Annotated in this window: 57 protein-coding genes, 1 tRNA gene and 1 pseudogene; 26 read left to right on the forward strand and 33 right to left on the reverse strand. The window is 56.5% G+C overall.

The genetic code is table 11. The annotated features are described in order from the left end of the window. A partial coding sequence (locus tag NTD86_RS00240; RefSeq protein ID WP_262200101.1) for an SDR family oxidoreductase occupies positions 1-578 on the forward strand: 578 nt, incomplete at its 5' end. Between the two features lie 211 nt (positions 579-789). Here NTD86_RS00240 and NTD86_RS00245 read toward each other — a convergent pair. After that, on the reverse strand, positions 790-1,233 hold the full coding sequence (locus tag NTD86_RS00245) for a hypothetical protein (protein WP_262200103.1): 444 nt from the start codon (positions 1,231-1,233) through the stop codon (positions 790-792). Between the two features lie 241 nt (positions 1,234-1,474). Between NTD86_RS00245 and NTD86_RS00250 the strand changes: the two genes are divergently transcribed. Further along, entirely contained in the window at positions 1,475-1,990 is a 516-nt protein-coding gene (locus tag NTD86_RS00250; protein WP_262200105.1) for a DUF1440 domain-containing protein, read from the forward strand. A gap of 370 nt (positions 1,991-2,360) precedes the next feature. Here NTD86_RS00250 and cyoD read toward each other — a convergent pair whose 3' ends face one another. From cyoD to NTD86_RS00275, 5 genes are all read right to left on the reverse strand, one after another. After that, complete coding sequence (gene cyoD, locus NTD86_RS00255; RefSeq protein ID WP_262200107.1) at positions 2,361-2,696, reverse strand: cytochrome o ubiquinol oxidase subunit IV; 336 nt, start codon at positions 2,694-2,696, stop codon at positions 2,361-2,363. Further along, the gene (locus tag NTD86_RS00260) at positions 2,693-3,325 is read right to left on the reverse strand and encodes a cytochrome c oxidase subunit 3 (protein WP_262200109.1); all 633 of its coding nucleotides are present in this window, start codon (positions 3,323-3,325) and stop codon (positions 2,693-2,695) included. Before NTD86_RS00260 ends, cyoD begins: the two co-directional genes overlap by 4 nt. Continuing rightward, positions 3,322-5,433 carry a cbb3-type cytochrome c oxidase subunit I gene (locus tag NTD86_RS00265; RefSeq protein WP_410016930.1) on the reverse strand — a complete coding sequence of 704 codons (2,112 nt, stop codon included), beginning with the start codon at positions 5,431-5,433 and terminating at the stop codon, positions 3,322-3,324. Before NTD86_RS00265 ends, NTD86_RS00260 begins: the two co-directional genes overlap by 4 nt. An 11-nt stretch (positions 5,434-5,444) precedes the next feature. Then, entirely contained in the window at positions 5,445-6,389 is a 945-nt protein-coding gene (locus NTD86_RS00270; protein WP_262200112.1) for a COX aromatic rich motif-containing protein, read from the reverse strand. Between the two features lie 134 nt (positions 6,390-6,523). Next, positions 6,524-8,797 carry an FdhF/YdeP family oxidoreductase gene (locus tag NTD86_RS00275; protein ID WP_262200113.1) on the reverse strand — a complete coding sequence of 758 codons (2,274 nt, stop codon included), beginning with the start codon at positions 8,795-8,797 and terminating at the stop codon, positions 6,524-6,526. 121 nt (positions 8,798-8,918) lie between these two features. Between NTD86_RS00275 and NTD86_RS00280 the strand changes: the two genes are divergently transcribed. After that, entirely contained in the window at positions 8,919-9,551 is a 633-nt protein-coding gene (locus NTD86_RS00280; protein ID WP_262200115.1) for a tetratricopeptide repeat protein, read from the forward strand. Positions 9,552-9,608: 57 nt separating this feature from the next. Here NTD86_RS00280 and NTD86_RS00285 read toward each other — a convergent pair whose 3' ends face one another. Beyond that, a complete protein-coding gene (locus NTD86_RS00285) occupies positions 9,609-10,415 on the reverse strand; it encodes a lipopolysaccharide biosynthesis protein (RefSeq protein WP_262200117.1) in 807 nt (268 codons plus the stop codon). A gap of 292 nt (positions 10,416-10,707) precedes the next feature. Beyond that, a complete protein-coding gene (locus NTD86_RS00290; protein WP_262200119.1) occupies positions 10,708-11,619 on the reverse strand; it encodes a DMT family transporter in 912 nt (303 codons plus the stop codon). A gap of 98 nt (positions 11,620-11,717) precedes the next feature. Between NTD86_RS00290 and NTD86_RS00295 the strand changes: the two genes are divergently transcribed. Then, a complete protein-coding gene (locus tag NTD86_RS00295) occupies positions 11,718-13,049 on the forward strand; it encodes a PLP-dependent aminotransferase family protein (RefSeq protein WP_262200121.1) in 1,332 nt (443 codons plus the stop codon). 145 nt (positions 13,050-13,194) lie between these two features. Then, positions 13,195-13,983, forward strand: a complete 789-nt coding sequence (locus NTD86_RS00300) for an HNH endonuclease (RefSeq protein WP_262200123.1) — start codon at positions 13,195-13,197, stop codon at positions 13,981-13,983. Here NTD86_RS00300 and NTD86_RS00305 read toward each other — a convergent pair. The 3 genes from NTD86_RS00305 to NTD86_RS00315 form a co-directional block, all read right to left on the reverse strand. Beyond that, complete coding sequence (locus NTD86_RS00305) at positions 13,955-14,446, reverse strand: hypothetical protein (protein WP_262200125.1); 492 nt, start codon at positions 14,444-14,446, stop codon at positions 13,955-13,957. The two genes, NTD86_RS00300 and NTD86_RS00305, sit on opposite strands and share 29 nt — an antisense overlap. Positions 14,447-14,605: 159 nt before the next feature. Continuing rightward, positions 14,606-14,944, reverse strand: coding sequence for a DUF6388 family protein (locus tag NTD86_RS00310; RefSeq protein ID WP_410016929.1), 339 nt, complete (start codon positions 14,942-14,944; stop codon positions 14,606-14,608). Between the two features lie 41 nt (positions 14,945-14,985). Beyond that, positions 14,986-15,897, reverse strand: coding sequence for an AraC family transcriptional regulator (locus NTD86_RS00315; RefSeq protein ID WP_262200129.1), 912 nt, complete (start codon positions 15,895-15,897; stop codon positions 14,986-14,988). A gap of 101 nt (positions 15,898-15,998) precedes the next feature. Here NTD86_RS00315 and NTD86_RS00320 point away from each other — a divergent pair, with 101 nt between their 5' ends. Genes NTD86_RS00320 through NTD86_RS00340 form a run of 5 tightly spaced genes read left to right on the forward strand, consistent with a single transcriptional unit; the run spans position 15,999 to position 20,431 of the window. Beyond that, positions 15,999-16,556 carry a carboxymuconolactone decarboxylase family protein gene (locus tag NTD86_RS00320; protein WP_262200131.1) on the forward strand — a complete coding sequence of 186 codons (558 nt, stop codon included), beginning with the start codon at positions 15,999-16,001 and terminating at the stop codon, positions 16,554-16,556. A gap of 30 nt (positions 16,557-16,586) precedes the next feature. Then, positions 16,587-17,657, forward strand: a complete 1,071-nt coding sequence (locus tag NTD86_RS00325) for an acyl-CoA dehydrogenase family protein (RefSeq protein WP_262200133.1) — start codon at positions 16,587-16,589, stop codon at positions 17,655-17,657. Beyond that, the gene (locus NTD86_RS00330) at positions 17,654-18,502 is read left to right on the forward strand and encodes an ABC transporter ATP-binding protein (RefSeq protein ID WP_262200135.1); all 849 of its coding nucleotides are present in this window, start codon (positions 17,654-17,656) and stop codon (positions 18,500-18,502) included. The genes NTD86_RS00325 and NTD86_RS00330 overlap by 4 nt, the downstream gene beginning before the upstream one ends. Next, positions 18,468-19,667, forward strand: coding sequence for an ABC transporter substrate-binding protein (locus tag NTD86_RS00335; RefSeq protein WP_262200137.1), 1,200 nt, complete (start codon positions 18,468-18,470; stop codon positions 19,665-19,667). The genes NTD86_RS00330 and NTD86_RS00335 overlap by 35 nt, the downstream gene beginning before the upstream one ends. Then, positions 19,664-20,431 carry an ABC transporter permease gene (locus NTD86_RS00340; protein WP_262200138.1) on the forward strand — a complete coding sequence of 256 codons (768 nt, stop codon included), beginning with the start codon at positions 19,664-19,666 and terminating at the stop codon, positions 20,429-20,431. Before NTD86_RS00335 ends, NTD86_RS00340 begins: the two co-directional genes overlap by 4 nt. Positions 20,432-20,440: 9 nt before the next feature. Here the strand turns inward: NTD86_RS00340 and NTD86_RS00345 are convergent, their stop codons facing one another. Both NTD86_RS00345 and NTD86_RS00350 read right to left on the reverse strand, forming a co-directional pair. Then, a complete protein-coding gene (locus NTD86_RS00345) occupies positions 20,441-20,701 on the reverse strand; it encodes a helix-turn-helix domain-containing protein (RefSeq protein WP_262200139.1) in 261 nt (86 codons plus the stop codon). A gap of 155 nt (positions 20,702-20,856) precedes the next feature. Beyond that, entirely contained in the window at positions 20,857-22,242 is a 1,386-nt protein-coding gene (locus NTD86_RS00350; protein WP_262200141.1) for a nucleobase:cation symporter-2 family protein, read from the reverse strand. Between the two features lie 185 nt (positions 22,243-22,427). Here NTD86_RS00350 and NTD86_RS00355 point away from each other — a divergent pair, with 185 nt between their 5' ends. After that, the gene (locus NTD86_RS00355; RefSeq protein WP_262200143.1) at positions 22,428-24,071 is read left to right on the forward strand and encodes an ABC1 kinase family protein; all 1,644 of its coding nucleotides are present in this window, start codon (positions 22,428-22,430) and stop codon (positions 24,069-24,071) included. An 89-nt stretch (positions 24,072-24,160) separates the two neighbouring features. On the opposite strand, the gene lpdA is transcribed toward NTD86_RS00355, so the two are convergent. The 4 genes from lpdA to NTD86_RS00375 are packed head-to-tail and all read right to left on the reverse strand — an operon-like array spanning position 24,161 to position 29,125. Next, entirely contained in the window at positions 24,161-25,549 is a 1,389-nt protein-coding gene (gene lpdA / locus NTD86_RS00360; protein ID WP_262200145.1) for a dihydrolipoyl dehydrogenase, read from the reverse strand. A gap of 2 nt (positions 25,550-25,551) precedes the next feature. Further along, positions 25,552-26,832 carry a dihydrolipoamide acetyltransferase family protein gene (locus tag NTD86_RS00365; protein ID WP_262200147.1) on the reverse strand — a complete coding sequence of 427 codons (1,281 nt, stop codon included), beginning with the start codon at positions 26,830-26,832 and terminating at the stop codon, positions 25,552-25,554. Next, entirely contained in the window at positions 26,833-27,888 is a 1,056-nt protein-coding gene (locus tag NTD86_RS00370; protein ID WP_262200149.1) for an alpha-ketoacid dehydrogenase subunit beta, read from the reverse strand. Positions 27,889-27,892: 4 nt separating this feature from the next. After that, positions 27,893-29,125, reverse strand: coding sequence for a 3-methyl-2-oxobutanoate dehydrogenase (2-methylpropanoyl-transferring) subunit alpha (locus NTD86_RS00375; protein WP_262200151.1), 1,233 nt, complete (start codon positions 29,123-29,125; stop codon positions 27,893-27,895). Positions 29,126-29,330: 205 nt separating this feature from the next. On the opposite strand from NTD86_RS00375, the gene bkdR reads away from it, so the two are divergent. Next, the gene (gene bkdR / locus NTD86_RS00380; RefSeq protein WP_262200153.1) at positions 29,331-29,819 is read left to right on the forward strand and encodes a Bkd operon transcriptional regulator BkdR; all 489 of its coding nucleotides are present in this window, start codon (positions 29,331-29,333) and stop codon (positions 29,817-29,819) included. 95 nt (positions 29,820-29,914) lie between these two features. On the opposite strand, the gene NTD86_RS00385 is transcribed toward bkdR, so the two are convergent. Further along, complete coding sequence (locus NTD86_RS00385; RefSeq protein ID WP_262200155.1) at positions 29,915-30,460, reverse strand: histidine phosphatase family protein; 546 nt, start codon at positions 30,458-30,460, stop codon at positions 29,915-29,917. Between the two features lie 112 nt (positions 30,461-30,572). On the opposite strand from NTD86_RS00385, the gene copC reads away from it, so the two are divergent. From copC to NTD86_RS00400, 3 genes are all read left to right on the forward strand, one after another. Further along, positions 30,573-30,947, forward strand: a complete 375-nt coding sequence (gene copC, locus NTD86_RS00390; RefSeq protein ID WP_262200157.1) for a copper homeostasis periplasmic binding protein CopC — start codon at positions 30,573-30,575, stop codon at positions 30,945-30,947. A gap of 4 nt (positions 30,948-30,951) precedes the next feature. Beyond that, positions 30,952-31,797: a copper homeostasis membrane protein CopD gene (copD, locus tag NTD86_RS00395; protein WP_262200159.1), complete on the forward strand. Its 846-nt coding sequence runs from the start codon at positions 30,952-30,954 to the stop codon at positions 31,795-31,797. A gap of 197 nt (positions 31,798-31,994) precedes the next feature. Further along, on the forward strand, positions 31,995-33,365 hold the full coding sequence (locus tag NTD86_RS00400; protein ID WP_262200160.1) for a GntP family permease: 1,371 nt from the start codon (positions 31,995-31,997) through the stop codon (positions 33,363-33,365). A 67-nt stretch (positions 33,366-33,432) separates the two neighbouring features. Here the strand turns inward: NTD86_RS00400 and lpxO are convergent, their stop codons facing one another. The 6 genes from lpxO to NTD86_RS00430 all read right to left on the reverse strand — a co-directional run bounded on the left by lpxO (position 33,433) and on the right by NTD86_RS00430 (position 39,360). Continuing rightward, positions 33,433-34,332: a lipid A hydroxylase LpxO gene (lpxO, locus tag NTD86_RS00405; RefSeq protein ID WP_262200162.1), complete on the reverse strand. Its 900-nt coding sequence runs from the start codon at positions 34,330-34,332 to the stop codon at positions 33,433-33,435. A gap of 236 nt (positions 34,333-34,568) precedes the next feature. Next, the gene (locus NTD86_RS00410; RefSeq protein ID WP_262200164.1) at positions 34,569-35,495 is read right to left on the reverse strand and encodes a PfkB family carbohydrate kinase; all 927 of its coding nucleotides are present in this window, start codon (positions 35,493-35,495) and stop codon (positions 34,569-34,571) included. Further along, a complete protein-coding gene (locus NTD86_RS00415) occupies positions 35,488-36,951 on the reverse strand; it encodes a purine-cytosine permease family protein (protein WP_262200166.1) in 1,464 nt (487 codons plus the stop codon). The genes NTD86_RS00410 and NTD86_RS00415 overlap by 8 nt, the downstream gene beginning before the upstream one ends. A 93-nt stretch (positions 36,952-37,044) precedes the next feature. Beyond that, positions 37,045-38,049 (reverse strand): ADP-ribosylglycohydrolase family protein, encoded by a 1,005-nt coding sequence (locus NTD86_RS00420; protein ID WP_262200167.1) that lies wholly within the window; start codon positions 38,047-38,049, stop codon positions 37,045-37,047. Beyond that, positions 38,036-38,758, reverse strand: a complete 723-nt coding sequence (locus NTD86_RS00425; RefSeq protein ID WP_262200169.1) for a GntR family transcriptional regulator — start codon at positions 38,756-38,758, stop codon at positions 38,036-38,038. The genes NTD86_RS00420 and NTD86_RS00425 overlap by 14 nt, the downstream gene beginning before the upstream one ends. 155 nt (positions 38,759-38,913) lie before the next feature. After that, a complete protein-coding gene (locus NTD86_RS00430; protein WP_262200171.1) occupies positions 38,914-39,360 on the reverse strand; it encodes an NUDIX hydrolase in 447 nt (148 codons plus the stop codon). Positions 39,361-39,534: 174 nt separating this feature from the next. Here NTD86_RS00430 and NTD86_RS00435 point away from each other — a divergent pair, with 174 nt between their 5' ends. Further along, a complete protein-coding gene (locus tag NTD86_RS00435) occupies positions 39,535-40,047 on the forward strand; it encodes a GNAT family N-acetyltransferase (protein WP_262200173.1) in 513 nt (170 codons plus the stop codon). A 158-nt stretch (positions 40,048-40,205) separates the two neighbouring features. On the opposite strand, the gene NTD86_RS00440 is transcribed toward NTD86_RS00435, so the two are convergent. The 4 genes from NTD86_RS00440 to NTD86_RS00455 all read right to left on the reverse strand — a co-directional run bounded on the left by NTD86_RS00440 (position 40,206) and on the right by NTD86_RS00455 (position 43,009). Beyond that, complete coding sequence (locus NTD86_RS00440; RefSeq protein ID WP_262200175.1) at positions 40,206-40,895, reverse strand: endonuclease I family protein; 690 nt, start codon at positions 40,893-40,895, stop codon at positions 40,206-40,208. A gap of 4 nt (positions 40,896-40,899) precedes the next feature. Then, complete coding sequence (locus NTD86_RS00445; protein ID WP_262200177.1) at positions 40,900-41,151, reverse strand: DUF1654 domain-containing protein; 252 nt, start codon at positions 41,149-41,151, stop codon at positions 40,900-40,902. Positions 41,152-41,356: 205 nt separating this feature from the next. Continuing rightward, on the reverse strand, positions 41,357-42,436 hold the full coding sequence (locus NTD86_RS00450) for an asparaginase (protein ID WP_262200179.1): 1,080 nt from the start codon (positions 42,434-42,436) through the stop codon (positions 41,357-41,359). 378 nt (positions 42,437-42,814) lie between these two features. Continuing rightward, complete coding sequence (locus tag NTD86_RS00455; RefSeq protein ID WP_262200180.1) at positions 42,815-43,009, reverse strand: hypothetical protein; 195 nt, start codon at positions 43,007-43,009, stop codon at positions 42,815-42,817. 315 nt (positions 43,010-43,324) lie between these two features. On the opposite strand from NTD86_RS00455, the gene NTD86_RS00460 reads away from it, so the two are divergent. After that, complete coding sequence (locus tag NTD86_RS00460; protein WP_262200182.1) at positions 43,325-43,636, forward strand: I78 family peptidase inhibitor; 312 nt, start codon at positions 43,325-43,327, stop codon at positions 43,634-43,636. A gap of 70 nt (positions 43,637-43,706) precedes the next feature. On the opposite strand, the gene NTD86_RS00465 is transcribed toward NTD86_RS00460, so the two are convergent. Beyond that, positions 43,707-43,919, reverse strand: a complete 213-nt coding sequence (locus NTD86_RS00465; protein WP_003179963.1) for a cold-shock protein — start codon at positions 43,917-43,919, stop codon at positions 43,707-43,709. A 285-nt stretch (positions 43,920-44,204) separates the two neighbouring features. Beyond that, complete coding sequence (locus NTD86_RS00470) at positions 44,205-44,513, reverse strand: hypothetical protein (RefSeq protein ID WP_262200184.1); 309 nt, start codon at positions 44,511-44,513, stop codon at positions 44,205-44,207. Between the two features lie 360 nt (positions 44,514-44,873). Between NTD86_RS00470 and thrS the strand changes: the two genes are divergently transcribed. From thrS to NTD86_RS00515, 9 genes are all read left to right on the forward strand, one after another. Further along, positions 44,874-46,796, forward strand: a complete 1,923-nt coding sequence (gene thrS / locus NTD86_RS00475; RefSeq protein WP_262200186.1) for a threonine--tRNA ligase — start codon at positions 44,874-44,876, stop codon at positions 46,794-46,796. Then, positions 46,796-47,347, forward strand: a complete 552-nt coding sequence (gene infC / locus NTD86_RS00480) for a translation initiation factor IF-3 (RefSeq protein ID WP_173430611.1) — start codon at positions 46,796-46,798, stop codon at positions 47,345-47,347. The genes thrS and infC overlap by 1 nt, the downstream gene beginning before the upstream one ends. A gap of 60 nt (positions 47,348-47,407) precedes the next feature. Next, the gene (gene rpmI / locus NTD86_RS00485) at positions 47,408-47,602 is read left to right on the forward strand and encodes a 50S ribosomal protein L35 (RefSeq protein WP_002553160.1); all 195 of its coding nucleotides are present in this window, start codon (positions 47,408-47,410) and stop codon (positions 47,600-47,602) included. 30 nt (positions 47,603-47,632) lie between these two features. Continuing rightward, entirely contained in the window at positions 47,633-47,989 is a 357-nt protein-coding gene (gene rplT, locus NTD86_RS00490) for a 50S ribosomal protein L20 (protein ID WP_262200187.1), read from the forward strand. Between the two features lie 108 nt (positions 47,990-48,097). Beyond that, entirely contained in the window at positions 48,098-49,114 is a 1,017-nt protein-coding gene (gene pheS, locus NTD86_RS00495) for a phenylalanine--tRNA ligase subunit alpha (protein ID WP_262200188.1), read from the forward strand. A gap of 26 nt (positions 49,115-49,140) precedes the next feature. Then, the gene (gene pheT, locus NTD86_RS00500) at positions 49,141-51,519 is read left to right on the forward strand and encodes a phenylalanine--tRNA ligase subunit beta (protein ID WP_262200189.1); all 2,379 of its coding nucleotides are present in this window, start codon (positions 49,141-49,143) and stop codon (positions 51,517-51,519) included. A 3-nt stretch (positions 51,520-51,522) separates the two neighbouring features. Continuing rightward, the gene (gene ihfA, locus NTD86_RS00505) at positions 51,523-51,825 is read left to right on the forward strand and encodes an integration host factor subunit alpha (RefSeq protein ID WP_002553164.1); all 303 of its coding nucleotides are present in this window, start codon (positions 51,523-51,525) and stop codon (positions 51,823-51,825) included. Then, the gene (locus NTD86_RS00510; protein ID WP_019829202.1) at positions 51,806-52,162 is read left to right on the forward strand and encodes a MerR family transcriptional regulator; all 357 of its coding nucleotides are present in this window, start codon (positions 51,806-51,808) and stop codon (positions 52,160-52,162) included. The genes ihfA and NTD86_RS00510 overlap by 20 nt, the downstream gene beginning before the upstream one ends. An 89-nt stretch (positions 52,163-52,251) precedes the next feature. Beyond that, a tRNA-Pro gene (locus tag NTD86_RS00515) sits at positions 52,252-52,328 on the forward strand. A gap of 82 nt (positions 52,329-52,410) precedes the next feature. Here NTD86_RS00515 and NTD86_RS00520 read toward each other — a convergent pair. The 3 genes and pseudogenes from NTD86_RS00520 to NTD86_RS00530 form a co-directional block, all read right to left on the reverse strand. Continuing rightward, positions 52,411-53,558 (reverse strand): annotated as a pseudogene (locus NTD86_RS00520) (tyrosine-type recombinase/integrase). Continuing rightward, positions 53,459-53,875 (reverse strand): hypothetical protein, encoded by a 417-nt coding sequence (locus tag NTD86_RS00525; protein WP_262200190.1) that lies wholly within the window; start codon positions 53,873-53,875, stop codon positions 53,459-53,461. Before NTD86_RS00525 ends, NTD86_RS00520 begins: the two are co-directional and overlap by 100 nt. Before the next feature lie 40 nt (positions 53,876-53,915). Then, on the reverse strand, positions 53,916-54,290 hold a 375-nt coding region (locus tag NTD86_RS00530), incomplete at its 5' end, for a hypothetical protein (protein ID WP_262200192.1).

The following is a 54,290-nucleotide window of genomic DNA, read 5'->3' on the forward strand; positions in this document are numbered from 1 at the left end:
GTGGTCAAGCCCTTGCCATAAGAGCTGATAGTTCTGATGCCCAAGCCGTACAGCAGGCAATTCGCACGGCAGTCGAGCACTTTGCAAGCTTGGATATTTTGGTCAATAACGCCGGTGTGCTGGCTTGGGGCAGCATCGAAGAACTCACGCTGGAACAGTTTGACCACACCCTGGCGATTAACGTGCGAAGTGTGTTCGTGGCCAGCCAAGAAGCTGCCAGGCATATGAACGACGGCGGGCGCATCATCAATATCGGCAGCACCAACGCCGAGCGCATTCCAGTTGCTGGCGGCGCAGTGTACGGCATGAGCAAGTCAGCGCTGGTCGGCTTAGTCAAAGGCATGGCCCGCGATTTGGGCCCGCGGGCCATCACGGTAAACAACGTGCAACCCGGCCCGGTGGATACCGATATGAACCCTACCGATGGCGAGGATGCCGAGTATCTGAAAGGCCTGATGGTTTTAGGGCGCTACGGCAAAGCAGAGGAAATTGCCAGTTTTGTCGCCTATCTGGCGGGCCCCGAAGCCAGCTTCATCACCGGAGCCAGCTTGACGATTGATGGTGGTTTAACAGCCTAGCTCTTTGCGACCCGAGGCCAGCTATTCGCTCGTTTCGGGTTGGCTCTTTTTTGGCGCTTGTGCTGAATCGCGGAAATTGGCCGTCAACTTCAAACCTGACGAAATAAACGGGAAGTTTCGGCGCCCAGCACTCCCTAAAACTACCCACCCCTAACTTTGTGCGGGGGAGCGACGTAGTCCTAGCCAAACGTTCAATGCAGCGTCGCAGAATCTACAGAATCTCAACCACCGGCGTAATGAGCTTGGCGCCGAGGGCGATTTCTTCGGCCAGTACACTTTTGAGGGTTTCTTTGCTGCCTTCTTTCATGGTTTCGGCCAGGCGCTGACGAATCGAAAGCCCGTGGGTGAGGCAGTGCGGAGTCGCTTTTAGGGTTTCGAGGCCTTTCAGGGTCAGGATTGCGCCCGCAACCTGGGTGTCGGGGAACAGTTCGCCAGTCAGATACCCGGAGCCTATGAGCCAGCGGACCGTTGCATTGAAAAATTCCGCATCGCTTTCTGGCAGGTCCAGCAGGCACAGGTCGTTGCCTTCGGAGGTGAAGGTGGGTGTCGCCAGTTTTCTGGCAACGAGGTCATAGGGGATCGGGAAATGGTCATACAACTCAGCAAAAATCTTGCCCGCCAAATCATTGAATTTATCGATATTGGTGTTTGACATGTCCTGAGGCTCCGATAAAAAAGACTGGGCGGGAAGAAACCTGAAGTATAGCCGCTTCAAGAGACGCCCTTACTCTGACTCATTTCTATTTGGGCGTCATCTCGCTCTTCTGCGGGTTTATGCCAGCCCAGCAACCTGCAAGAAAGCAAAAATCGACTAGAGTGATTCTCTGCGCGGGTTTGCGCCTATTAAAGATCACGGCTGCGATGCGAGTTACTCGATAAGGATATGGAGTTATCAAATGTCAAAACTGTTGGCGGTAAGACCCAAGATAGAACGAAACATTGAACTGGCTATTTGGGCGGGGATTGTGGCCGGGGTTATCTCTGCACTGGTGAAGTCCGGGTTTGAAACCATGATTCCGCCGCGAACGCTCAGTACCACGCCGCCGCCTGTGGTACTGCTGGAAAAGCTCGGTTTTAACGTCGACGTCATGACGTATGAGTGGATGGGCTACAGCATCAACTGGGGCGGTAATGGTGTTCACATCGCGTTTTCTATCGTGATGGCAATTATTTTCTGTGTGGCGGTGGAATACTTGCCGCGCGCGAGGATGCTGCACGGTGTTGTTTTCGGCGTTGGCGTCTCGGTGCTTGCTCATGGCCTGGTGGTGCCGCTGTTGGGGCTTTCAGGTTGGTTGTGGCTGGCGGGCCCTCAAGCCTTGATTTCGGAGTTTGTGGGCACGGCCTTCTGGATTTGGACTATTGAGGCGGTGAGGCGTGACCGTCGTTTTAGCATCCCGCGAGATCAACTTTAAGTGTTTGCGGCTGACGATGACTGCCTCGCGTCAGCCGGTTATAAAAGGCAGAAATAGACCGAAAGGGGAGCAGTATGAAAAACCGGGTTCAAAAAAAACATGTGTTCTTGATCATTTTTATTGCCTTTGCGGTGTTCAGCTTCTTGATGACTAACTGGGATCAATCTCTTTGAGTATCTGAGGCTTTAGGCGCTGTACAAATTGTCTCTACGCTCGGATTTGCGGCGTTGAAAATAGGCTCGCCGGACCTTCGCTCGAAAAAGACCCTAACGTAAATGCATTACTGATTGGTCTCCGCGTTTTTATCCCCATTCAGCCACGCATAAAAAAGGGTGACCTATAAGGTCACCCTTTTTTATAGCCAGCGCGTTTACATCATGCGTGCGTGCAGGTCCCACAAGATCCAAAGGGTTCCGGCAACGATCAGCAGCAGAATCAATGAGGTAAACAGAATGAGCATCAGGTCATCCCGGTGTGATTTACCCAGGTCGATGTGCAGGAAAAAACGCAGATGTACCACGACTTGTACCAAGGCCAGGAAGCCCAGCACCGCAAGGGCCTGAGTGCCGGTCACGGCCTTGAGCCAAACCAGGCCGAAGGCGATCAGGGTCAGCACCAGGGCCAGGACAAGCCCGATGCAATAACTGCGGTACTCGGTCCTCGATTCAGCCGGCACGTTACTGTTCGATGAGGTTTCAGGGTTCATGTGGCGACTCCGAACAGGTAGACGAAGGTGAAGATGCCGACCCAGACGATGTCGAGCATGTGCCAGAACAACGCCAGGCGCAGAAGGCGCAGTTTGACCGGGGTGTTGACGCCGAGCGTCATGACTTGCACGGCCAGAACGATCATCCAGACAATGCCAGCCGATACGTGGACCGCGTGGGTGCCGGTCAGCAAGTAGTAGGCGGACAGAAAGCCACTGGTTTGCGGCCACGCATTGCTGTTTTCGATCATCACGTAATAGTCGTGGAGTTCGAAGGCTACGAATGCCGCTCCCAACAAGGCCGTCACGCCCAGCCAGGCCAGAAGCCGTGCGCGGCTGGTGCTGTATTTCATTGCCAGGATGGCGAAGCCGAAGGTAAAACTGGACAGCAGCAGCAAGAGCGTTTCAATGAACGCAGAACCGAGGTCAAAGACTTCGGCGGGTGTTGGACCATGGGCGATGCCTTGCGTGCTCATGGCGGCATAGGTGGCGAAGAGCGCGGCAAACAGCACCAGGTCACTCATCAGGAAAATCCAGAACCCGAAGATCACTTCAGAGGCTTTGGCGTGGCTCTTGCGATCAGTCACATCCAGGTTTACGCCCGGATGCAAAGAGTGCGGCGCATTCATAGGGCGGACTCCAGGATGTCATCAGGTAGTTTCTGACCCGGCTGCCCGATTCTGTCCGGCGCGGCCTTACCCCGATTCTGCGGGCTCATCTCCAGGTCGCGGGTTACCCCAGGGGTGGCATGTACGGCGGCCAAAAAGGCTTCGTGCTCAGCTTCGACGCGACTGGCCGGAATGATCTCGGTTGTCTGTGAGACAAAAGAGCGGGCGATGACCACGGCCCAGGCGGCGATGAATGAGAACACCACCAACCACCAGATATGCCACACCAATCCAAATGCCAGGGTGAAGCTGAAGATGCCAATCAGCGGCGCCGCCATGGAGTTGCGCGGTACTTCGATGTCGCTGTATGCCGCAGGCGACTGGTAGGCCTGACCGGATTTCTTGGCTTCGGTAAAGGCATCACGGCTGTCGACGTGAGGCACTACGGCGAAGTTCCAGGCGGGTGGAGGCGAGGGGATCGACCACTCCAGCGAACGGCCGTCCCACGGATCACCCAGCAGCACAGTGAGCTGGCGGCGCTGGCGGATAGACACGCCGATCTGGATGAGCAAAAAGACGGTGCCAACCAGCAGTAACACGGCGCCCAGCATGGCCAGGGCAAACCAGGGGTAAAACGACGGATCTGACCACATCACCGTACGCCGTGGCGCGCCGTTCATACCCAGCCAGTAGAGCGGGAAGAACGCCAGCAAAAAGCCGGGTGCCAGTGACCAGAATGCTGCTTTACCCCAGCCTTCGTGCAAGCGGAATCCAAAGGCTTTGGGAAACCAGTACTGAACCGCGGCGAACATGCCAAACAACACGCCTGGAATGATCATGTTGTGGAAGTGTGCGATCAGGAACAGCGAGTTGTGAACCTGGAAATCCACGGTGGGGTTGGCCAGCAGGATGCCCGTCATTCCGCCGAGTACAAAGGTCAGCAGGAAGTTGATGTGGAACAGCATCGGCGTGGTGATGCGGATTCGTCCGCGGTACATGGTCAGAATCCAGTCGTACACCTTAACCCCGGTCGGGATGCCAATGATCATCGTGGCAATCCCGAAGATGGCGTTGACGTTGGCGCTTTGCCCCATGGTGAAAAAGTGGTGCAGCCACACGCCGAATGACAGCACTGCGATGCACATCGTGGCGTATACGAGTGAGGTGTAGCCGTAGATGCGTTTGCCGACAAACGTCGAAACCACCTCGGACCAAACCCCCAGCGCTGGCAACAACAGGATGTAAACCTCCGGATGCCCGAACAACCAGAAGAGGTTGGCAAAGTTCATCATGTTTCCGCCATCACCGTTGGTGAAGAAGTGGAAACCGACGTAGCGATCCAGAGCCAGCATGATGGTGGCGACGGTCAGCGGCGCCATGGCAAAGATCATCAAGATTGAGGTGCACAGCGTGGTCCAGCAAAACAGCGGCATGCGAAACATCGACATGCCAGGGCAGCGCTGCTTATAAAGGGTCACGGCAAAGTTGAGGCCGGTAAGGGTAGAGCCGATTGAGGCCAGTGTGACGGACCAGATCCAGTAGTCGACGCCTTCACCGGGGCTGAACTCAATGCCGGTATAGGGCGGATAACCGCTCCAGCCGCCGGTCGAGAATTCTCCGACCACCAACGACACCATGATCAGGCCAGCGCCTGCGGCCGTCAGCATCAACGAAATCGCATTGAGCAAGGGGAAGCTGACATCCCGAGCGCCGATCTGCAGCGGCATCACGTAGTTCATGAGCCCGGTAATAAAAGGCATCGCCACGAAAAAAATCATGATCGTGCCGTGGGTTGTGAACAACTGACCAAAGTGGTCGGCTGAGAGATAGCCCGCGCCGTCGTAGGCCGCCAGTTGTTGCGAGCGCATCACGCCTGCTTCGATCAGGGCGCGCAAGAACATCACTAGCGCGATAACGATGTACATGATGCCGATTCGTTTGTGATCGACACTGGTTAGCCAATCCCGCCAAAGCGGTTTCCACCAATGCATGGCGGTGAGTAACACCACCACTGCGATTGCGCCGAGGATCACAATACTGCCCGCCCCGGATGCAACGAATTCGCTGGTTGAGGGGTGTTTGATGGCGCCGGCAAAGACCAGTGAGTCCCAGCTAAGTTGACCGAAAATAGTTTCCCAACTCACTGTGCTGCCCCTTTTGTGCTGGTGTGTGGAGGGTGCTGCTCATGCCCTTGTGATACCTGGGCGGCAGGTGCTTTGCCGTGGCCATGACCTGCGGTAAAACTGGCGAGAACACGTTCGAACAAGCCCGCCTCGACGTTGCCGTAATAGCGAGGCACATGCTCGACGCTGGGTTTAAGCAGTTGCTGGTAGGTTGCCGAGTCCAGTGTTTGCGGGTTTTGCCGAGTGTCCTGGACCCACGTATCGAACTGTGCAGCGGGCATCACCACGGTACGGAAAGACTGAGTGGCAAAACCATCACCGTTGTACTGGGTGTTACGACCCAGATACTCCCCCGGGCGATCAGCCATCAGGTTCAGTTGTGTGGTCATGCCCGCCATGGTGTAAATCTGTCCGGCCAGTTGCGGGATCATGAAGGACTGCATGACCGTGCCGCTGGTGAGCTTTAAACGTACGGGGCGGTCTTGTTCCAAGGCCAGATAATCGAGGGTGGCGATGCCTTGCTGCGGGTAGATGAACAGGAACTTCCAGTCCAGCGAAACCACTTCAATCTCCAGGGGATCGCTGCCCAGAGGGCGGTAAGGGTCATATTTGTGCGTGTGCGCCCACAATGCCGAGCTGAGGATAATGATCAGAATGATCGGTATGCCCCACAGCACAGCTTCGTTGCCCCAGTTGAAGTCCCAGTCGGGCCGATACGCGCCTCGGCCGCCACGTCGATAACGCCATAGCACCCAAGGGACGAGAATAAAGATGGGCACGACCACGATGAGCATCAGCGAGATGATCGTCTTGAAGTGTTCCAATTGCGCCACAGCGATGGGGCCGGCTGCGTCGATGAAGCCCGCGTTGGTTAACGCCGGGTCTGCCGGTGAAGCGGCTTGCGCCAGTGTGGGGAGCAAAAGCCCCACGCCAATCACAGCGCAGATGTTGATTCCTTTCACACAGTAATCTCCTTGAGTGTTACAACCGGATCAGCGCTTTTTTGAGATGGCTTTAGTCAAGGCATGCGTTCACATGACCTCCAGTTCGGGGCCGCCAGGAGAATGCCTGGGGTTTATTGATGGGTGCATGGGGTTCAGTTCAAGCTTGAGCGTTTGACCCGCACCGGTACTGATTTGTAAGCCGGAATTCCGCTTTGCGGGTCAATGTTGTCCAAGGCAATCAAACAATTGGCTTCGGGGTAGTAGGCAGCCACAGAACCGGGCGCAATGCTGTGCTCAATGGCCGTCAGCTTCTCGTAACGCATCTGGCGGCCCGAGGTGACCGTCTCGATATCCACCAGATCGCCGTGGGCCAAGCCGCGAGCCTGCAAGTCTTGCGCGCTGATGAACAGCACATCGCGGCGGCCGAAGACACCTCGGTAACGGTCATCCATGGAGTAAATAGTGGTGTTGTACTGATCATGACTGCGTAAGGTCATGAGCCGCAGCACATCCTCGCCTTGAACCACCCAGTCTTCGTCCACACCTGGGTAAACATAAAACTCGGCTTTTCCGGAGGGGGTGTTCCAAATACGTTCGGTGGCAGGCAAGGGCAATCTGAAACCACCGGGCACACGGATTCGCTGGTTGTAGTTTTCAAACCCGGGGATGGTTTTTTCGATCAGGTCACGGATCAGATCGTAATTGGCCACAAGCTCCGGCCATGCGATCGATAAATGAGGCAGTGTGGCGCTTGCCATACCGGCCACAATCGCCGGTTCTGAACGCAGGTGCTCGGAGGCGGGCGGTAAGCGACCGGCAGAGGCGTGGACCATGGACATCGAGTCTTCGACGGTAATCGCTTGCGCGATACCCTTTTGCAGGTCCAGTTCTGTACGCCCCAGGCAGGGGAAAATGTAGGTCTCTTTCGCCACCAGCAAATGTGAGCGATTCAACTTGGTCCCGATGTGCACACTCAGGTCCAGCTGTTTCATGGCTGGGAAGCATTGCTCGGGGTCGGGCAACGCCACAGCAAAGTTCCCGCCCAGGCAGATCAGCGCCTTTGAGGTTCCGGCAACCATGGCTTGCATGGTTTGTACAGCGTTGTGGCCCGGGGCTGCAGGGGGCTTAAAGCCCAAGGTCTGTTCAATTTTTTGCAGAAAGCTCGCCGAGGGTTTCTCAGTAATGCCCACCGTGCGGTTGCCCTGCACATTGGAGTGCCCGCGTAATGGGCAGATGCCGGCACCCGGTTTGCCCAGATTGCCGCGCAGCATCAGCAGATTGCACAGCGAGCGCACGTTTTCAGTGCCCGCATTGTGTTGGGTAATGCCCATACCGTACGTAATGATGGTGGCATTGGATTTTGCATAGGCTGCCGCAACCTGTTCCAGCGCATCGCGGGTTAGCCCGCTGTGGCGCTCGATCAAGGACCACTCGGTCGTGATCAAGTCCGCTTTCAATGCTTCGAAGCCTTGGGTGTGAGTCGCGATAAACGCGTGATCCAGGACTTCACCGACACGCTCTTCAAGTTCGAGTACGGCTTTCATCACACCTTTCACCGCTGCCACGTCACCGCCTGCTTTGACATTCAAATAGGTGGAGGCAATGGGTGTAGAGCCATAGGTCGCCATTTCAACCATGTTCTGCGGGTCGGCAAAGGTCTCCAGGGCGCGCTCTCGAATGGGATTAAACACTACGATCGGCACTTTGCGGCGTGACACCTCATGCAGAGTACCCATCATTCGCGGGTGGTTCGTGCCCGGGTTATGGCCGATAGAGATGACCAGCTCGCACAAATCAAAATCATCAAGAGACACCGTACCCTTACCAATGCCGATGGACTGGGGCAGCCCCACGCTGGTGGGCTCATGGCACAGGTTTGAGCAATCGGGGAAATTGTTCGAGCCCAAACCGCGGGCAAATAACTGGAACAGATAAGCCGCTTCGTTAGAGGCTCGCCCCGATGTATAGAACTCAACTTGAGTAGGGTCGAGGCTGCGCAGGACCTCGCCAATACGTTTAAACGCAGCGTCCCAGGCCACGGGCTTAAACGTGTCAGAGGCGCGGTCATACACCAGTGGGCAGGTAAGGCGCCCGTAATTTTCCAACTCGTGATCGCTGCGATTGAGGAGGGCGCTCACCGTGTGTTCGGCAAAAAACTCCGGTGTCACGCGTTTGCTGGTCGCCTCCCAGGTCACGGCCTTGGCGCCGTTTTCACAAAACTCGAAGGTTGAACTGTGCTTTTTGTCAGGCCAGGCGCAACCAGGGCAATCGAACCCATCGGGTTGGTTGGTTCTCAGGAGCGTGGTAACGGCCTGCACATTCTCCATTTGTTCTCGAATGGCATTCGCAGTGGCCTTCAACGCGCCCCATCCTCCGGCAGGCGCTGTGTAATCACGAATACCCTCGACCTTTCCTTGCTTGGACATGTTCACTCCTTGAACACCAGAAAACACGCTCTACGACAGCGTTGAGCCTGATTCCGGGCGCAACCCAACAAACTGACTCACGGTTATAAGTCTGTTTTTTATAAGGTTATTAGCGGTTCGAATGACCATAGGTAAGCGATCTACATCTGTCAAGAATGCCGCCGCTGCCCTTTATAAAGCCTGCGCAGATGAGTTACTGGGCGTGTTTATGTTATTAAGTTCAGCCCATCTGAAGGAGCAGACTTGTATGGAAGATACCCTTGCCATCATTTCAGCGATGACGCAGTCCGCTGACTTTCACGGCGCTTATGAACACGCCGTTCCGCTTGCGCAGCAACATCCCAATGAAGTGGCCGTTCAAATGGCAGCGGCTTATGCGTGCGACCGTGTAGGTAATGAAGAACAAGCCTTGGTTTACTATCGCAAGGGCTGGGCGCTCGGTGTGCCTGAAGAACACCGATTTCAGTTTTTGATCGGTTTTAGCAGCACCCTCAGGAATGTCGGGTGCGCGCATGAGTCGCTCGAGTGGTTGCAGCTCGCCAGGGGTGAACAACCAAACAATCCGGCGCTTGCTGCGTTCACTGCGCTCGCTTTACACACCCTCGGTGAGACCGAATTGGCGCTCGCTACTATGCTGGAAGCTGCTTTAAAAACGGGGGATGGCAACGGCCTGGCACCCTATACCCGAGCGCTGACAGAGTACCGGGATGAGCTGGTAATGGCTGCCGGAAACCCCAGCACAACCATAGTTTAGAGGCTGATGAGCCCAGCATTTGCAGCCGTGCCAACAGCACGATAATGCGATAAGCCATCAGATTGTTAGCACTTTGCGGGGGACCAACTGCCTGACTTCTTCAATTGACTTATAAGGGATCAAGCTGCTGGGAAGTTTAGAGGTACTGGACAAGTTGTAAACGCTAAAGTCAGTGTCTATTACCTTTTCTGCCATCAGTTCAAAGGAGGGCAGAATGCGAGATTCCATATGCTCATCCAACACGCAGGGTGACTTGTGTGATTGAGCCGTCTCATAAAAACGCCCTGTATCGGGGCATAAATCCACCCCGACCATAAATACTTTGTTGAAGCCCGCGTGATAGGCAACTTGCAAAGCAAGATAGGCCACTGTTCTGGCATCGAAATAACCTTCGCTCAAATCTTTACTGAAGCCGATGCTGCTGTTTCTGCCCGTATGGAATTTTGAGCGGCGGATTAAATTACCAGGCTCGGTTGAGAACAAATCCCGCCAGGTGGATTTAGCGGCTTTTTTCAAGGCGTAGAATTCGCCTGATGGCATGGGAATGTCATGCAGTACGTAATCTTCTCGTAGCACTACACGCTGGCTAAGTGCCAGCCCTGCATGGAATAAACTGGATTGCTGTGTGAAAAAGCCAGAGTCAGTACAGACATAGAAAAAAGGGCTGATTGAAGTATTCAGGAACATCGAAATCGCACCGTTTACCACAATCATCGGCACGTGTTTGAACTCATTCAGAGGGAAGTCTTTGGCTGATGCGCCTGAGGCAATGATAAAGACAGCACCCTCAGCAATATCCTTGCAACCCGACAGTGCAAGCGGTGCCGTGGAAGAAGTGGAAAAATAGGTGTTGGCAACGCCCATGGCTTTGAACCCTCTGGAGCAGTAGCTGTAGAACATTTATTCCCATATATGCAAAGCATATGTAGTCCCTTTTCAGTATAGGTGCGATATATCGCGTTGTTTCATGAAAAATCTGTCATTTTGGAATTATTGAAGCGGTTTTTGCGCGGATTTTCACTTGTTTTTCACAACTGTAAAGAAGTGTTGATTGTCTTAACAGAAGCTTAAAAAACTTACTGGAAGTTGGTGTTCGTACTTGAGGGCTTATAGCAGGCTCTCTGAGTTGGAACCTGCTATTGGTGGTGTTATTGAACTACTGGGCCTTATTGCCTGTGGCAAATTTCTTGGCTGCAATAACACACATAATCACCGCCCCGGTGACGCCAAACATGCCGAGGGTTACCGCTTCATGCAGGAAGATAGCGGCCAGGGCCAGTCCAAAGAACGGTTGTAACAGTTGCAACTGCCCGACGGCAGCAATCCCGCCTTGGGCCAGCCCGCGGTACCAGAAGAAAAAGCCAATCAACATGCTGAACAGCGAGATGTAACCTAGGCTGAACCACGCTGGCGGGCTGATGCCAGTGAAAGAGACGGGGGCCATGATGCAGGCCAGTGTTGCCATGATTGGCAACGAGAGCACCAGCGCCCATGAAATAACCTGCCAGCCGCCCAGGGTTCTGGACAGTTTTGCGCCTTCGGCGTAGCCCAGGCCGCAGACCAGGACTGCCAAAAGCATCAGTATGTCGCCCTGTGCAGAGGCGTTCAGCCCTTGCGAGATGGCAAACCCAATCACCAGTGCACTGCCCAGAACCGAGAACAACCAGAACGCCGGGCGCGGCCGTTCACCCCCGCGCAGCACGGCAAATGCGGCGGTCGAGAGCGGCAGCAGGCCGAGGAAAACAATAGAGTGCGCCGAGGTGACATGCTGCAAGGCCAACGCAGTCAGCAACGGAAACCCGAGTACTACGCCACTGGCCACGATTACCAACGAAAAAAGCTGGCTTCTATCTGGACGTCTGGCCTTGAGTGCCAACAGGATGCACAGCGCCAGCACTCCGGCAATGGAGGCTCGGGCAAAGGTTAGAAAAACCGGATTAAACTCTTGCACGGCCACGCGGGTCGCGGGTAACGAGGCGCTGAAAATGACCACGCCGATAAAACCGTTGATCCAGCCGGAAAGATTTTTCTCGGTTGCTGGAGTGTGCAAATTAGAGGTGCGTTCCATCGGGTCTCACGCTCAAGGCTAAGGGCAGGATTGCTTTAATCGCATGCTATGGCTGAAGATTGATGACAATCAAAATATTGTCATGGATACATATTCCGATGCCCCGTTCCCGATACAAGTCGCTGGTTGACTCGTTTGCCGCTGATATTCGCTCCGGCCGATTGTCTCCGGGCACACGGCTGCCTACGCACCGGCAGTTGGCTGCGACACAAGGGTTGGCGCTGGTCACGGCGAGTCGGGTGTATGCAGAACTCGAGGCCATGGGGCTGGTCAGCGGAGAGACCGGGCGCGGGACGTTCGTCAGGGAGACTTCGCTGCCGCCAGGTCACGGCATTGATCAGCCGCAAGTGACGGCGGGCATGCTGGACCTTAACTACAACTATCCGTCTGTTCCCGGGCAAGCTGAGCTGCTGCGCACCGCACTGCGTCAACTTGCGCTGTCGGGTGATTTGGAATCGTTGTTGCGGTATCAGCCACATGGCGGGCGTTTGCACGAACGCGCGTCGGTGGCGCGGCACTTACTGACGCGGGGCCTGAGTGTCGCGGCCGAACAAGTGTTGATCGTCAATGGTGCACAACATGGGTTGACGGTCGCACTGATGGCCTTGTTAAAACCCGGCGATGTGGTGGCCGTCGATGCGTTGAGTTACCCGGGGTTTAAAGCGCTCGCGCAAACATTGCACCTTGAAGTGTTGTCGGTGCCAGTAAGTGATTTCGGCCCTGATCTGGATGCTCTCGAAAAACTCTGTCGACAGCGCTCGGTGCGTGCTGTTTACAGCATGCCGACACTGCATAACCCGTTGGGTTGGGTGATGAGCCTCGAGCAGCGACAGCAATTAGTGGCCATTGCACGCAAGCATGACCTACAGATCATTGAAGATGCTGCCTACGCCTTTCTGGTAGAAAGCCCACCGTCTCCGATAGCTGAGCTAGCGCCAGAACGCACGCTTTACGTCTCAGGTTTTTCCAAAAGCGTTGCTGCGGGCCTGCGGGTCGGATTCATCACTGCGCCGCTGCCCCTGATCACAACCTTGGAGCGAGTAATCCGGGTGACCGCCTGGAACACCCCCGGAGTCATGACATCCCTCACCAGTGCCTGGCTGGACGACGGTACCGTCAGCCGCCTGGAAATCCAAAAGCGCAAAGACGCCCATGCCCGACAGGCTATTGCCGACGAACTATTGGCAGGGTTGCGGACAATACGCCATCCCTATTCCTACTTCGTTTGGTTGCCTTTGTCAGAAGAAGCACGGGCCGAACAAGTGGTGACGGCCCTGATGCGCGAGCACGTCTCGGTCTCGTCAGCGCAGCCTTTCGCAACATCGATCCATGTGCCGCGTGCGATTCGGCTGGCGTTAGCCTCGGTAGACATGGCATCCCTGCGCGAGGGGCTGGCAAAAGTGAAGTGGGTGGTTGAGGCGTATTCGTAAGATAGGGGGTGGATTTTTCGGCTTGGCTTCTGGAGTGTCCGACAGCTTTATGAAGACGTACTGTCATTGACAATGTTTTTTTTCCTACTTGATGAGGTACATTTCCCTGCATTTCGTGCATAGGTGCAGATCATAGGGAAAGGCCATGTCAGACGGTTGGAGTAAGGAAGAACTTGAAGCATCTGTGCAGGCATATCGCGAAATGTTGAGCATGCAACAGTCAGGAAAGAAGTTTGTTAAGAAATCAATCTATCGCGAATTATCTGAACGCTTTGGCCGCAAATCAGGAGCCTTTGAACGCAGAATGCAAAATATTTCTGCGATCTATGAGGAGAGCGGGCTCGAATGGGTTGTAGGGCTAAAACCGCAAAAGAACATAGGTTCGGCCATCAAACCCCAGCTCATTGAGATGCTTAATCTTGATCGACAGCCTGCGGAAGATGCGATTGTTCGTGAGCTTGTTATCGCTGAGATCGAAGCTGACCAACACTGTGCATTTAATCCCTCCGACGTGGAAGATGCTCGTAAACGAATGGTCGCAAACATTGTGCTACGACGCGGACAGTCAGGTTTTCGCAAGAAATTGTTGGATGCCTACGGCACACAATGCGCCATTACTGGTTGTAACCAGCCTGAAGTCTTAGAGGCGGCGCATATCCATCCCTACAAAGGGCAGCACACACATGTGGTTTCAAACGGCTTATTGCTCCGTGCCGATCTTCATACATTGTTCGATTTGTATTTGATTGCCATCGAACCTGAAACGTTGCGTGTTCGATTATCTGCGGCACTCAGCAAGTCAGAGTACGCCCAATACGAAGGACAACCACTGAAGACGCCGACTTTGGCTAGCGCCAAGCCCTGCCTTGAAACCCTCCAGTGGCACGCCGATCAGTGCCCGTGGCTCAAATCCCCGAGCGGGTCATCGGGCTGAGTATCTGGCTCCCCAGGTTCAATGCCTGGGTTACTAGCGTTCTCAATGCCTGCGCATTTTCGCCTTGGACGATCTGCGAGAGTTTTTCTCCGAGAGTAGTGGCGTCCTCGTGGCCTTCGGCAAAGGCTCGCAGGATCAGTAGCCCGTTGCTGGTAAGGACGACTTCAAAAAATGAAACGCCCGACATGCCGTCGAAGTGGATGTAGCCTACGTCTGCCAGCCATTTGACCGTGGCCAGGAACAGGTTTTCTTCCTGGCTAAGTAGCTGGCGGTTGCTGTCGTCGAGTGTGTTGTAGTTGATGAAGTGTTCGGCGGTCAGAGTGATGGGCAGCGGGAAGTTACGGTACAGGCGGCCCAGGATCAAACCGGTGTAGCTGTCGAACAGTTCAATATTGTTGGACGGCAGATCGTTAACGCTGTGCGTGCTTTTGTCTTTGGCAGAACCAGCGAATCCTTTGAACATGCGAACCTCTGTCAGGGGCGGCGGTGTGCCGCATTCGAACATTTCTCCCTAATGGGTATAGCACAGGGCCTGCAGATGGGCAGGGCTGTAGCCACTGACGAGGTTCGACGCCAATCACTGCTCGGACCTCGACAGCGACTGTGCCACAGCGCAGGTTCTTTAAGGCGCTTCAACCTCTAGCCCATACAGGTCGCAATATTCCGGCCAATCCAGGCCTGCCATCTGTGCAACCTCTCGGTGCACTTCCAGGCGCTGCGCCTTGAAGTCTTCTGGCGTTTCAGCAGTCAGTTGCAAGGTCAACTCCCAGGCAAAGAAGCCCAATCGCTCAGCTTCGGCTTCAAAGGCTTCATTCAAGCGCTTTTGTCGATACTCCTGCATGGATTGACCCACTGCACGGGCTGCCAATGGGTTGAGCTTTTCAAGTTCTACCCCAAGCTCCGGGTGCTCGCGCAGAAATCGATCCAGGGCTTTTTGATGCTGAGGTCCAGGTTCTGTCACACACATCTCCACGTTTAATAAGGGTGTAAGTGCTGAAGTGATTAGCGGCGCTCATGTTGCTTGCGATACGCGCCCGGTTGCACGCCAATGGCCTTGGTGAACGCTCGGGTAAAAGCGGCAATCGACTGATAACCCACGGCCCCGCAGACTTGCTCGACAGTGTGCCCGGTTTGCAGCAACTGGCAGGCATGGCGCATGCGCAACGCCTGTAGCACATGGCCCGGCGACTGACCGGCCAGTTCACTGAAGCGTTTGAAAAACGCCGAGCGTGACAGGCCTGTGCAGGCCGCCATGCTTTCCAGCGTCCATGGTTGTTCGGGGTGTTCGATCAGTTGTTCCAGTAATCCGCAGAACGCTGGCTGACGGGCCAGTGCGACCAAGCCGCCGAGGTTCGGGTTGTCACCCACTTGCTGGCGTAAGACGTAAAGAAATAGTAGGTGGCTCAGGCGCTCAAGCAATGACGAAGAAGGCCCGGGGATGCGCTGGCATTCTTCAAGAATCAGCTGGAAAAGTGTCCTTGCTGCGTGGGACGACGGGTCGTCCGCGCGCAAAAGAATCCACGCGGGCAGGGCTTCGATAATCAGCGCTGAGAGCCCCGGCTGAAAGTGAAAGAAGCCGCATACAAGGCCGACGCCATCTTCCGCCTGGCTGTCGAGTGGCTGCATGCTCTGGCGCGGTAGTTGTGCGGCCAAACTTGGGTCCTGGGCGCTGGACAGCCGGTATTTCAAGTCTTGCAGCAGAAACAGCGCATCCCCCGCGTTGAGCTGCACGCCCGTGGTTTGCCCCTCGACATGCAGCCAGCATTGGCCCTGCACGACCATGTGGAAACTGGCACGGGCCAACCCCTCGGTGCTGCTATGCCAGCCGCCGCAATAGCGGCCGACGTGGAACAGACTGGCATCCAGCTCAAGGCTTTCTAATAACCAATCGATCAGTGGGGTGGACGAAATCATCTAATGGAAACACTCAGGAGCAAGTAATCACTACTTTAGAATATGGAACGTTTTTTTTATAACCAACAGACTGTTCAGACACCCTACGCAGGAGTCACCACATGTCTCGCGTCACCCTTCATAACCTGGACACCGCACCGCAAGCCGCCAAGCCATTCTTGGAAAACGCGCTAAAGAACTCAGGATTTATCCCTAACTTGCTGGGGATTCTAGCCAATGCGCCAGCAGCATTGGAAACCTATGTCACGGTTTCTGCGCTCAATGGCAAGTCCGAGCTGACCTTACCCGAAAGAGAAGTGGTGCAACTGATCGCCGCGACGCGTCATGGTTGCGATTTTTGTGTTGCAGGTCATACCGCTGTCGCGCAAAACAAGGCAAAACTGCCGGATGAAGTGGTCACCGCGTTGCGCGGGCAAACCGAGTTACCGATTGAGCGACTGGAAGCCTTGGCAGCGTTCACCCGTGAAGTGATTGCCACCCGGGGTGATGTCAGCGATGACACTTACGCCACCTTCAAGGCCGCCGGTTTTACTGAAGGCCAGGCGCTGGAAGTGATTCTGGGCGTGAGCCTGGCGACCTTGTGCAACTTTGCCAACGTCTTCGCCCGTACCCCGTTGAACCCTGAGCTGGCGCGTTACAGCTGGAACAAACCTGAGTAATCAGCGGGCCACGATTTTAAGGAGATACCCATGCTCGACCCCGAACTCAGTCATTGGCTGGAGACCGAAGCCGAGGCGCTCGACCTTGGCCACTGCGACCCGCAGGCCGTTCTGTCACATCTGGCAGCAGCCAATGTATTGCGGGTCGGGGTTGACCCGGCGTTGGGCGGCAGTGGCGATACCGTCGTCGAGGCGCTGGAAGCCGTGGCCAGTGTCGCCAGCCACTCGTTGGCCTCGGCCTTTGTGTTCTGGGGCCAGCGGGCGTTTATCGAATACGTCCTGCAAAGCCCGAACAAGGCCCTCGGGGAACGCTTGCTGCCGGACTTGTTGAGCGGCCAATTGGCAGGTGCCACTGGCCTGTCCAATGCCATGAAGTTCCTCTCGGGCGTCGAAGCCCTGCAAGTGCGGGCGCGGGCCGAGGCCAATGGCTGGCGTCTGGACGGGCGTTTGCACTGGGTGACTAATCTGCGCAAAAGCGGGTTTGTGGTCGCGGCAGCGATTGATCGGGAGGAGGGCGGTACGCCGTTTGTGCTAGCGATTCCTGATGCGCTGCCGGGCTTGCAGCGCTCCGAGGATCTGCAGTTGATGGGCTTGCAGTCGAGCAACACTGCGGCCATTGACCTGCAAGGGGTGCAGGTCGGCGAAGAGTGGTTGTTGCATGACAATGCCAAAGTCTTCCTGCCCGCGGTGCGCCCGGCCTTCCTCGGCTTGCAATGTGCAATGGCGATTGGTCTGGCGCGGCGTTCACTGGCAGAAGCCGAGGCGCATTTGCAAGGTCCGCGTTCTGGTCTGATCGAGTTGTTGCATGAGCAGCGGGCAGCACTTGAGGGCCAGGTCACAGCACTCAAGACCGGTCTGCTGGACGGGCGTTTTCTGGCGCAACCGGCAGCGCTGTTCAAAATCCGCATCGCCCTGGCCGAAGCCACCGCCCATGCGGTGCAATTCGAGCTGCAAGCCAGTGGCGGCAAGGCTTACCTGAGTGCCTACGGCAGCGCCTTTGCGCGCCGCTGGCGGGAGTCGGCCTTTGTGCCGATTGTGACCCCGAGCCTGGTGCAATTGCGGGCCGAGTTGCAGCGCCAAAGCCAGGCCAGCGCACAATGAGCACGGTCGTACTTGAGGCGCGCCAGATCACCCTGGGCTATGCCCGTGACGCGGGCTGGCAGCCTGTGCTTGAAGGCTTTGATCTGCAACTGATGCCCGGTGAAGTGGTGTCGGTGCTGGGCCCCAGCGGTGTGGGCAAGTCCAGCCTGCTGCGGGTGCTGGCTGGCTTGCAGACAGCTCATGCCGGGAGTGTCAGCGTATTGGGCCAGCCGCTCACCGCACCGCACCCTCGGGTAGCCGTGGCCTTTCAAGACCCCAGTTTGCTGCCCTGGCTGAGCCTGGAAAACAACGTTGCATTCGGCCTGGATTTCGCCAGCCAGCCAAAAGTGCCCAGCGCCGAGCGCAAGGGGCGGGTCGATCAAGCCATTGCAGAAGTGGGCCTGCAGCACGCACGGGGTCAATACCCGGCGCAGTTGTCGGGTGGCATGGCGCAGCGGGTGGCGTTAGCGCGTTGTCTGGCTCGCCAGCCTCATGTGTTGCTGCTTGATGAGCCGTTTGGCGCACTTGATGAAGTGACCCGTGCCGACATGCAACAGCTCTTACTCAAGGTGATCGAGCGGCATGACACTGCCGCGTTACTGATCACCCATGACATTGACGAGGCCCTGCTGCTCAGCGACCGCATTTTGCTACTGGGACACAGCCCGGCGCATACGGTGGGTGAGTGGCGTATCGATCTGGCGCAGCCGCGTGAGGAACGGATCGATGAACTGGGCGCCTTGCGCATCGAGATTCTCAAAACCCTTCGGCGGGCAAGCCGCAAACCCGACGCCGTTACTGACCCTTTGCCCAACTCGCTGGAGCTTGAACATGTGCCTGGACGACTTCACCCACACTCGACGTGACATTTTAAAACTCAGCGCCATGCTCACCGCAGCAGGTGCCTTGCCCATGCTCACCAGCCTGCAGGCGCGGGCCGCCGCCGAGCCGGATGCGCCGGTACGTATTGGTTATCTGCCCATCACTGATGCCACGCCATTGCTGGTTGCCCACAACAATGGCCTGTTCGAGGCCGAAGGCATCAAGGCCGAGCGCCCTGTGTTATTGCGCAGTTGGGCGCAGGTGATCGAGGCGTTTATTTCGGGCCAGGTCAACGTGATCCACTTGTTGTCGCCGATGACGGTGTGGGCCCGCTATGGCAGCAAGGTGCCCGCTAAAGTCGTGGCCTGGAACCACGTCGGCGGATCAGGGTTGACCGTGGCCCCGCAGATTACCGAGGTTAAGCAACTGGGCGGGCAATCGGTAGCGATTCCGTTCTGGTATTCAATCCATAACGTCGTGGTGCAGCAGTTGTTTCGCGAAAACGGCTTGCAGCCAGTGACGCGGCCGGTCAACAGCACACTGGCTGCCAACGAGGTCAACCTGGTAGTGATGCCGCCTTCGGACATGCCGCCAGCGCTGGCCACCCAGCGCATCGCCGGTTACATCGTTGCCGAACCGTTCAATGCCCTGGCCGAAGACCTCAAGGTTGGGCGGGTACAGCGCTTCACCGGGGACATGTGGCGTAACCATGCTTGCTGCGTGGTGTTCATGCATGAGCATGATTTGAACAATCGCCCTGAGTGGTCGCAGAAAGTCGTCAATGCCATTGTCAAGGCGCAGGTCTGGACCCGCGACAACCGTGAGCAGGCCGCCAAATTGTTGGCCAAGGACGGTGACAATCGCTACACCCCGCACAGTTCACAGGTGTTGCAGCGTGTGTTGTCGCCTGTGGCTACGGAGCGTACGGGCTATGAAAGCGACGGCGCGATTCAGCACGCCAATTGGGACGAACAGCGTATCGACTTCCAGCCTTATCCCTTCCCGAGCTACACCGAAGAGTTGGTCACACGCCTCAAGCACACGCTGATCCAGGGCGACAACGGCTTTTTGGCAGATCTCGACCCCAAACAGGTGGCTCAGGATCTGGTGGATGATCGCTTCGTCAAGAACAGCATTGCCAGCGTCGGCGGTCTGAAAGCTTTCGGTCTGCCTGAGAGTTTTGAGCGCACCGAGGAGTTCGGCTTTTGAAAACCCTAGCACCTTCGCTCGCACGTCAGTGGCTGCTCGGCGTGGCGGGGTTGTTCAGTTTATTGCTGCTGTGGTGGTTGGGGATCGAGGTGTTTGGCAGCGCGCAGGGGCTTTCGGCGCGATTCTCGCCGCAGGCCACCTTTGCCAGCCTGATCGACTTGCTGGGCAGCGCGCAACTCTACGACAACGTCTGGGTGAGCTTGAAACGGATCCTCATCAGCCTGTTGCTGGCGCTGCTGATCGGAGTGCCGCTGGGGCTGTTGATTGGCGGCTCGCGCAACCTGGAGGCAGCCACCACGCCGGCATTTCAGTTTTTACGAATGATTTCGCCGCTGTCGTGGATGCCAGTGGTGGTCATGCTGATGGGTGTAGGTGATCAGCCGATCTACTTTTTGCTGACGTTTGCCGCCGTGTGGCCGATTTTGCTCAACACCATCGCGGGTGTCCGCCAATTGGACCCACGCTGGCTGCAATTGACTCGCAGCCTCAGCGCCACGCGCTGGGAAACCTTGCGCCGGGTCATCCTGCCGGGGGTACTGGGGCATGTATTGACCGGTGTGCGGCTGTCGATCGGCATCTTGTGGATCGTCCTGGTGCCCTGCGAAATGCTGGGTGTGAGCGCCGGGCTGGGCTACTTCATCCTCGACACGCGCGATCGTCTGGCCTACTCGGAACTGATGGCCATGGTGGTGCTCATTGGCGTGCTGGGCTTTGCCCTGGATGCATGTGCGCGTAGCCTGCATCTGCGCTGGGTACATGCCTGAGCGGCGACGCTAGTGTTCGGCAGCCTGATCCTCGCTCACCGGGCCCGTGGAAGGCTGGGCCCGGTGTACAGTGCGGCGTCCGGTGATGATGTACAGCGCATCCACACCGATCAAAGTGATGGAGGCTAAATAATCTGCGCGAGGCATGCTCAGGTCACGCTCGTAACAGCCTTGCGCGTAGCGGCCAACCCCGCCTGCTTCTGCAAAAAGCTCTTGCGTCAGTTTCAGGCGCAGACGTTCTTGTTTTAAGCGAGATCCGTAAGTACTCATAGATGTAGCCCGTGATAACCAGAGGGGTCGCAAAAAAGAGTAATTCAAGCAATCTCATAGGGGAAGGGTATGAGCGGTAAATGCTCATGAAGAAGTAGGACGTTTCTTAACGAGAGGCAGGATGCACCTTGGCAATCCTGCCTCTCGTTTTTGGTTTATACGCTCTGTTTGGTTTCTGTTTCTGGCAGGAACCAGTTCAGCAACAGGGCGCAAATACCGCCCGTGGCCACCCCGGACTCCAGCACGTTGCGCAAGGCGGCTGGCATGTGTGCCAGGAACTCGGGCACTTGCGACACACCCAGGCCCAGCGCCAGCGACACGGCAATAATCAACAGCGCGCGACGGTCTAGCTGGATGCTGGCCAGAATATTGATCCCCGATGCAGCGACTGCACCGAACATCACCATGGCGGCGCCGCCCAGTACCGGCTCCGGTACAGCCTGGATCGCCCCGGCAACGCTTGGAAACAACCCCAGCAGAATCAACATACCGGCGATCCACACACCGATATGCCGGCTGGCAATACCGGTGAGCTGAATCACACCGTTGTTTTGCGCAAAGATCGAGCTTGGGAAGGTATTGAATACCCCGGCCAGCAGCGAGTTGGCTCCATTGACCAACACCCCGCCCTTGATGCGCTGCATCCACAGCGGGCCTTCGACCGGCTGGCGCGACACCTTGCTGGTGGCGGTCACGTCACCAATGGCTTCGAGCGAGGTCACCAGGTAAATCACCAGCATCGGGATGAACAGCGCCCAAGAAAAGCCCAGGCCAAAGTGCAGCGGCATCGGCACCTGGAACACTTGGGCCTGATGCATGCCGGTGAAGTCCAGACGCCCCAGATACCCCGCCAAGGCATAGCCGACAGCCAGCGCTATGACGATGGCGCAACTGCGCATCCACACCAGCGCAATGCGGTTGAGGATCACGATAATCGCCAGCACCACGCCCGACAGCATCAGGTTTTCGCCATTGGCAAAGGTGCCATTGGCCATGGCGCTGAAACCACCGCCCATGCTGATCAGGCCGACTTTGATCAGGGTCAGGCCAATCATCAGCACCACGATGCCGGTGACCAGCGGGGTAATCATGCGTTTTACAAACGGCAAGACCCGCGAGATGCCCATTTCAACGAACGACCCGGCAATCACTACGCCGAAAATCGCCGCCATGACACCTTCAACCGGGGTACCTTGCTTGACCATCAGCGCGCCGCCAGCGATCAGCGGCCCGACAAAGTTGAAACTGGTGCCCTGAACAATCAACAGCCCGGCGCCAAAAGGGCCGAAGCGTTTGCATTGCACAAAGGTCGCGATCCCGGAAATCACCAGCGACATGGAAACAATCAGGTTGGTGTCACGGCTCGACACCCCGAGCGCCTGACAGATCAACAGGCCCGGGGTAACGATCGGCACAATGATGGCCAGCAGGTGCTGAAGGGCGGCCAGAAAGCCGATCCACGGCTTGGGGCGGTCTTCGAGGCCAAAGACCAGTTCACTGGTCCGGGACTCGGCTTCATGCGGGGTATTGGGTGAGGTCATGGCGAGCGCCCTGGAAAAAAGAGCGCGATTCTACTGGTGTTAGGCCACCACGCCCAGTGTTTGCGTGCATTGGTTTTGACTGTGGGCGCAAGCGGACTTAAATCAATCGAATGATCAGCGCTCGCTGCGGTCGCAGTTAGAGGCCGCAAAGGCACACGGCAGCACTTCTAAAGGGAGGTCAATTCATGCTTGAACCCACTTGGACCGCCTTGAAACATCACCGCAGGCTGCAGCACATTGTCGCGACCCTGGTGCGCTTTGGCGCGCAGGACGTGTTGATACGGCTTGGGTTGGGGCGCTTGTTGGCCGGCGTCGAGTCCGAACCCGGCGAGTCACTGCCCGCCAGTACCCCGCAGCGGGTGCGCATGGCCCTGGAAACCCTGGGGCCGACGTTTATCAAATGCGGTCAGATACTGGCCAGCCGCAGTGACATCCTGTCACCGCAGTGGGTCGATGAATTGCAAGCCCTGCATAGCCAGGCTTCGACCTTGCCGTGGGCGGAGCTTGAGGGGCAGGTGCTTGAAGACCTGGGCTGTGAACTGGACCAGGTGTTTGCCGAGTTTGACACCCAGCCGTTGGCCGCCGCGTCCATGGCTCAGGTGTACCGAGCGCGTTTGCTCAGCGGTGAAGCGGTGGTCGTCAAGGTTCAAAGGCCAGGCTTGCGCCGACAAATGACTGCCGATTTGCAGTTGCTGGAAAGCCTGGCGCAGTTGATTGAGCAGAACGAGGCGCTGGCGGTGTACCAGCCACGACAAATGGTTCGGCAGTTGGCCAAGGCCATGCTTGAAGAGCTGGATTTCACTCAGGAAGGGCAAAACTGCGACAGCGTGGCGCATAACTTTGCGCAGGTCCCGCATATCGTGATTCCACACATTTATTGGCCGTTCAGCAGCCAACGTTTACTGGTCCAGGCTTTTTTGCCGAGTTTTACCCCGTTGACCCGTGAAGCGCTGACCGCGCAAGGGCTCGATCCAAGTCTGTTGGCCCAGCGCGGGGCACAGGCGTTTATCAAGATGCTGCTCGAGGACGGCCTGTTTCATGGCGACCCGCACCCTGGGAATTTGCGGGCAATAAGTGAAAACCGCGTGGGCTTTATCGACTTCGGCATGGTCGGACGGCTGGATGAACGACGTCGGATCGAGGTCATGAACTTTATGCGGGCCTTGACCGAAGGCAGCACCGAGACCTTGGTGGGTGTTTTGATCGACTGGAGCGGCGAGCGGGTGCAAGACCTCTCGTTGATCGAACAAGCAGCTCGGGAGTACATGTCGCGGCACAAGGGCGGCCCTTTGAAAATGAGCGCGCTGATCAGCGATTTCCTTGAGCTGATCCGTGATTACCGCTTGCCGCTGCCAGCGGATTTGCTGGTGTTGTTCAAAGCGCTGATTACGGCCGATGGCGTATTGACCCAGCTTGATCCAGACCTTGATCTGGTGGCGACGGCCAAGCCAGCCGTTGAGAAAATGCTGCGCGAACAATTTGACTGGAAGGCCGCCAAACGTCTGGGCATTGACGGTTTGCAGTTGGGTCGCGGGGTACTGGCTGATCTGCCCAAACTGACCCGATTGATGGTGCATCGGCTCAAACACGGGGTTATTGATCTCAAGGTCGATATGCCAGGGCTGGAGCGGCTGGAACGCTCATTGCGACTGGCATCGACCCGCCTGTCGCTGGCGTTGCTGATCAGCGCACTGCTGATAGCCTTTGGCCCGCAAATAGCTGCGGCAGGGCCGCAATGGCAGGGTTTATCTGCAGTGGGCTGGCTGGCAGGGATTGCCACCGTGGGTGGCTTGCTGGCGTTTTTATGGAGCCTGTTTAAAAGCCCGTAAAAGCCACAACACGCCCTGTAGGAGCAAGCTTTTGATCTTTTAAAAAGCAAGCCCGCCCTACAGGGAGAATTGTGGCGGTGTAACTGTGGTTACAGATGCAACGCATGCCCCAGGGCGCGCAGGGCGGCTTCTTGCACGGCTTCACCCAGGGTAGGGTGGGCGTGAATGGTGCCGGCGATGTCTTCCAGGCACGCGCCCATTTCCAGTGACTGGGCAAAGGCGCTGGACAATTCCGACACCCCGGCGCCCACGGCTTGCCAGCCGACAATCAGGTGATTGTCACGCCGCGCAACCACTCGCACGAAGCCGGTTTTGGACTCCAGGGTCATGGCGCGGCCATTGGCGCTGAACGGGAAGCTGGCGCTGATAAAGTCCAGCCCGGCCGCTTCAGCCTCAGTTGGGCTTTTACCCACCACGACGATTTCTGGATCGGTAAAGCATACGGCTGCAATCGCAGCGGGGCTGAACTCGCGCTGTTTGCCGGCAATGATCTCGGCCACCATCTCGCCCTGAGCCATGGCTCGGTGCGCTAGCATCGGCTCGCCAGTCAGGTCACCAATCGCCCAGACGTTACGCATGCTGGTGTGGCAGCGGTTGTCGACGCGAATGGCCGAGCCGTTCATCGCCAGCGCCAGGGTTTCCAGGTTGAAGCCCTGGGTACGTGGCCGACGGCCGACAGCCACCAGTACCTGATCGGTTTCCAGGGTTTGGCTTTCGCCCATGCGATTGCGCATCGACAGGGTTTTGGTGCTGGCCTGGAAGCCTTCTACGCTGTGCTCAAGGTACAGAGTGATGCCCAGCGCCTTGAGTGATTCAGCGACCGGCAGTGTCAGATCTTTATCGTACGTCGGCAGGATTCGCTCACGGGCTTCGACGACTGTTACTTCCGCGCCCAATTTGCGATACGCGATACCCAGTTCCAGACCGATGTACCCCGCGCCCACAACGGTCAGGCGCTTGGGAATGCTGGTCGGGTTCAGTGCTTCAGTGGACGAAATAATGGCGCCGCCGATGGGCAGAATCGGCAGGTCGACAGTGTGGGAACCCGTGGCGAGCAGTAGGTGCTCACACTCGATGCGCTGCCCATCGACCTCAACGGCTTTGCCATCAAGGATCTTCGCCCAACCATGAATGACCTTGACCCCGTGCTTTTTCAGCAGTGCGCCAACGCCGGTGGTCAAGCGATCGACAATGCTGTTTTTCCATTGCACGCTCTGGCCGATGTCCAGAGTCGGCGCCTGGGTCTTGATCCCCAGAGGTGACTGGCCAGTGCTGTACTGTTGCGTGGTGTGGAACTGTTCGGCCACGTGAATCAGCGCTTTGGACGGGATGCAGCCGACGTTGAGGCAGGTGCCGCCCAGCGATTGGCCTTCGATCAGTACTGTTGGAATGCCCAACTGGCCGGCGCGAATCGCTGCTACATAGCCGCCAGGGCCGCCGCCGATAATCAGCAGCGTGGTGTGTTGAGTTGGCTGCATGTTCACTCCACAAACAGGGTGGCAGGTTGTTCGAGCAAGCCACGCATGGCCTGGATAAATTGCGCCGCATCCATGCCGTCCACCACGCGATGGTCGAAGGAGCTGGAGAGGTTCATCATTTTGCGAATCACGATCTGGCCCTTGACCACGACCGGGCGCTCAACGATGCGGTTGACGCCAATGATGGCGACTTCCGGCAAGTTGACCACCGGGGTGCTGGCAATACCGCCCAGTGCGCCGAGGCTGGTGAGAGTGATGGTCGAGCCGGAGAGTTCTTCGCGGGTCGCCTTGCCGGTGCGCACGGCGTTGGCCAAACGGGCGATTTCATCGGCGGCGCCCCACAGGGTCAGGCTTTCGGCATGCCGAACCACCGGTACCATCAGGCCGCTATCGCTTTGCGCAGCGACGCCGATGTGGGCGGCGCCAAAGCGGGTAATGATTTGCGCTTCATCGTCGTAGCGAACGTTGATCTGCGGAAAGTCGCGCAAGGCCACGACCATTGCCCGCATCAAGAACGGCAGCAAGGTCAGTTTGCCGCGGCTGTCGCCCCATTTCTGATTGAGCTGGGCGCGCAGCTCTTCAAGGGCGGTCACGTCGATTTCTTCAACGTAGCTGAAGTGTGCAGCGCGACGCTTGGCATCTTGCATGCGCTGGGCGATTTTGCGGCGCAGGCCGATCACTTGGATGTGCTCTTCATCGCTACGCATGGCGTAGCCGCCAGCCGCTACCGGAGTGGTGCCAGCGTCCTGTGCCAGATAAGCATCCAGGTCATCGTGCAGCACGCGGCCCGCAGGTCCGCTACCTTGCACAAAACGCAGTTCAATCCCGGCATCCCACGCGCGTTTGCGTACCGCCGGTGAGGCCAGCGGACGTTCATTGGCTTCGCGGGCCACCGGGGCAGCGCGTGGTGTTGGCACAGATTTGACTGCCGGTGCCGTCACCGCCGCGACTTCAACCCGGGCCTGCGCTGGCGCTTTTGGCGCGGCTACTGGCTCTTGGGTTGTTACGGTGGGCGCTGCGTCTTCACGCAGGTTGCCGGCACCTTCCACTTCAATGCGGATCAACTCACTGCCCACGGCCATGACTTCGCCGGGCTGGCCGCCGAGTGCCAAGACGCGACCGGCTACCGGGGTCGGGATGTCCACGGTCGCCTTGTCGGTCATGACATCGGCCACCACCTGATCTTCGCTCACCAGGTCACCGACTTTGACAAACCATTCCACCAGTTCAACTTGCGCAATGCCTTCGCCAATGTCCGGCATCTTGATAACGTGCGTACCCATTTAAACCTCCATGACCCGTTGCAAAGCCGCACCCACCCGCGCAGGGCCGGGGAAGTAAGCCCACTCCTGAGCATGCGGGTAGGGCGTGTCCCAACCTGTAACGCGTTCAATGGGTGCTTCCAGGTAGTGGAAGCAGTGCTCTTGAACCAGCGCGATCAGTTCGGCGCCGAAGCCACAGGTGCGAGTGGCTTCGTGCACGACGACACAACGACGGGTTTTTTTCACGGAGGTGACAATCGCATCCAGGTCCAGCGGCCACAGGCTGCGCAGGTCGATGACTTCAGCGTCGATGCCGGTTTCTTCGGCAGCGGCCTGGGCTACGTAGACGGTGGTACCGTAGGTCAGGATGGTGACCTCAGTGCCTGGACGCACGATGGCGGCGCAGTCCAGCGGGACGGTGTAGTAGCCATCTGGCACAGCGCTGGCAGAGTGTTTGGACCATGGAGTAACAGGGCGCTCGTGGTGGCCATCGAATGGGCCGTTGTACAGGCGTTTGGGTTCCAGAAAAATCACCGGATCATCGTTTTCGATGGCGGCAATCAGCAGGCCCTTGGCGTCATACGGGTTGGACGGCATGACGGTGCGCAGGCCGCACACCTGAGTGAACATGGCTTCCGGGCTTTGGCTGTGGGTCTGGCCACCGTAAATGCCGCCGCCGCACGGCATGCGCAGGGTCATGGGGGCAATGAACTCACCCGCCGAGCGATAGCGCAGGCGCGCCGCTTCGGAGACGATCTGGTCGGATGCCGGGTAGAAGTAGTCGGCAAACTGGATTTCGGCAACTGGCCGCAAGCCATAAGCGCCCATGCCCACGGCCGCACCGACGATGCCGCTTTCGGAGATGGGGGCGTCGAACACTCGGGACTTGCCGTACTTGGTCTGCAAGCCTTCGGTGCAGCGGAACACGCCGCCGAAGTAGCCGACGTCCTGCCCGAACACCACCACGTTATCGTCGCGCTCAAGCATGACATCCATGGCCGAGCGCAGGGCCTGGATCATCGTCATGGTGCTGATACTCACGGCGTTCTCCATCTGAATTTTATTGTTGTCGTTCATCTGGTTATAACCCCAATTCTTGACGCTGCCGACGCAGGTGGTCGGGCATGTCCTTGTACACGTCTTCGAAAATCGTCGCGGCGCTTGGCATGTGACCGCCGGCCAGGGTGCCGAAACGTTCGGCTTCCTTTTGCGCACCGATGATCTCGGCTTCCAGTTCGGCGCTGACGGCGGCGTGCTCTTCCTCTGACCAGTTGCCGGTGGCAATCAGGTGCTGTTTGAGACGGGCAATCGGATCGCCTAGCGGGAAGTGGCTCCAGTCGTCGGCTGGGCGGTACTTGGAAGGGTCGTCTGAGGTGGAGTGCGGGCCTGCGCGGTAGGTCACCCACTCAATCAACGTAGGCCCCAGGTTGCGGCGCGCCCGTTCTGCGGCCCAGACCGAGGCGGCGTACACGGCCACGAAATCGTTGCCGTCAACCCGCAGCGAGGCAATCCCGCAGCCTACGCCTCGGCCTGCGAAGGTGGTGGATTCGCCGCCGGCAATTGCCTGAAAGGTCGAAATTGCCCACTGATTATTCACCACGTTGAGGATGACCGGAGCGCGGTACACGTGAGCAAACGTCAGGGCGGTGTGAAAGTCAGATTCGGCGGTGGCGCCATCGCCAATCCAGGCCGAGGCGATTTTGGTGTCACCCTTGATGGCCGAGGCCATGCCCCAGCCGACCGCTTGTACGAATTGAGTGGCGAGGTTGCCAGAAATACTGAAAAAGCCGTAGTCCCGCACCGAATACATGATGGGTAATTGCCGACCCTTGAGTGGATCGCGCTCGTTGGACAGTAATTGGCAGATCAGGTCGACCAGCGGCACATCGCGGGCCATCAAAATGCTTTGTTGGCGGTAGGTCGGGAAGCACATGTCATCCAGGTTCAGCGCCAGGGCCTGGGCGCTGCCAATGGCTTCTTCGCCCAGGCTCTGCATGTAGAACGACATTTTTTTCTGACGCTGGGCGACCACCATGCGGGTGTCGAAAATTCGTGTTTTCAACATCGCGCGCATGCCGGCACGCAGCACCTCGGTCGGTACGCCCTCGGCCCATGGGCCCAGCGCTTGCCCTTTGTCATCGAGCACACGGATCAGGCCTTTGGCCAAGTCAGCGGTGTCTGCGGGATCTACGTCGATAGCGGGTTTGCGAACCTTGCCTGCATCGGTCAGGCGAAGGTAGCTGAAGTCGGTCTTGCAGCCTGGACGGCCGGAGGGCTCGGGAACGTGCAGACGCAGCGGTGCATAGTCGGTCATGGCTTTCTCTACGCTCGATTTTGTCGTGTTTATTAGGCGCGGGAGCTCGTTTTACGTCGAAGATCTGGCCGTTGAAAAAGCCAAATCTTGTCCTACAACAATCATATGCCTGACAGTGAAGAATATTTATCTGTAGTTCGTTGTGCTTTGTGACCAATCAGGATAAGAATTCTGCATAAACATAAAAAACAGGTGTTTTTATCTCATGCGCAAGCTAGATCGGACGGATATCGGGATTCTCAACAGCCTTCAGCAGAATGCGCGTATCACCAACGCGGACCTTGCACGCTCGGTGAACTTGTCACCGACGCCATGTTTTAACCGGGTCAAGGCCATGGAAGAACGCGGGCTGATTCGTGATCAAGTGACCTTGCTCGACGCTGACATGCTGGGGCTGCACGTTAACGTGTTTATTCATGTCAGCCTTGAGAAGCAGGTCGAGGAGGCGTTGCAGCACTTTGAGGCGGCAATTTCTGATCGCCAGGAAGTCATGGAGTGCTACCTGATGGCGGGCGATCCGGATTATCTGATTCGGGTGTTGGTGCCGAGCATTCAGGCCCTGGAGCGATTCATGATGGACTTTCTGACCAAGGTCCCTGGTGTGGCGAATATCCGCTCCAGCTTTGCTCTCAAGCAGGTGCGCTACAAGACGGCGCTGCCGTTGCCACCGGGCGGGTTGACGCTGGAAGAGTGATCTGCGCGCCCTCTGTAGCAGTTGACGAGCCTTGCGAGGGTGGGTCGGGCCGCGCAGCTGTCGCACATTCAGGTTGCGCGGTGTGTCTCAGCCACTCAAAACCGTAGACGCCATCGGTCATTGAAGCGCAGGTCGACCACTGCCAGCGGCTCAATATCGATCAGATTAAAAGACGCGGTGCTGGCCTTTAGCGCATGCAGGATGGCTGCGCGAATGACGAACGGGTGCGTCACCACCGCAAAGTGGCCTTCTTCGCGAAAGGTATCAAGCCAGGCTGCGACCCGTGCGCACAGGGCCTGTACTGATTCGCCGCCAGGCGGTGCCTGGTCCGGGTGGTTGATCCAGTCGGCAAGTGTCTGGGGGATGTTCTGTTGCAGGTCGGCCAGGCTGTGGCCTTTCCAGTCACCCGCGTCGTAATCCTCAAGCTCGGGGATGATTTCAATTTCGCCGCCCAAGGCCTGGGCGGTCTGCAATGTGCGGGCCTCGGGCGCGCAGAGAATTCGCACGGGCTTTTTCAGGGCAGAGGCGATAAGCGCCGTTTTCTCCAGGCTTTTAGGCTCAGGTGGCTCGTCCAGAGCAAAGCGGCCCAGACGCTGTGCTTCAGTGCGGGCGTGAGAAATGAAACTGAGGCGAGTGGGCATTATCAATTCCTTGCGCGTTACGTGTGGTTGTCGCTCGGGTGGAGCATGAGCGCCCCCAAATCAGATTAGGCGAGTATTATTGCGGCGTATTCCTATCTCAAGGTACTTCGCGATGTCAGCTGCTTTCTTGAAAAAAATCCTCAATACAACAGCGTTGGTGGCATTGATGGCCAGTGCCGGCGCCGCATTCGCCCATGCGCACCTGCAGCAAGCGACCCCGGCCGCAGATAGCAGCGCCAGTGACGTCAAGGAGTTGCGATTGCAGTTCAGTGAAGGGGTCGAGCAAGCGTTCACCAAAGTTGCGCTCACCCACGATGGCGCCCCGGTTGCGCTGAGCAGTGTCAAAACCGAGCCAGCCGATAAGAAAGTGCTGGTGGTAACGCCTGAGCAGCCGCTGGTAGCAGGGCAGTACGAGGTCAAGTGGAATGCGGTGTCTGTTGATACCCACAAAACTGAAGGTACTTATAGCTTTAAGGTGAGCAACTGATCTGATGTTCAGCGCCATGGTGGTCTGCCGTTTCGTGCATTTCAGTGCGGTCCTGCTGTTGTTTGGTGGCTGGGTGTTCAGGCCGTTGTTGCTGGGGCCGTTCTCGGGGGGGCGGCCACCTCTGCGCGCCGCTTGCCGTGGTTTGGCCTGGTTGGCGCTGGTCAGCGGCATCGCCTGGCTACTGCTGACCACGTTCTCGATGGCCGGTAGCTGGTCCGACACCCTTGACCCGGCAACCCTGAAACTGGTGCTGGGCAGTACTTTTTTTGGGAAGGTCTGGACCGCTCATCTGCTGCTCAACGTGCTGTTGCTTGTCGCGTTGTACACCACGTTCCGTTTTGGCCTGATCGCTGTCGTCAGCTTTTTGCTGTTGGCCACCCTGGCGCCTGTTGGGCATGGCGCGATGCTCGATGGCTGGCAGGGCCAGTTGCTGATCCTGAACCAGATGATCCACTTATTGTGCGTTGGCGCCTGGGTCGGCGGCCTGGCGGTGTTGTGGTGGGTGTTGACGCGTCCGGCTGGGGTTGAGGTCGATGCGGTGCTACGCCGCTTCAGTCATATCGGCTTTGTGCTGGTGGCCGGGATAATTGTGACAGGCCTGATCAATACCCGGGTGCTGACGGGAGCGCTCTGGCCTACGCCGCTGTTTCAGGGGTTTGCGCTGATTCTATTGATCAAGGTGTCATTGGTCGTCCTGATGCTGCTTTTGGCCTTGTTCAATCTGGTCATGAGCCGCGCAGGGCATTTCGCTGTTCTGCGCAGCAGTGTCGCCCTCGAGTGGTTGCTGGGCTTGTCGGCGATAGCGGCTGTTTCTTTGCTCGGAACCTTGCCGCCGTTGGTCGTCAGTTAGAGGCTGTTCCCCTTCGGGTCGCGTGTCAAATTTGGCCAGGCTGCGGTTCAGAGCCAGATTTGACACAGCGACGCGCCTTGTAATTAAACGGGATCAGCCGCTGAGATCGATCTGTCTCATTCTTCATCCTGAGCACTTTTGGCATCCGTTATATTTACCTCTCTCGTAACAAAAAAAGACAAAGAGAGGGCTCAACGTTGGATCTTTCAACTCCACTATGGCTGGCACACGACACTCAGTTAATCGTGTGCTGCTTGCTGGCCATTGTTGCCATCATCGTTCTAATCAGTGTTTGTAAGCTCACGCCCTTTCTGTCGATTCTGATCGGTACTTTTATCGCGGGAATCGGTGCAGGTTTGCCACCAGAAGTGGTCGCCAAGGCTTTCAGTAAAGGGGCAGGGAGCATTCTCGGAGAGGCGGGCATCATTATTGCGCTGGGCGCGATGCTCGGTGCCTTGATGGCGGAATCCGGGGCTGCGGATCAGATCGCTTCAACCTTGCTGCGCCATGCGCGGGGCCGTGCCTTGCCGTGGGTGATGGCACTGGTGGCAATGGTGATCGGGCTGCCGCTGTTTTTCGAAGTCGGTCTGGTGCTGATGGTACCGATCATTTTTGTGATCGCCCGGCAGTCCGGCCAACCGCTGCTCAAGGTCGCCATTCCGGCATTGGCCGGGATGACGGCGCTGCATGCTCTTATGCCTCCGCATCCGGGCCCGCTGATCGCGGTCAGCGCTTTGCACGCCGATTTGGGGCTGACCATGCTGTTGGGGCTGTGCCTGGCGATTCCGGCGGTGATCCTGGCCGGGCCGCTGTACGGCATTTGGCTGTCCAAACGCATGCATGTGGTCGAGCCGGCCGAGTTGGGCGAACTGTTTTCCGCCAAGGTTCCAACCCGTCGCAAGCCGAGTTTCGGCGTGTCCCTGCTGATTATTCTGTTGCCGGTGCTGCTGATGTTGGGCAGCACGCTGGCCAAGGTCGCAATGGCACCCGAGAGTAGCCTGGCCAAGACCTTGAAGTTTCTGGGGGAGCCTTTGATCGCGCTGGGGCTGGCGGTTTTGGCGGCGGTGATTTGCCTGGGTTGGTCCATTGGCATGGCCCGCGACCAAGTGGGCGGGGTGCTGCGCAAAAGCCTGGCGCCGATTGCCGTGCTGTTGCTGACTATTGGTGCGGGCGGCGGCTTGAAAGAGACTCTGCTACAAGCCGGGATCAGCGACACCATCAGTAAAGTGGCGACCGGCACACACTTGTCCTTCGTGATGCTGGCCTGGCTGATTGCCGTGGCGTTGCGTCAGGCAACAGGTTCGGCAACGGTTGCGACCACCACCACGGCGGGTATTTTGGCGCCGTTGATTATCGGGCTTGAGGGTGTTCAGGGCTCGCTGGTAGCGCTGGCGATCGGGGCAGGCTCGGTATTCTTTTGCCACGTCAACGACGCGGGCTTCTGGATGGTACGTGAATACTTTGGTTTACAACTCAAGCAGACCCTGATGGTGTGGTCGGTGCTGCAAACCATCGTCTCGCTAGTCGGATTGTTGGGCGCGCTGTTGCTGTGGAATTTGTTGGTCTGACGCCTGGAGGAGCGAGCTTGTCTCGCGATCTTTTGATCATTCAAAAGATCGCGAGCAAGAGGGTGGGTTAAATCAGCAGGAACACTGCCAGCAATCCACCAAAGATCGCCCATTTTTCCAGGTAGTAGCGCGTGCGATTGCGTTTCTTCATTTCCTTGCCGCGCAGACGAATCTTGTACAGTCGGGTAAATGCCCTGTTCAGCCCGCCTGTTTTATCGTTGGCGTCGTTCGGTGAACTGGCCGCAGCCATGATGGTCCGGCTGAACCACTGGTTGAAGGCTGCTGCCCAGCGATATTGCATCGGGCGTTCAATATCACAGAACAAAATGATGCGGTTTTTGTCGGTGGTGTTTTCGGCGTAATGGATAAAGGTTTCGTCGAACATCACCGCTTCGCCGTCATGCCACGCATAGTTCTGGCCATCCACGTTGATGTAGCAACCCGGATCATTAGGGGTGTCCAGGCCCAGGTGGTACCGCAACGAACCAGCGTAAGGGTCGCGATGGCGAACCAGTTTCGAGCCTGGCGGCAACTCGGCAAACATCGCTGCCTTGACCGTCCCGATACCGTTGAGAAGCTCAATGGTCCGCGGGCACAGTTCCACCGCTGACGGGTGGTTGTCGCCATACCATTTCAAGTAGAAACGCTTCCAGCCGCTCTTGAAGAACGAGTTGAACCCCACGTCGTTGGGTTGCTCGGAGCGTTTGATCTCACCGGCCTGCATCAGGTTTCGCGCTTCTTCGCGGATTTCCTGCCAGTGATCCTGGAGCACCTGTAGCTGAGGGAAGTCAGCCGGTTTCAAGTAAGGCTGGCTAGGCACCTTGGAAAACAGATACAGGAAGCAGTTGATCGGCGCCAGAAACGAGGAGTGGTCGCTTAATTGGCGCCCCAGCTTGTGGCGGACCTTGCCCCGCAGGTGCACGTACGCAATAGAAAAGACGTAAACAGCAATAATGATGAGTTTCAAAAGTATCGTCACACAGTAAGAGAAACTCCGCCCTGCATGCACGCAAGTGGCCCGACATCCTGTAGGAATTGCCGGGTATTGGTGTAGCTGGATGGGAGCCAAAGCGTAAGGTTAAAACGCAGCTTGAGCATTTTCCAGCTTTTGACGATAGATATGTGAGTGTCTTCCTACAGTCTTTGGTCGGGTTGCGAGTCAGATTTTGTTTGTTTTGCTCAAATTCGATGTTGTTTATGCGCTTAAGCGTGTATGCCCTGGATAAATCTTTCAACTTCGTCGGCTTTTGGAGCGGTTGCTGGCCCCCAGCGAGTGACCGCTAGAGCTGCAGCTGCATTGGCGCGTTTGGCGGCGTCTGGCGCGGTGTGGCCAGCACCCAGCGCGGCGAGCATGACCCCGGTATGCGCGTCTCCCGCGCCATTGCTGTCGAGGGCGCGCACAGGGAAACCGTCAATCAACTGCGCGCCGTGGCTGTCGCTGATCCAACAGCCTTGCGGGCCGTCGCGCACCACCACCAGACAAGCGTCGAGCAAGCGCGATCTCAGGTCGATTAGAGCGTCTGCTATGGCGGGGCAGGAGGTGAACGCTTGTGCTTCACTGCGGTTGCTGGTCCACAGATTCAGGTGGGGTAACAGGGCGTTGATCAGCGCGGGGTCAATCGTTTGCACCAACGGTCCCGGATCGAAAGTGACATGTACGCCTTGCGACAGCCCCTTGAGCCAATTGAGCAAGGACTCGGCCTTGCCCGGATGCAGCAAGCTGTAGCCGCTGACATACACGTAATCATCAGGTTCGACGCGGACCGCTGCGAGGTCTTCGCTCGACAGGATTCCTTCGGCGCCAATGCAGGAAATAAATGTGCGCTCGGCATTGGCCTCTGTCAGGGCGACGCAGAGCCCGGTATCTTTTTGGAGGTCAATCGGCTGGATGATCTCAATGCCTTCGTCCTGCATGGCCGAACGGGCAATGTCACCGAACTGGCCTTGACCGTGTCGGCCCAGGTAGAGGGTTTTCAGGCCGTTGCGCTGCGCCGCGGCCATCACATTGAAACCGCCGCCGGCATGGAAACTGGCGCTGTTGGCCAGCGCATCGCCACCCGAGCGGGGCAGGGTATCGAGTGCCATGACCAGGTCAATAATGACTTGGCCGGTGTGAAGCAATCTAGGCATTGGCAGATCCCGTAATGGCTGGGCGGCGGTCTTTTGCGCCGCCCAACAGTGCATACAAGCCGCCCGCGACTACAAATGTCACGACCCAGCCAAGCCCGTTATGGCCCAGCCATGAGTCAGCCAGCGGCCCGATGAACCAAGTGGTATCAGAGCTGCCGACCTGTGTGAAGCAGAACCCCAGAACCAGTGCCAACGCCCAGGAGCCTAGCGCTCGCCACTCGATGCCGCCGTTGTACCAATAGCTGCTGTTGCGGCTCAGGTCCATCAGGTCGGCGGGGCTGTAATACTGGCGATGGATCAGGTCGACGACAAAGATCGCGACCCACGCGGTTATCGGAATCGCCGTCAGCGAAATAAAGGTAATGAAGGGGGCGTAAAAACTGTCGGCATACAGCATGAAGTAAGTCGAACCCGCGAAAATGGCGACAATATCGACGACAACAGCCTGTACGCGCTTGATTTTGATTCCCAGCGTCAATGTGGTGAGACCGGCCGAGTACACGGACAAGTGGTTGGACAGCAGCAAGCCGCCAAATGCGCTGAGCAGGTAGGGTACCGCCATCCAGGCGGGCAGCATGTTGCGGATGGCTGCGATAGGGTCAGTGGCTGAGGCGAGGTCGTGGTTGCCGACAGACAATAAGCCGCCCAGGGTAATCAGCAATACCAGCGGGATGCCTGCGCCACACGCCGCAGACGCGACCAGTTGCCGGGCGCTCACGCTGCGATGCTGATAGCGCGACATGTCGGCACCGGCATTGGCCCAGCCGATCCCTGTGCCCGCCGCCATGATTCCGATCCCGATAATCATGGCGCTGATTGGTGCCGATGGGGCACTGAATACAGCTTGCCAATCGATGGTTGCACAGAGAAATCCCGCAACCACCAGGTTGAGCGCGCCAAACACGTAAGTTGCCCACTGTTGAATGACCAGCAGCGTGGCATGGCCCAATCCCGATACCGATAGGGTCAACAGGGTAAAGATGGCGATAAAGAGCAGGGTCAGTAGCGGTGCGTGCGTGGCCTGGGTAGGCGTGTCGAACACAATGGCGGACAACGCCAGCAGTACATAGGCGGCGGTGGTGGTATTGACGGTTTCCCAGCCCACGCGTGAAATCAAAGAAACCAGCGTAGGTCCGATGTTCCCACGTACACCGAAAATTGCCCGTGACAACGTAAGGCTGGGTGCGCGGCCACGGCGTCCGGCGATGGATATCACGCCGACCACGGCGAATGAGCCAGCTGCACCGAGCAGCGCAACAATCATGACCTGCCAAATGGCCAACTGGTGAAAGGCCACCAATGTTGCGCCCAATGGCAACCCGAGGATGCTGATGTTAGCCGCAAACCAGACCCAGAACAGTTGTAAAGGGTTGCCATTGCATTCGTTTTCGGGAACCGGTTCGATGCCACGGGTTTCCAGTTGCCCGGCACTGTGCCCGGCGTTGGGATTGCTCATGGGGTTCTGCTCCTGGTGTTGTTATTACCGTGCGGACACAGTCGCTCGCAGCTCCTTTGAGCACTGTTGATGTGGCGCTCCTTCGCGGTTTGTTCAGGCGTTGCGTAGTCTTAATAACTGACCGACCAACGTTTCCAACTTCAGGTTGTTCACTGCTTTGACTTGCTGGATCAGGGGCTGGGGCCAGTGTTCCAGCCCTGCGCAAGCGCCGAGCATCGCGCCGAGAATGCCGGCGATGGTGTCGGTGTCGCCGCCAATGCTGGCGGCGATGCACAGGGCGTCAAAAGGGTTGAGGTTGCTGCTGGCAACCCGTTGCGCAAGGGCAAAGGCTGCCACTACCGATTCTTGTGATGCGACGGAGGTGCCGATCACGTCGTAAAGCAGATCACCAACGTTGTCAGGGTTGCATTCCAGGCTGGCACGCCGGGCCCATCTGATGCGTGGGCCGATGCGCCCACCGGCAACCCAATGGCCGTGGTGTTCGGCAATGAAGGCCATTTCAGTGCCTGCATTGAGGGCATGTTCAAGTTGTTTACCGTTGATACCACTGGAAATCACCGCCGCCACGGCGGCTGCGCTGGCGATGCCCAGGCTGGTGTTATGAGTGACCTGGCAAGCCTGGATAACTGCAGTGATAAATCGGTCGGGATGGCTGATATCGGCGGCTATGCCGACGGGTGTAATGCGCATTGCTGCGCCGTTGGTAGTGCCGTAGCGCCCTGACTCTTCTGGGCTTCTGCCTGCAAGAATCATCTCGATGGCGCGTTTGGTGGAAGGCCCCAGCAAGTCTTGGGAGCCTTTGGCCTGCATCGCGGCTTCCCAGGCGATCAGACGTTGTGCAAGGGTATTTGGATCAATGTCGCCATTGCTGTCCACCAACAGTTGAGCGACCAGGATCGCCTGTTCGGTGTCGTCAGTGATCGAACCCCTGGGCATGCCGGGAGCGATGGGCTGGTCGGCAGGTGCGTCTACCAGCCCGGTAATCTGCCCGAACCGTGCCATGATTTGGGCGCGGCTAAAGGATTGGGTCGGCATGCCCAAGGCGTCACCCAAAGCCAGGCCATAAAAGGCGCCCAGCGCACGATCACTTGATTTCATGTGCGGCTCCAAAGGAGTGGTGCATGCGAAAGTGAGTGGGATCTAGCCAACTTTCGACGTGTTCCATCAATCGCCCATGGCGGTCATAAGTGGTGCGTAATGTCTTGAGAAACACTGTGCCTGCGGGCCGTCCCAGCAAGTAGGCGTCTTCTTCATTGAGCGGCTCGGCGCCTATCCACTGGTCGCCATGATCCCCAATGAAGCCATAGGCGGCGAGGGTGATAGTGAGTGAGTCATCGATCATGCCGACCCCTGGCAGGCCTTCAAGACCGCCAGTGGCCGGGATGAGTGAGCGCTCCAAAGATATCGCTGTCCCGTCATCGCGACGTCTGCGTCGCTCCAGCATGATGAATTGGCTCATACCAAACTGCAGGTTCAGCTCGGGGCGATCGACAGCCTCAAGTTTGAGCTGTTCGGTATGGATGCGCGCACCAGTACTTGCCAGAGCATGAGCCCAGCCGTTTTTTTGATCAAGTGGTATGCCATCAAAGGTCACGACCGAGCCTCCAGCAGTGCGTCGAGCAATGTATTTGCGTCGCTCCAGCTCCATCAGTGCCTTATGCAATGTGCTGCGACTGACGCCCAGCTCCTGGGCAAGCTTTTGTTCGCCGGGCAAGACATAACCGTCTTCCATGAGCCCGCTTTCAATCTGGCGGACGAGCTCATTGACTACCTGTTGCTTTTTGTTAAATCGAGCTTGTTTTATCATGCAGAGAGTAATAGCTCAGGCCTGACAGTTCGGCAATAAATGAGTTCCATGAAATTTTCATTGGAACTAGAGGTTTTTGACTCACGGTTATTTTTAATCCTGAGCCGCGCAATGGTTTCGTTATCACCTCTGCCCATAAATGCCCCGTGATCCGCTTAGCTTAAGTGCAGACCCAGTATCGACAGTAGATCCTGAGGGAAAACTAGGGCCGATGTTTGCTGCAATGCTTCTCGTGACCACCAGCGGTGCTGGGTCATGAGCAGGCGTTCTTGAGCGGTCCAGCCCCCATCGGATACGTGTTCGGTGGGGGAGTGAACGATAAAGAAGCGCTCATCGGCCATCACCCATTCACCGTCCGGCAGTTGCATCTCGAACACTCGCTGTGCGTGTTCGGCGCCCACATTGCGGGCTGTTATTCCAACTTCCTCATACAGTTCGCGAATGGCGGCCTGCTCAAAAGTCTCTCCCGGTTCTACTCCGCCGCCGGGTGTGGCCCAGTATTCCTGCCCTTGCAAGGCTCCGGTCTTATGGGTGAAGCGGAAAAGGAGTACACGGTTTTCGGGGCTTATGACAAGCAATCGGGAAGAAGGACGTTGGCGCATCAGTGAGCTCACGGTGGCTTTTATAAGAAGGGATGAAGGCATTCAAGCGTCTGTTGTCAGTATGCGCGCGTGAGCCTGAAGTGTGTTTTGCATTTTTTTGATATTTACAATGGCGCTTGAAGGCATGAAAGATGGGGAGCTTGTCATCCATCATTCTATTTAAGAGGGCATACCGTGATTCGTAGTGCTCAACCCAGTGATGCCGCCGGCATCGCCAGGGTCCATGTACGCAGTTGGCAGCAAGCGTATGCGGGGCTGATGCCCGCAGAGTACCTTGATGCTTTGGAGAAGACGCTGACGCAGCGTGAAGCCGGATGGCGTAAGGCTATAGAAGATGCTCAGGAGCAGGCTTTTGTGGCTTTGGTCGAGGGGGAAATTGTTGGTTGGGTGGCGGTTGGAGGCAGCCGTGATGCAGATGTCGAGCCGCAGGAAACCGGTGAGGTACGTGCCATTTATGTCCTTGCCGAGTATTGGCGCTCAGGCATTGGTCGGGCGCTATGGGTGGCAGCAATCAACGCGCTGATTGAACAGGGCTTCAAGCGCGTGACTCTGTGGGTGCTTGCTGATAACCAACGTGCGATTAGCTTTTACAGTCGCGCTGGCCTGGCTCCTGAAATCGCCTCCCGACGTAGTCTGAGTCGTGGTGGTCGTGAGTTGGAGGAGGTTCGTTATCAGGGGGCGCTGTGAGGCGATGTATCAAGCAGCGGGCGATACTTGGTTCTGTCGTCCATGCATGGCATGGCAAGCAGATCTCCACACCGAATGCGCTCTGCCGCGTAGATACATAAGGGTAAAGCAGACTGGTTTGAATGCATGCCCCTCATAAAGAGAAGGGCATGTATTGCCTAGCCGCAGGCCTTGAGGTTGACCGGACCGACAAATTCGTTGCCACGGCCCATCACGCAGGCCACCGCCTGGTTGCGTTGGCGTTCCCAGGCTTGGACTGGATAGGTCTTGTTCCAAGCTTCGTACAACTGACGATCCTGTTTGGACAGGCGCAAGTTGTAGTGTTTGCTCATATAGAAGTAGGTGCGCGCTATCATCCCGCGTATGGATGGGCGGGGCATGACTTTTTTGGCTTTGAAATCGACTTGCGTCAGGCAAGAGCCATATTGGCCCGGCTGTGCGGGCAGCCAACCAAAGCTGAAGTTGTTGCGATCACCGTTCACCTCACCAATGCTGGGCACCAGGTTGTGCAGGTCGGCCTCTGCCACCTTGTAGACCTGATCATTGCGGGTGCAGTTTTTCCGTCCTCCGTTCTGCCAGCATTGGCGTTGATGGCCAATTTGCCAGGCGGGAACAATATGCTCCCATTCAATCCGCGCTGCACGGGTGGCATTTTTGCGTGGAACGTAACCACATCCTTTGAGATCGACGCGGTTGCCGGTGTATTTGCAGCCGCAATAAAACTCTGTGGATTGCGGAGCGTAGAGTTTCCAGGCGACCTTTTTAGCTTCGTTGAAGGTTTGTGGGGCTGCGGCATGTGCGTTTAAAACAGTAAAGAGGCTGGCAAAAGCCAGTAAACGAACCCTCATTGACTCAGTCTTCCTCAGGTACGGTCCAGAAAACATTGACTCCGCCACAATCACGATGGGCGATGGTGACGTTATCGTTTTCGGAGATTTCTTCCAGCAAGCGTTCCCAGAACTCGGGGTTGTCACCTTCTTGCCGTTCAAGCACCGCCATCCTGTCTTTTTGGGCTTTAGGCGAGCTGATGATTTTTTGTATGCGCATCCCGAAAACTTCGTACGGACTTGGAAGGGTAGGCTCTTTCGCCCCTTTTTTAGCCATGATGCAATCCTTGGTTAGCTGTATGCGCATACAGTATTTAACTGCGAGAGATTTGGCAACTATTTGAGTTTCTCGCGCTGCCGGGATCGGACTGCTTTTTTTCGGTTTAGTGCGAAAACAAGAGGAGAATCAAGTAAATAGACCACTCATTCGGGTGAATGAGTGGTACAGGGTCTAACGCCGGGCGGCGTTTGACGCGAGGGGTTTAGTATTCCCAGAACATCCGTTGCAGCTCTTTGCTGTCTTGGGTTTTGGTCAGGCCGACCATGGCCAGGATGCGGGCTTTTTGTGGGTTCAGGTCGTGAGCGACAACCCAGTCGTATTTATCGTCAGGCTGTTCTGCGTTGCGCAATACAAAGCCGCCATTGTTTACGTGCGAAGACCGAATGATTTGCACGCCATCTTTACGTAGCTCTTGCAGGGTTGGGACAACACGCGAGGATACCGAGCCGTTGCCTGTGCCGACGTGGATGATGGCTTTAGCGCCGTTTTGTGCCAGTGCCTTGTAGGCCGTATCGTCTACGTTGCCGTAGGAATAGGCGATGCCGACATTGGGCAGGGACTTGATGTTTTTGATGTCGAACTCGGAGTCCATGGTATGACGCTTGGCTGGCAGGCGGAACCAGTAGGATTTGCCTTCAACCACCATGCCCAGAGGCCCCCAAGGGCTTTTGAACGCTTCGGTCTTGATGTTCATCATTTTGCTGACGTCACGACCGGACTGGATTTCGTCGTTCATTGTGACCAGTACACCTTTGCCTCGGGCTTCTTTGCTGCCCGCAACGGCTACGGCGTTGTACAGGTTGAGCATGCCGTCAGCGGACATGGCAGTGCCCGGACGCATGGAGCCGACCACGATGATCGGTTTGTCGGTTTTTTCGACCAGGTTGAGGAAATAAGCCGTTTCTTCCAGGGTGTCGGTGCCGTGTGTAATGACGATCCCGTCGACATCTTTGCTGTCTGCCAGTTCGGCGACGCGGCGTCCCAATTGCAGAAGGTTGTCGTTGGTAATGCTTTCGGAAGCGATCTGCATGACTTGTTCGCCACGCACGTTTGCCAACTGGCTCAGTTCCGGAACCCCGGCGATCAGTTGATCGATACCCACTTTGGCGGCGGTGTAGGTTGCGCTATTTGCGGCGCTTGCGCCCGCACCTGCGATAGTGCCACCGGTGGCCAGGATGACCACGTTAGGCTTGCTGACGGCCTCTTGCGCGTGGGCAGTAGGCAGGGCCAGAAGAAGGGCCAAGGCGCCCGGAATAATGGTTTTCAGGACTGCTGTTTTCATTGTTGTCTCTCTTATTAGTAAGCGCCTGGGTTGGCGCAGCGCATGCCGGCAGGAGGTATGCACTGAAGAGATGGCAGCACAGTCCATGCCAGCATCAATTCCAATGTGTATTTTTTTAACTCATTGTTTTATTAAGAAATTATTTCAGCTTTCTAAGGCGTTTCTCGAGGGCGGACGGATTCCCGAACATTTGAGAGGTTGTCTGTTCGGGGAATCGACTGTGTATTGGCTTTTTGGCAATTCGGGGCTTGCAGGTGCAAGCATGCTCAGGAGAGGCTTTTGAGGGGGGGGCGCTAGGCACGGCGAGCAAGTAGGTCCGGGAATGGTCCGGTGCTTGAGCGTTGCTTGCAAAGCAAAAGAGAGAAGGGGGCGGCGGGTTTACTTTGGAATGTCAGCGAGTTTGTATTTTTCGAAAACTTGGCTGACGAATGCTCGGGCAGCTTCTGTCCCCAGTTCTTTCACTAAAAGATCAATGCCGATGATGGCCAACTCTTCCGGGCTGCCAGGGCTGTAGGAGCATTGCCCTTGCGGCCATTTGGCTTTGATATCTGCATCGATGCTGACTGTTGACATGGAGTTCTCGTGTGAGGTGTTTCAAAAAAGCGATTTTAGCAAAATGTCATCAGCAGACGATCATGGGGATGAAAAAATCATTCCGTTGCGCTGCTTGTGTGACTGATTTACAGGTTAGCCGCCACTTCATGACGATATTGATGTCGGTTGATGACTCGTACATATTTAGTCACGATTAGGTATGCGAAGACGTTAATCAGTCGGGCAGAATCTGGAACCCTGGGGGGCTGATTCGAAATCGCTATCAGGCCGCATGCAACCTATGTCCGGAAAAGCTGTCGCAAGGTTTCGGACTATTCATCTTAAGGAGGCTTCATGTCCTGGAAGCTAGCGTCATTGGGTTCATTGTTGGCAGTCGTAGTGCTGTCTGGGTGCAGCAGCACGCAAGAAGCTGCGAAGGAGCCCGTCGTTGACGCTGGGCATACCCGTTGCGATGCCAAGGGGGCCGATTTTGCAATTGGCCAGAAAGCCTCTTCCAGCCTGCTGGAGCAAGCCCGTGTCAAGGCCGGCGCGCAGACTGCCCGTATCTTGGGGCCTCACGACATGATCACTCTTGAGTATCGTTCTGACCGGTTGAACCTCAATGCCGACGACAGTGGTGTCATTACCCGCGTTAACTGCGGTTAACCACACATAGCGGTGTGTCAGGCATAAAAAACCCCGTCACATGGACGGGGTTTTTTTGTTCGCGGAAGAATTACTCCGGACGAACTTGTGCAGCTTGCATACCCTTTTGGCCTTTCTCAGCCACGAAGGAAACGGTTTGGCCTTCTTTCAGGCTTTTGAAACCGTCGCTTTCGATAGCTTTGAAGTGTACGAACAGGTCGTCACCGCCACCTTGAGGAGTGATGAAGCCGAAGCCTTTTTCATCGTTGAACCATTTTACGGTGCCGGTTTGGCGATTAGACATGGTGTATCTCCAAGAAACTTATATTTTCAGTAGTACTGTGCTGCTCAGGCCAACTGGGCACACTTGGCTATCATAGTCGAAATGTGCGGTTTGGGACCCCCCCTGAACCGTAGTTTGCAGCATTGTTAGCTTTTGTCTGGCGTTAAAAAAGTCTTCGAGCCCCATTTTATGGGGCTTTCAGGGCGAAAACAGCCTTAAAAAAAAGCAGCTAATGGGACGTATTTTTTAGCTACAGGGCTACATTCAAGGTGTTTTTGCCTTGTTTAATGCCGTTTGGCGGCCTAATTACTGGGGTTTGGGGCTTGCTTTGCACTGCGCGATGGCATTCAGCGCATCTTGTTGCAGTTGAGGATTCTTAGCCCCTTGCGGGCTCATCAATTCTTTGATTTGAGCCGTGGTGAAGTTCTTTTCGATTTTGTCCGCGCCACAAGCACAGTGCGCCTTGGCGTCTTTTTCAGGGATGGATTGAGCGGCCGCGGGCACACACTGGGCCATGTACTGGGCTTTCAAGTCTTTAGGCCACGCTGCCTGAGCGCTCAGTGGCAGCAGCAGGGCCAGGGGTGCAGCGAAAGCCAATAGATGAGTCATGCGCATGTGATGCTCCTTGTGATCGATGAATCTGGAATGATGTCACTCACCATCTGAGGCAATAATTAAGCTCAAGTTCATCATTTAGCAAAATCCGCTGGCTGCCCCCGTGAAAAGAAAGAGGAAGGGGCGGTGCCCTTGCATCTGTGTTAGCATGCCGCCCTTGGCTGATTTGTGCCATGGCAAGCTCTCGGGCTGCCGGGCAATGCCATAAACTTTTGATTTGAATTCCAGTCACTCTGGTTCGGTTTACGGTTGGCCGCAAGGCTCCTGCCACTGTGAGGCAGGTTCACCACCGAATCGCGTACTGGCTCATCCCAACCCACGTGACCTTTGGTAGGGGTCACCACTAGGAGAGGAGGCGCCATGCCAACTATTACTCTTCCCGACGGCAGTCAACGTTCATTCGATCATCCAGTCTCTGTGGCCGAGGTCGCTGCTTCAATTGGCGCGGGCTTGGCCAAGGCCACCGTGGCCGGCAAGGTCAACGGCAAGCTGGTTGATGCCTGTGATCTGATCGAACATGACTCCACCTTGCAAATCATTACGCCCAAGGATGAAGAGGGGCTGGAGATCATTCGTCACTCTTGTGCCCACTTGGTCGGTCATGCTGTCAAGCAGTTGTACCCGACAGCCAAAATGGTCATCGGCCCTGTCATTGACGAAGGCTTTTACTACGATATCGCTTATGAGCGTCCGTTTACTCCGGATGACATGGCGGCTATCGAGCAGCGCATGCAGCAGTTGATCGAAAAAGACTACGACGTCATCAAGAAGGTGACTCCGCGCGCTGAAGTAATCGAGTTGTTTGCCGAGCGCGGTGAAGACTACAAGCTGCGCCTGATCGACGACATGCCGAACGAGCAGGCCATGGGCTTGTACTTCCATGAAGAATACGTCGATATGTGCCGTGGGCCTCACGTGCCAAATACCCGTTTTCTGAAGTCATTCAAGCTGACCAAGCTGTCGGGCGCCTACTGGCGTGGCGATGCCAAGAACGAGCAGTTGCAGCGTATCTATGGCACGGCCTGGGCCGACAAGAAGCAATTGGCTGCTTACGTTCTGCGGATTGAAGAGGCAGAAAAGCGCGACCATCGCAAGATCGGCAAGCGTCTTGGCCTGTTCCATACCCAGGAAGAAGCGCCGGGCATGGTGTTCTGGCACCCGAATGGCTGGACGCTGTATCAGGTACTTGAGCAGTACATGCGCAAGGTGCAGCGTGAGAATGGCTATCAGGAGATCAAGACGCCTCAGGTAGTGGATCGCAGCCTGTGGGAGAAGTCCGGTCACTGGGCTAACTACGCTGAAAACATGTTCACCACCGAGTCGGAGAGCCGCGACTACGCGATCAAGCCGATGAACTGCCCTTGCCACGTGCAAGTGTTCAACCAGGGGCTGAAAAGCTACCGTGAGTTGCCGTTGCGTCTGGCTGAGTTCGGTGCTTGCCATCGTAATGAGCCGTCGGGTGCCTTGCACGGCATCATGCGTGTGCGTGCGTTTACTCAGGATGATGCGCATATTTTCTGCACCGAAGAGCAGATGCAGGCAGAGTCAGCTGCTTTCATCAAGCTGACTCTGGACGTGTACGCAGACTTCGGTTTCAAGGATATCGAGCTCAAGTTGTCGACTCGCCCTGAGAAGCGCGTAGGTTCCGACGAGCTATGGGATCGTGCTGAAGGGGCGTTGGCTGCAGCGCTCGATAACGCTGGCCTGTCTTATGACCTGCAGCCGGGTGAGGGGGCGTTCTACGGTCCGAAAATCGAGTTCTCGCTAAAAGATTGTCTCGGTCGTGTGTGGCAGTGTGGTACCTTACAGCTCGATTTCAACCTACCGATCCGTCTGGGCGCTGAATATGTGTCCGAAGACAACAGCCGCAAGCACCCTGTTATGTTGCACCGCGCGATCCTCGGATCGTTTGAGCGTTTTGTCGGTATTTTGATCGAGCATTACGAAGGTGCGTTCCCTGCGTGGCTGGCGCCAACTCAGGCAGTGGTCATGAATATCACTGATAAACAGGCAGATTTTGCCGCCGAAGTTGAAAAAACTCTCAATCAGAGCGGATTTCGTGCCAAGTCTGACTTGAGAAATGAAAAGATCGGCTTTAAAATCCGCGAGCATACTTTGCTCAAGGTTCCCTATCTTTTGGTTATTGGAGATCGGGAAGTCGAGATGCAGACTGTCGCTGTGCGTACTCGTGAAGGTGCTGACCTGGGCTCGATGCCCGTCGCCCAGTTCGCTGAGTTCCTCGCGCAAGCGGTTTCCCGGCGTGGTCGCCCAGATTCGGAGTAATTATTATTAAGCGTGAAATGAGACAAGATAAACGAGCTGCACCGAAAGCCCCGATCAACGAGAATATCTCGGCACGCGAGGTTCGGTTAATTGGCGCTGACGGCGAGCAGATTGGCATCGTCTCGATTGATGAAGCGCTTCGTATCGCTGAAGAGTCCAAGCTGGACCTGGTAGAAATCTCAGCGGACGCAGTCCCGCCTGTTTGCCGGGTGATGGACTACGGCAAATCGATCTTCGAGAAGAAGAAGCAGATTGCTGCGGCGAAGAAGAACCAGAAGCAGATTCAAGTAAAAGAAATCAAGTTTCGTCCAGGGACGGAGGAAGGGGATTACCAGGTAAAACTGCGCAACCTGGTACGTTTCCTGAGTGATGGGGACAGGGCCAAGGTTTCATTGCGATTCCGCGGCCGTGAGATGGCCCACCAGGAGCTGGGTATGGAACTGTTGAAGCGGGTTGAAGCTGACCTTGCCGAATACGGGACCGTCGAACAGCATCCTAAGATGGAAGGACGCCAACTTATCATGGTCATCGCCCCGAAAAAGAAGAAGTAACCACCAGGGCACGGCAGGCCTTGCGGTTATGTTTATCAACTGAATGCGGAGTATCCGAACATGCCAAAGATGAAGACTAAAAGTGGTGCTGCTAAGCGGTTTCTGAAAACTGCAAACGGTATCAAGCACAAGCACGCTTTCAAGAGCCACATCCTGACCAAAATGTCGACCAAGCGTAAGCGTCAACTGCGCGGTAGCAGCTTGCTGCATCCGTCTGACGTGGCAAAAGTCGAGCGCATGCTGCGCCTTCGTTAATTTTTGGATCAAGACTAGAGGAAGTAACTCATGGCTCGTGTAAAGCGTGGCGTCATTGCCCGTAAACGTCACAAAAAAATTCTGAAACTTGCTAAAGGCTACTACGGTGCACGTTCGCGCGTATTCCGTGTTGCCAAGCAAGCGGTAATCAAGGCAGGCCAATACGCCTACCGTGACCGTCGTCAGAAAAAACGTCAGTTCCGCGCTCTGTGGATCGCTCGTATCAACGCTGGTGCTCGTATCAACGGTCTGTCTTACAGCCGTTTGATCGCTGGCCTGAAAAAAGCTTCCATCGAGATCGACCGTAAGGTTCTGTCTGATCTGGCAGTGAACGAAAAAGCGGCGTTTGCTGCGATTGTCGAGAAAGCTAAAGCCTCCTTGGCTTAAGTACCCCCGACAGTTCTTGCGCTCACTTTTGTGGGCTCAAGCGCTAAACGTCTTAAATAGGGGAAGAGCCTTCAAGCTCTTCCCCTATTTTGTATCTGGAGTCTGTACATGGAAAACCTGGATGCGCTGGTCTCTCAAGCACTAGAGGCTGTGCAAAGCGCTGAAGATATCAATGCCCTGGAGCAAATCCGGGTTCAATACCTTGGCAAAAAGGGTGAATTGACTCAGGTGATGAAGACCCTGGGGAATTTGCCAGCAGAAGAGCGTCCACAAGTGGGTGCCTTGATCAACGTTGCCAAGGAACGTGTTACAGAGGTTCTCAATACGCGCAAGGCGCTGTTTGAAGAGGCTGAACTGGCTGCCAAACTGTCCGCCGAGTCTATTGATGTGACCCTGCCTGGCCGCGGCCAGACCTCCGGCGGTCTGCATCCGGTGACCCGGACTCTGGAACGTATCGAACAGTTCTTCACCCATATTGGATACGGCATTGCCGAGGGTCCTGAGGTCGAAGACGACTATCACAACTTCGAGGCGCTCAACATCCCAGGCCATCACCCGGCCCGGTCGATGCATGACACCTTCTATTTCAATGCCAACATGTTGTTGCGCACCCATACCTCCCCGGTACAGGTCCGCACCATGGAGGCTCAACAGCCGCCGATCCGCATCGTCTGCCCAGGCCGTGTGTACCGTAGCGACTCAGATATTACTCATTCGCCGATGTTCCACCAGGTTGAAGGCCTGCTGGTTGATCGCGATATCAACTTCGCGGACCTGAAAGGGACCATCGAAGAGTTCCTGCGGGTGTTCTTCGAGAAAGAATTGGCCGTGCGCTTCCGTCCGTCGTACTTCCCGTTCACTGAGCCTTCGGCTGAGGTGGATATGGAATGTGTGATGTGCAGCGGCAAGGGCTGCCGTGTCTGCAAGCAGACCGGGTGGCTTGAAGTCATGGGCTGCGGCATGGTGCATCCAAATGTGTTGCGCATGTCTGGAATCGACCCGGAAGAGTTCTCGGGCTTTGCTTTCGGCATGGGTGTTGAGCGTCTGGCCATGCTGCGTTACGGCGTGAACGACTTGCGTCTGTTCTTCGATAACGACTTGCGGTTCCTCGCGCAATTTCGCTAGTCGTAACGAATTCTTAGGAGAGCAGGATGAAATTCAGTGAACAGTGGCTGCGTGGTTGGGTTAACCCGCAGGTAGGTCGCGACGAGCTGGTTGCTCGTTTGTCGATGGCCGGTCTTGAGGTCGATAGCGTTACGCCGGCCGCCGGTGTATTCAGCGGTGTAGTCGTGGGAGAGGTGCTCAGCACCGAGCAGCACCCGGACGCCGATAAGTTGCGCGTGTGCCAGGTCAGTAATGGCGCCGAGACCTTTCAGGTAGTTTGCGGTGCGCCAAACGTGCGTCCCGGCCTGAAGATTCCGTTCGCCATGATTGGTGCCGAACTGCCAGGTGATTTCAAAATCAAGAAAGCCAAACTGCGTGGCATTGAATCCAATGGCATGCTGTGCTCGCAAGTCGAGCTGCAAGTTGGTGAAGGCAATGACGGTTTGATGGAGCTGCCGGCCGATGCGCCGGTGGGCGAGGATTTCCGTGTTTATCTGGGGCTGGAAGACGCCATTATTGAAGTCGACCTGACCCCTAACCGCGGTGACTGCTTGTCGCTGGCGGGTTTGGCTCGGGAAGTGGGTGCGCTGTACGCAGCCGAAGTGAAACGTCCTGTAGTGGCTGCTGTTACAGCTGTACACGATGAAACCCGCCCTGTTGAAGTCTTGGCACCTGCTGCGTGCCCGCGTTACTTGGGACGTGTCATCCGTAATGTCGATCTGTCCCGTCCTACGCCGCTGTGGATGGTTGAGCGTCTGCGTCGAGCAGACGTACGTAGCATTGACGCGGCTGTCGACATCACCAACTACGTGATGCTGGAACTGGGTCAACCGTTGCACGCATTCGATCTCGCCGAGATCAATGGTGGCATTCGTGTGCGCATGGCTGAAGAAGGCGAGAAGCTGGTGCTGCTGGATGGTCAGGAAGTGGCCCTGCGTAGCGATACGCTGGTGATCGCTGATCACTCCCGTGCCTTGGCAATCGCTGGCGTGATGGGCGGTGAGCACAGCGGCGTGTCGGCAACAACCCGCGATGTGTTCCTTGAAAGTGCATTCTTCGATCAAATTGCTGTTGCAGGCAAAGCGCGTTCTTACGGTTTGCATACTGACGCTTCGCATCGCTACGAGCGTGGCGTAGATTGGAAACTGGCACGCGAAGCGATGGAGCGGGCCACAGGTTTGCTGCTGGAAATCACCGGCGGTGAAGCGGGTCCAATCGTTGAAGCCGTCAACGAGCAATACCTGCCATCCATTGCGCCGATCACCCTTCGTGCTGCGCGTATTACCCAAATGCTGGGTTTGGAAATGGACCCGGTCGAAGTTGAGCGTCTGCTCAGCGCGTTGGGTTTGACCATCTCCGCCGACGGGCAAGGGCAGTGGCGTGTGGAAGTCCCAAGTCATCGTTTCGATATCAGCCTTGAAGTTGATTTGATCGAAGAGCTGGCCCGTCTTTATGGTTACAACCGTCTTCCGGTTCGTTACCCGCAAGCTCGCCTTGCGCCACAGGCGAAAGCTGAAGCGCGTAGCGAACTGCCGGAATTGCGTCGTCTATTGGTCGCGCGCGGCTATCAGGAAGCAATTACTTACAGTTTTATCGATCCGAAGCAGTTCGAATTGTTCAGCCCGGGTGTTGAGCCTCTGTTACTGGCCAATCCGATCTCCAACGACATGGCGGCCATGCGCGCTTCACTGTGGCCGGGCCTGGTTAAGTCCTTGCAGCACAACCTCAACCGTCAGCAAGACCGCGTTCGTCTTTTCGAAAGTGGCCTGCGGTTTGTAGGGCAGCTGGAAGGCTTGAAACAGGAGCCGATGTTGGCTGGTGTTGTATGCGGCACGCGTCTGCCAGAAGGTTGGGCGCAAGGTCGTGATGTTGTCGATTTCTTTGACGTCAAGGCTGACGTTGAGGCTGTACTTGGTTTTGCTGGCGCGCTTGCTGACTTCACCTTCGTGGTGGGTAGCCATCCAGCTCTGCACCCTGGTCAAACCGCTCGTATTGAGCGTGATGGCCAAGAAGTGGGCTATATAGGTGCCATTCACCCTGAGCTGGCGAAAACCTTGGGCCTGGATCGTCCAGTGTTCCTGTTTGAGCTGGTATTGGCGGAAGTGGCTTCGGGCAAAATGCCTAAATTCCACGAGCTGTCGCGCTTCCCGGAAGTCCGTCGTGACCTGGCGCTGTTGGCTGATCGTGACGTTGCAGCCAGCGACGTGCTGAATGTAATCCGTGAAAATGCAGGCGAATGGCTCACAGACCTCAGGCTATTTGACGTTTACCAGGGTAAAGGCATTGATCCGCATAGAAAAAGCCTTGCAGTTGGCTTGACCTGGCAGCATCCATCGCGCACTCTTAATGACGATGAGGTGAACACCACGACACAAAATATCCTCACCTCGCTCGAAAACAGGTTGAACGCCACGTTAAGGAAGTGACGTATGGGGGCTCTGACGAAAGCTGAAATGGCGGAACGTCTTTATGAAGAGCTGGGCCTGAATAAACGCGAAGCCAAAGAATTGGTTGAGCTGTTTTTCGAAGAAATCAGGCACGCTCTTGAAGACAATGAACAGGTCAAATTGTCAGGTTTTGGCAATTTTGATTTGCGTGACAAGCGACAGCGGCCTGGCCGCAATCCGAAAACGGGAGAGGAAATCCCGATCACGGCTCGCCGTGTGGTCACCTTTCGTCCAGGGCAGAAGTTGAAAGCCCGAGTAGAGGCCTATGCTGGAACCAAGTCATAACGACGAGCTCCCGCCGATCCCAGGCAAACGCTACTTCGCCATTGGCGAAGTTAGCGAGCTATGTGCGGTTAAACCGCACGTGCTGCGCTATTGGGAGCAAGAGTTTCCTCAACTCAACCCCGTGAAGCGTCGCGGAAACCGCCGGTATTATCAGCGACAGGACGTCCTGATGATCCGGCAGATTCGCGCACTCCTTTACGACCAGGGCTTCACCATTGGCGGCGCCCGTCTAAGGCTGTCAGGTGATGAAGCCAAAGACGACACTACGCAATACAAACAACTGATCCGCCAAACGATCTCCGAGTTGGAGGATGTTTTACTGGTACTTCGCAAATAAACCTGCGTTTAAAATACTTCCGTATTTCAAACGCTTAAGGTATATTTCTCGACGTTCTAGCAACACGCAACATAGATGTAACGCCTAGTCGGGGCGTAGCGCAGTCCGGTAGCGCACTAGCATGGGGTGCTAGGGGTCGAGTGTTCGAATCACTCCGTCCCGACCATATTATTCAATGACTTAGCCACCTTTTGGTGGCTTTTTCATTTCTACCCTAGTGACTTTTCGAGTGACCTTGGGTTTTTCTGCTATCCCTGCCTCCTTTTCAGGATCGTCAGCGCTGGTGCGCGTGAGTCGGTTGCTGATACCTTATTTGCAGCCTCAATCAGTTGGTCCAGCTCTGCCGCTGAGTAGTGACTGGTGATGCTGCCGTTCTTATGGCCGAGCAAAGCTTTGCGATCCTCCTCAGTCACGCCTGCTGCACGTAGCCTTCTGCCAAAGGTGTGCTTCAGGTCGTGAATGCGGATCCGGGCGAAACCATCGTGTGCCGGCCGCAAATACTTCTCCTGCCATTTCTTCGCCGCCCTGACCCTAGCCTTCTTCCAGGCTGAGTCATTCATCCGGTGAACCGTCGTTTCGTTGCCATCGCCGTCTGGCTTGCCAAAAGGGAAAACGTACAGCTTGTGCTGGCCTCGCTGCTTTTCGATGACCGACTTGGCCACGGTGTTGAGAATCACCAGGCGCTCGTCCCGGTTCTTCACGCCAGACCTTGCGCTTCGCCCGCCGAAGCCGGCCGGAATCAAAAATACCGTGGTATCCAGCTCCGGTACCGCAATTTCCCAATCCCACTGAAGCTTGCAGACTTCCTGCTCCCGACACCCGGTGTTGACCTTGAACATAGCCATGGTCTGCAGATGTGCCGGAAGCTCTGCGAACAGAATCGATTGCTCCTCCCATGAAAGCGGGTAGGGCTTTCGGCTGTTTGTCTTCTCGTCGAGTAACGAGATCATCGGCACAACGTCGAGCCAGGGTCTGCGCTCTTCGTCCCGCCACTTGCGTGCACACAGGTTTAGAACCCTGATTACCCTTTGCAGGGCAATGTTGACTGTACGATTCGTTACCGGCTTACCCTCGGCAGGGTGAAGCTTGGAATGAATGTACGGTGCCAGGGAGTCGTCATCGATGTGCGTGATTGGCATATCCCCAATGAACGGATCAAGCTGAGCCATATAGGTTGCAGATATATTGACGCTTGATCCTTCACCTCCAGCAAGAAGCGGGTAGCCGCTTCTCGCCAGGTCCTTACCTTTCTGACACCGTAGACCTTTTCTTGCCGAAGCTTTTCAAGCATGTGGATCAGGTATTGCTCGGCTTCGGCCCGGTCACAAGTGCCAGTACTCTCCTGAATTCGTTCTCCTCTGTACTTTTTGTCGATCTTCCAGATGCCGTTCGGCATTTTCTGGAGGCCGGTGATTGCTTTTTGGGCCATGGCGTAGCTCCGTTATCTTTGCCTTGGCGCTCGCTGCGAGGCCGATTGTTGTCCTGATTAACCGCTTTTTCAATCGACTTGCGCTCAACGTACGAGTCGGCCCATGCGTCGAGTTCCAGCCGATCAAAGCCAACACCTTGTTTCCCTATGGGAAATTCGCGCACGTGCGGGCGAACTGTTTTGTTGAATTCGTCCCGGCACATACCGAGGTATCCAGGTGCATCCATTGCGCGGAGGAATCTGGGCGGGATTGGCGCGACCTGTGCCGCGCTACGATTTGACATAGTTTTCTCCGTGCCGCCGCGCTGGTCGGCAGAGGGTGGGTTACTGGATGGCTTTTTTGATTTGCTTGCTCGGTTCCGCAATGCCTTCATAAGCAGGTACCGGGTCGCCATTGATGGCGGCTTGATCGATTCGCGCATTGAGGCCAGAAAGGACGGTGACCGCGGGTTTTATTAATGCTTGGTGCTGGGCTAGCTCATCTCGACCGATATCCCAAAAGTGCTGCCCCCAGTGTCCGGCCGGTGGTGGTATGGTGTTTTGCGCGCCGAGTGTCAGGGCTCCAGCTACTTCATCGAACAGGTCGCGCATGTAGGCTTTGTCGTTATCGATGCTCAGGCCGTTTCGGCGCAACGCGTCGAGGGTATGGTTGAAGTGCGATTCTGGTGAGTGCCGCTTTAGCGGTTGGCTCTGAGTTAG

This window comes from Pseudomonas sp. 7P_10.2_Bac1, from assembly GCF_025465935.1.
Lineage (GTDB): Bacteria > Pseudomonadota > Gammaproteobacteria > Pseudomonadales > Pseudomonadaceae > Aquipseudomonas.

What these genes read in the sequence shown, in the direction of transcription:
- NTD86_RS00245 (WP_262200103.1), bottom strand. Translation starts at nt 1,233, where the DNA reads ATGTCAAACACCAATATCGATAAATTCAATGATTTGGCGGGCAAGATT.
- NTD86_RS00250 (WP_262200105.1), top strand. Translation starts at nt 1,475, where the DNA reads ATGTCAAAACTGTTGGCGGTAAGACCCAAGATAGAACGAAACATTGAA.
- cyoD (WP_262200107.1), bottom strand. Translation starts at nt 2,696, where the DNA reads ATGAACCCTGAAACCTCATCGAACAGTAACGTGCCGGCTGAATCGAGG.
- NTD86_RS00260 (WP_262200109.1), bottom strand. Translation starts at nt 3,325, where the DNA reads ATGAATGCGCCGCACTCTTTGCATCCGGGCGTAAACCTGGATGTGACT.
- NTD86_RS00275 (WP_262200113.1), bottom strand. Translation starts at nt 8,797, where the DNA reads ATGTCCAAGCAAGGAAAGGTCGAGGGTATTCGTGATTACACAGCGCCT.
- NTD86_RS00280 (WP_262200115.1), top strand. Translation starts at nt 8,919, where the DNA reads ATGACCATAGGTAAGCGATCTACATCTGTCAAGAATGCCGCCGCTGCC.
- NTD86_RS00285 (WP_262200117.1), bottom strand. Translation starts at nt 10,415, where the DNA reads ATGGGCGTTGCCAACACCTATTTTTCCACTTCTTCCACGGCACCGCTT.
- NTD86_RS00290 (WP_262200119.1), bottom strand. Translation starts at nt 11,619, where the DNA reads ATGGAACGCACCTCTAATTTGCACACTCCAGCAACCGAGAAAAATCTT.
- NTD86_RS00295 (WP_262200121.1), top strand. Translation starts at nt 11,718, where the DNA reads ATGCCCCGTTCCCGATACAAGTCGCTGGTTGACTCGTTTGCCGCTGAT.
- NTD86_RS00300 (WP_262200123.1), top strand. Translation starts at nt 13,195, where the DNA reads ATGTCAGACGGTTGGAGTAAGGAAGAACTTGAAGCATCTGTGCAGGCA.
- NTD86_RS00305 (WP_262200125.1), bottom strand. Translation starts at nt 14,446, where the DNA reads ATGTTCAAAGGATTCGCTGGTTCTGCCAAAGACAAAAGCACGCACAGC.
- NTD86_RS00315 (WP_262200129.1), bottom strand. Translation starts at nt 15,897, where the DNA reads ATGATTTCGTCCACCCCACTGATCGATTGGTTATTAGAAAGCCTTGAG.
- NTD86_RS00320 (WP_262200131.1), top strand. Translation starts at nt 15,999, where the DNA reads ATGTCTCGCGTCACCCTTCATAACCTGGACACCGCACCGCAAGCCGCC.
- NTD86_RS00325 (WP_262200133.1), top strand. Translation starts at nt 16,587, where the DNA reads ATGCTCGACCCCGAACTCAGTCATTGGCTGGAGACCGAAGCCGAGGCG.
- NTD86_RS00330 (WP_262200135.1), top strand. Translation starts at nt 17,654, where the DNA reads ATGAGCACGGTCGTACTTGAGGCGCGCCAGATCACCCTGGGCTATGCC.
- NTD86_RS00335 (WP_262200137.1), top strand. Translation starts at nt 18,468, where the DNA reads ATGTGCCTGGACGACTTCACCCACACTCGACGTGACATTTTAAAACTC.
- NTD86_RS00345 (WP_262200139.1), bottom strand. Translation starts at nt 20,701, where the DNA reads ATGAGTACTTACGGATCTCGCTTAAAACAAGAACGTCTGCGCCTGAAA.
- NTD86_RS00350 (WP_262200141.1), bottom strand. Translation starts at nt 22,242, where the DNA reads ATGACCTCACCCAATACCCCGCATGAAGCCGAGTCCCGGACCAGTGAA.
- NTD86_RS00355 (WP_262200143.1), top strand. Translation starts at nt 22,428, where the DNA reads ATGCTTGAACCCACTTGGACCGCCTTGAAACATCACCGCAGGCTGCAG.
- lpdA (WP_262200145.1), bottom strand. Translation starts at nt 25,549, where the DNA reads ATGCAGCCAACTCAACACACCACGCTGCTGATTATCGGCGGCGGCCCT.
- NTD86_RS00365 (WP_262200147.1), bottom strand. Translation starts at nt 26,832, where the DNA reads ATGGGTACGCACGTTATCAAGATGCCGGACATTGGCGAAGGCATTGCG.
- NTD86_RS00370 (WP_262200149.1), bottom strand. Translation starts at nt 27,888, where the DNA reads ATGAACGACAACAATAAAATTCAGATGGAGAACGCCGTGAGTATCAGC.
- NTD86_RS00375 (WP_262200151.1), bottom strand. Translation starts at nt 29,125, where the DNA reads ATGACCGACTATGCACCGCTGCGTCTGCACGTTCCCGAGCCCTCCGGC.
- bkdR (WP_262200153.1), top strand. Translation starts at nt 29,331, where the DNA reads ATGCGCAAGCTAGATCGGACGGATATCGGGATTCTCAACAGCCTTCAG.
- NTD86_RS00385 (WP_262200155.1), bottom strand. Translation starts at nt 30,460, where the DNA reads ATGCCCACTCGCCTCAGTTTCATTTCTCACGCCCGCACTGAAGCACAG.
- copC (WP_262200157.1), top strand. Translation starts at nt 30,573, where the DNA reads ATGTCAGCTGCTTTCTTGAAAAAAATCCTCAATACAACAGCGTTGGTG.
- copD (WP_262200159.1), top strand. Translation starts at nt 30,952, where the DNA reads ATGTTCAGCGCCATGGTGGTCTGCCGTTTCGTGCATTTCAGTGCGGTC.
- NTD86_RS00410 (WP_262200164.1), bottom strand. Translation starts at nt 35,495, where the DNA reads ATGCCTAGATTGCTTCACACCGGCCAAGTCATTATTGACCTGGTCATG.
- NTD86_RS00415 (WP_262200166.1), bottom strand. Translation starts at nt 36,951, where the DNA reads ATGAGCAATCCCAACGCCGGGCACAGTGCCGGGCAACTGGAAACCCGT.
- NTD86_RS00420 (WP_262200167.1), bottom strand. Translation starts at nt 38,049, where the DNA reads ATGAAATCAAGTGATCGTGCGCTGGGCGCCTTTTATGGCCTGGCTTTG.
- NTD86_RS00425 (WP_262200169.1), bottom strand. Translation starts at nt 38,758, where the DNA reads ATGATAAAACAAGCTCGATTTAACAAAAAGCAACAGGTAGTCAATGAG.
- NTD86_RS00430 (WP_262200171.1), bottom strand. Translation starts at nt 39,360, where the DNA reads ATGCGCCAACGTCCTTCTTCCCGATTGCTTGTCATAAGCCCCGAAAAC.
- NTD86_RS00440 (WP_262200175.1), bottom strand. Translation starts at nt 40,895, where the DNA reads ATGAGGGTTCGTTTACTGGCTTTTGCCAGCCTCTTTACTGTTTTAAAC.
- NTD86_RS00445 (WP_262200177.1), bottom strand. Translation starts at nt 41,151, where the DNA reads ATGGCTAAAAAAGGGGCGAAAGAGCCTACCCTTCCAAGTCCGTACGAA.
- NTD86_RS00450 (WP_262200179.1), bottom strand. Translation starts at nt 42,436, where the DNA reads ATGAAAACAGCAGTCCTGAAAACCATTATTCCGGGCGCCTTGGCCCTT.
- NTD86_RS00455 (WP_262200180.1), bottom strand. Translation starts at nt 43,009, where the DNA reads ATGTCAACAGTCAGCATCGATGCAGATATCAAAGCCAAATGGCCGCAA.
- NTD86_RS00460 (WP_262200182.1), top strand. Translation starts at nt 43,325, where the DNA reads ATGTCCTGGAAGCTAGCGTCATTGGGTTCATTGTTGGCAGTCGTAGTG.
- NTD86_RS00465 (WP_003179963.1), bottom strand. Translation starts at nt 43,919, where the DNA reads ATGTCTAATCGCCAAACCGGCACCGTAAAATGGTTCAACGATGAAAAA.
- NTD86_RS00470 (WP_262200184.1), bottom strand. Translation starts at nt 44,513, where the DNA reads ATGCGCATGACTCATCTATTGGCTTTCGCTGCACCCCTGGCCCTGCTG.
- thrS (WP_262200186.1), top strand. Translation starts at nt 44,874, where the DNA reads ATGCCAACTATTACTCTTCCCGACGGCAGTCAACGTTCATTCGATCAT.
- rpmI (WP_002553160.1), top strand. Translation starts at nt 47,408, where the DNA reads ATGCCAAAGATGAAGACTAAAAGTGGTGCTGCTAAGCGGTTTCTGAAA.
- rplT (WP_262200187.1), top strand. Translation starts at nt 47,633, where the DNA reads ATGGCTCGTGTAAAGCGTGGCGTCATTGCCCGTAAACGTCACAAAAAA.
- pheS (WP_262200188.1), top strand. Translation starts at nt 48,098, where the DNA reads ATGGAAAACCTGGATGCGCTGGTCTCTCAAGCACTAGAGGCTGTGCAA.
- pheT (WP_262200189.1), top strand. Translation starts at nt 49,141, where the DNA reads ATGAAATTCAGTGAACAGTGGCTGCGTGGTTGGGTTAACCCGCAGGTA.
- ihfA (WP_002553164.1), top strand. Translation starts at nt 51,523, where the DNA reads ATGGGGGCTCTGACGAAAGCTGAAATGGCGGAACGTCTTTATGAAGAG.
- NTD86_RS00510 (WP_019829202.1), top strand. Translation starts at nt 51,806, where the DNA reads ATGCTGGAACCAAGTCATAACGACGAGCTCCCGCCGATCCCAGGCAAA.
- NTD86_RS00525 (WP_262200190.1), bottom strand. Translation starts at nt 53,875, where the DNA reads ATGTCAAATCGTAGCGCGGCACAGGTCGCGCCAATCCCGCCCAGATTC.